Source organism: Lactobacillus sp. wkB10 (assembly GCF_000760615.1).
Classification (GTDB): Bacteria; Bacillota; Bacilli; order Lactobacillales; family Lactobacillaceae; genus Lactobacillus; species Lactobacillus huangpiensis.
The window spans coordinates 57,672-107,468 of the sequence record NZ_JRJB01000009.1; the positions used below are offsets into that span (position 1 = coordinate 57,672).

49 protein-coding genes and 3 tRNA genes are annotated in these 49,797 nt (G+C 35.6%); 41 read left to right on the top strand and 11 right to left on the bottom strand.

Annotation, left to right across the window (positions count from 1 at the left end):
- The first annotated feature begins 89 nt into the window (after positions 1-89).
- Both LACWKB10_RS07340 and LACWKB10_RS07345 read left to right on the top strand, forming a co-directional pair.
- Positions 90-2,882 carry a TIM-barrel domain-containing protein gene (locus LACWKB10_RS07340; protein ID WP_161779315.1) on the top strand — a complete coding sequence of 931 codons (2,793 nt, stop codon included), beginning with the start codon at positions 90-92 and terminating at the stop codon, positions 2,880-2,882.
- Between the two features lie 144 nt (positions 2,883-3,026).
- The gene (locus LACWKB10_RS07345) at positions 3,027-4,022 is read left to right on the top strand and encodes a tagatose 1,6-diphosphate aldolase (protein ID WP_034980645.1); all 996 of its coding nucleotides are present in this window, start codon (positions 3,027-3,029) and stop codon (positions 4,020-4,022) included.
- 53 nt (positions 4,023-4,075) lie between these two features.
- Here LACWKB10_RS07345 and LACWKB10_RS07350 read toward each other — a convergent pair whose 3' ends face one another.
- Entirely contained in the window at positions 4,076-4,837 is a 762-nt protein-coding gene (locus tag LACWKB10_RS07350; RefSeq protein WP_034980646.1) for a MurR/RpiR family transcriptional regulator, read from the bottom strand.
- Positions 4,838-4,959: 122 nt separating this feature from the next.
- Here LACWKB10_RS07350 and pfkB point away from each other — a divergent pair, with 122 nt between their 5' ends.
- From pfkB to LACWKB10_RS07365, 3 genes are all read left to right on the top strand, one after another.
- On the top strand, positions 4,960-5,889 hold the full coding sequence (pfkB, locus tag LACWKB10_RS07355) for a 1-phosphofructokinase (protein WP_034980648.1): 930 nt from the start codon (positions 4,960-4,962) through the stop codon (positions 5,887-5,889).
- Between the two features lies 1 nt (position 5,890).
- The gene (locus tag LACWKB10_RS07360) at positions 5,891-7,810 is read left to right on the top strand and encodes a fructose-specific PTS transporter subunit EIIC (protein ID WP_034980651.1); all 1,920 of its coding nucleotides are present in this window, start codon (positions 5,891-5,893) and stop codon (positions 7,808-7,810) included.
- A gap of 681 nt (positions 7,811-8,491) precedes the next feature.
- Entirely contained in the window at positions 8,492-9,181 is a 690-nt protein-coding gene (locus tag LACWKB10_RS07365; protein ID WP_034980654.1) for a hypothetical protein, read from the top strand.
- Positions 9,182-9,268: 87 nt separating this feature from the next.
- Here LACWKB10_RS07365 and LACWKB10_RS07370 read toward each other — a convergent pair whose 3' ends face one another.
- Positions 9,269-9,991, bottom strand: coding sequence for a GntR family transcriptional regulator (locus tag LACWKB10_RS07370; RefSeq protein WP_034980656.1), 723 nt, complete (start codon positions 9,989-9,991; stop codon positions 9,269-9,271).
- Positions 9,992-10,174: 183 nt separating this feature from the next.
- Between LACWKB10_RS07370 and LACWKB10_RS07375 the strand changes: the two genes are divergently transcribed.
- From LACWKB10_RS07375 to LACWKB10_RS07440, 14 genes are all read left to right on the top strand, one after another.
- Positions 10,175-11,170: a sugar isomerase gene (locus tag LACWKB10_RS07375; protein ID WP_034980658.1), complete on the top strand. Its 996-nt coding sequence runs from the start codon at positions 10,175-10,177 to the stop codon at positions 11,168-11,170.
- Between the two features lie 207 nt (positions 11,171-11,377).
- A complete protein-coding gene (locus LACWKB10_RS07380) occupies positions 11,378-11,800 on the top strand; it encodes a PTS sugar transporter subunit IIA (protein WP_034980660.1) in 423 nt (140 codons plus the stop codon).
- Positions 11,797-12,267, top strand: a complete 471-nt coding sequence (locus LACWKB10_RS07385; protein WP_034980663.1) for a PTS sugar transporter subunit IIB — start codon at positions 11,797-11,799, stop codon at positions 12,265-12,267. The genes LACWKB10_RS07380 and LACWKB10_RS07385 overlap by 4 nt, the downstream gene beginning before the upstream one ends.
- Before the next feature lie 15 nt (positions 12,268-12,282).
- A complete protein-coding gene (locus LACWKB10_RS07390) occupies positions 12,283-13,077 on the top strand; it encodes a PTS sugar transporter subunit IIC (protein WP_034980666.1) in 795 nt (264 codons plus the stop codon).
- Between the two features lie 11 nt (positions 13,078-13,088).
- Positions 13,089-13,925 (top strand): PTS system mannose/fructose/sorbose family transporter subunit IID, encoded by an 837-nt coding sequence (locus tag LACWKB10_RS07395; protein ID WP_034980669.1) that lies wholly within the window; start codon positions 13,089-13,091, stop codon positions 13,923-13,925.
- 44 nt (positions 13,926-13,969) lie between these two features.
- A complete protein-coding gene (locus LACWKB10_RS07400) occupies positions 13,970-14,947 on the top strand; it encodes an SIS domain-containing protein (RefSeq protein WP_034980672.1) in 978 nt (325 codons plus the stop codon).
- Positions 14,948-15,182: 235 nt separating this feature from the next.
- The gene (locus tag LACWKB10_RS07405) at positions 15,183-15,887 is read left to right on the top strand and encodes a GntR family transcriptional regulator (RefSeq protein ID WP_034980675.1); all 705 of its coding nucleotides are present in this window, start codon (positions 15,183-15,185) and stop codon (positions 15,885-15,887) included.
- A 215-nt stretch (positions 15,888-16,102) separates the two neighbouring features.
- Positions 16,103-17,161 (top strand): SEC10/PgrA surface exclusion domain-containing protein, encoded by a 1,059-nt coding sequence (locus LACWKB10_RS07410; RefSeq protein WP_034980678.1) that lies wholly within the window; start codon positions 16,103-16,105, stop codon positions 17,159-17,161.
- An 81-nt stretch (positions 17,162-17,242) separates the two neighbouring features.
- Positions 17,243-17,758 carry a GNAT family N-acetyltransferase gene (locus LACWKB10_RS07415; RefSeq protein WP_034980681.1) on the top strand — a complete coding sequence of 172 codons (516 nt, stop codon included), beginning with the start codon at positions 17,243-17,245 and terminating at the stop codon, positions 17,756-17,758.
- Positions 17,759-17,847: 89 nt separating this feature from the next.
- Positions 17,848-17,919, top strand: a tRNA-Gln gene (locus tag LACWKB10_RS07420).
- Between the two features lie 172 nt (positions 17,920-18,091).
- Positions 18,092-18,820, top strand: coding sequence for a glycerophosphodiester phosphodiesterase family protein (locus tag LACWKB10_RS07425; RefSeq protein ID WP_052060337.1), 729 nt, complete (start codon positions 18,092-18,094; stop codon positions 18,818-18,820).
- A 169-nt stretch (positions 18,821-18,989) separates the two neighbouring features.
- Positions 18,990-20,171: an aminotransferase class I/II-fold pyridoxal phosphate-dependent enzyme gene (locus tag LACWKB10_RS07430; RefSeq protein ID WP_034980685.1), complete on the top strand. Its 1,182-nt coding sequence runs from the start codon at positions 18,990-18,992 to the stop codon at positions 20,169-20,171.
- 63 nt (positions 20,172-20,234) lie between these two features.
- A tRNA-Tyr gene (locus LACWKB10_RS07435) sits at positions 20,235-20,316 on the top strand.
- Between the two features lie 7 nt (positions 20,317-20,323).
- A tRNA-Gln gene (locus LACWKB10_RS07440) sits at positions 20,324-20,395 on the top strand.
- A gap of 42 nt (positions 20,396-20,437) precedes the next feature.
- Here the strand turns inward: LACWKB10_RS07440 and LACWKB10_RS07445 are convergent.
- A complete protein-coding gene (locus tag LACWKB10_RS07445; protein WP_034980686.1) occupies positions 20,438-22,186 on the bottom strand; it encodes a BspA family leucine-rich repeat surface protein in 1,749 nt (582 codons plus the stop codon).
- 477 nt (positions 22,187-22,663) lie between these two features.
- Between LACWKB10_RS07445 and LACWKB10_RS07450 the strand changes: the two genes are divergently transcribed.
- Together LACWKB10_RS07450 and LACWKB10_RS07455 are read left to right on the top strand one after the other, a co-directional pair.
- Positions 22,664-23,779: a hypothetical protein gene (locus tag LACWKB10_RS07450; RefSeq protein ID WP_034980688.1), complete on the top strand. Its 1,116-nt coding sequence runs from the start codon at positions 22,664-22,666 to the stop codon at positions 23,777-23,779.
- 81 nt (positions 23,780-23,860) lie between these two features.
- The gene (locus tag LACWKB10_RS07455; RefSeq protein ID WP_034980690.1) at positions 23,861-24,559 is read left to right on the top strand and encodes a GntR family transcriptional regulator; all 699 of its coding nucleotides are present in this window, start codon (positions 23,861-23,863) and stop codon (positions 24,557-24,559) included.
- Positions 24,560-24,600: 41 nt separating this feature from the next.
- On the opposite strand, the gene tagD is transcribed toward LACWKB10_RS07455, so the two are convergent.
- Positions 24,601-24,987 (bottom strand): glycerol-3-phosphate cytidylyltransferase, encoded by a 387-nt coding sequence (tagD, locus tag LACWKB10_RS07460; RefSeq protein WP_034980692.1) that lies wholly within the window; start codon positions 24,985-24,987, stop codon positions 24,601-24,603.
- 124 nt (positions 24,988-25,111) lie between these two features.
- Between tagD and LACWKB10_RS07465 the strand changes: the two genes are divergently transcribed.
- From LACWKB10_RS07465 to trxA, 10 genes are all read left to right on the top strand, one after another.
- Positions 25,112-25,843: a WecB/TagA/CpsF family glycosyltransferase gene (locus tag LACWKB10_RS07465; RefSeq protein WP_034980693.1), complete on the top strand. Its 732-nt coding sequence runs from the start codon at positions 25,112-25,114 to the stop codon at positions 25,841-25,843.
- Positions 25,844-25,845: 2 nt separating this feature from the next.
- Complete coding sequence (locus tag LACWKB10_RS07470; RefSeq protein WP_034980695.1) at positions 25,846-26,937, top strand: glycosyltransferase; 1,092 nt, start codon at positions 25,846-25,848, stop codon at positions 26,935-26,937.
- 76 nt (positions 26,938-27,013) lie between these two features.
- Positions 27,014-28,492, top strand: coding sequence for a nicotinate phosphoribosyltransferase (locus LACWKB10_RS07475; RefSeq protein ID WP_034980697.1), 1,479 nt, complete (start codon positions 27,014-27,016; stop codon positions 28,490-28,492).
- Entirely contained in the window at positions 28,489-29,319 is an 831-nt protein-coding gene (gene nadE / locus LACWKB10_RS07480) for an ammonia-dependent NAD(+) synthetase (protein WP_034980699.1), read from the top strand. The genes LACWKB10_RS07475 and nadE overlap by 4 nt, the downstream gene beginning before the upstream one ends.
- A 294-nt stretch (positions 29,320-29,613) precedes the next feature.
- On the top strand, positions 29,614-32,253 hold the full coding sequence (alaS, locus tag LACWKB10_RS07485) for an alanine--tRNA ligase (RefSeq protein WP_034980702.1): 2,640 nt from the start codon (positions 29,614-29,616) through the stop codon (positions 32,251-32,253).
- A 52-nt stretch (positions 32,254-32,305) separates the two neighbouring features.
- On the top strand, positions 32,306-32,563 hold the full coding sequence (locus tag LACWKB10_RS07490) for an IreB family regulatory phosphoprotein (RefSeq protein WP_034980704.1): 258 nt from the start codon (positions 32,306-32,308) through the stop codon (positions 32,561-32,563).
- Entirely contained in the window at positions 32,563-32,991 is a 429-nt protein-coding gene (ruvX, locus tag LACWKB10_RS07495; RefSeq protein ID WP_034980707.1) for a Holliday junction resolvase RuvX, read from the top strand. Before LACWKB10_RS07490 ends, ruvX begins: the two co-directional genes overlap by 1 nt.
- 1 nt (position 32,992) lies before the next feature.
- A complete protein-coding gene (locus LACWKB10_RS07500; protein WP_034980709.1) occupies positions 32,993-33,298 on the top strand; it encodes a DUF1292 domain-containing protein in 306 nt (101 codons plus the stop codon).
- A gap of 53 nt (positions 33,299-33,351) precedes the next feature.
- Positions 33,352-35,706: an endonuclease MutS2 gene (locus tag LACWKB10_RS07505; RefSeq protein ID WP_034980711.1), complete on the top strand. Its 2,355-nt coding sequence runs from the start codon at positions 33,352-33,354 to the stop codon at positions 35,704-35,706.
- A gap of 85 nt (positions 35,707-35,791) precedes the next feature.
- Entirely contained in the window at positions 35,792-36,103 is a 312-nt protein-coding gene (gene trxA / locus LACWKB10_RS07510) for a thioredoxin (RefSeq protein WP_034980713.1), read from the top strand.
- A gap of 27 nt (positions 36,104-36,130) precedes the next feature.
- On the opposite strand, the gene mscL is transcribed toward trxA, so the two are convergent.
- Both mscL and LACWKB10_RS07520 read right to left on the bottom strand, forming a co-directional pair.
- Positions 36,131-36,502, bottom strand: a complete 372-nt coding sequence (mscL, locus tag LACWKB10_RS07515) for a large-conductance mechanosensitive channel protein MscL (RefSeq protein ID WP_034980715.1) — start codon at positions 36,500-36,502, stop codon at positions 36,131-36,133.
- A 72-nt stretch (positions 36,503-36,574) separates the two neighbouring features.
- Positions 36,575-36,982: a YslB family protein gene (locus tag LACWKB10_RS07520; RefSeq protein WP_152560576.1), complete on the bottom strand. Its 408-nt coding sequence runs from the start codon at positions 36,980-36,982 to the stop codon at positions 36,575-36,577.
- Between the two features lie 81 nt (positions 36,983-37,063).
- Here LACWKB10_RS07520 and murI point away from each other — a divergent pair, with 81 nt between their 5' ends.
- A complete protein-coding gene (murI, locus tag LACWKB10_RS07525; RefSeq protein WP_034980719.1) occupies positions 37,064-37,852 on the top strand; it encodes a glutamate racemase in 789 nt (262 codons plus the stop codon).
- 13 nt (positions 37,853-37,865) lie between these two features.
- Positions 37,866-38,480, top strand: a complete 615-nt coding sequence (locus LACWKB10_RS07530; protein WP_034980721.1) for an XTP/dITP diphosphatase — start codon at positions 37,866-37,868, stop codon at positions 38,478-38,480.
- A gap of 95 nt (positions 38,481-38,575) precedes the next feature.
- Here the strand turns inward: LACWKB10_RS07530 and LACWKB10_RS07535 are convergent, their stop codons facing one another.
- Positions 38,576-39,391, bottom strand: coding sequence for a mechanosensitive ion channel family protein (locus LACWKB10_RS07535; protein WP_034980724.1), 816 nt, complete (start codon positions 39,389-39,391; stop codon positions 38,576-38,578).
- A 111-nt stretch (positions 39,392-39,502) separates the two neighbouring features.
- Between LACWKB10_RS07535 and LACWKB10_RS07540 the strand changes: the two genes are divergently transcribed.
- Positions 39,503-39,928, top strand: coding sequence for a DUF948 domain-containing protein (locus LACWKB10_RS07540; protein ID WP_034980727.1), 426 nt, complete (start codon positions 39,503-39,505; stop codon positions 39,926-39,928).
- A gap of 17 nt (positions 39,929-39,945) precedes the next feature.
- Positions 39,946-40,362 (top strand): DUF1269 domain-containing protein, encoded by a 417-nt coding sequence (locus LACWKB10_RS07545; protein WP_052060335.1) that lies wholly within the window; start codon positions 39,946-39,948, stop codon positions 40,360-40,362.
- 81 nt (positions 40,363-40,443) lie between these two features.
- Here the strand turns inward: LACWKB10_RS07545 and LACWKB10_RS07550 are convergent, their stop codons facing one another.
- A complete protein-coding gene (locus tag LACWKB10_RS07550) occupies positions 40,444-41,544 on the bottom strand; it encodes an aminopeptidase P family protein (RefSeq protein WP_034980729.1) in 1,101 nt (366 codons plus the stop codon).
- Positions 41,545-41,693: 149 nt separating this feature from the next.
- Between LACWKB10_RS07550 and LACWKB10_RS07555 the strand changes: the two genes are divergently transcribed.
- Entirely contained in the window at positions 41,694-42,695 is a 1,002-nt protein-coding gene (locus tag LACWKB10_RS07555; RefSeq protein WP_034980732.1) for a substrate-binding domain-containing protein, read from the top strand.
- Between the two features lie 31 nt (positions 42,696-42,726).
- Here the strand turns inward: LACWKB10_RS07555 and LACWKB10_RS07560 are convergent, their stop codons facing one another.
- Entirely contained in the window at positions 42,727-44,115 is a 1,389-nt protein-coding gene (locus tag LACWKB10_RS07560) for a glycerophosphodiester phosphodiesterase (protein ID WP_034980734.1), read from the bottom strand.
- Between the two features lie 85 nt (positions 44,116-44,200).
- On the opposite strand from LACWKB10_RS07560, the gene LACWKB10_RS07565 reads away from it, so the two are divergent.
- From LACWKB10_RS07565 to LACWKB10_RS07585, 5 genes are read left to right on the top strand one after another with little or no spacing between them, the layout of a single operon-like run.
- A complete protein-coding gene (locus LACWKB10_RS07565) occupies positions 44,201-44,533 on the top strand; it encodes a hypothetical protein (protein WP_034980737.1) in 333 nt (110 codons plus the stop codon).
- Between the two features lie 11 nt (positions 44,534-44,544).
- The gene (locus tag LACWKB10_RS07570) at positions 44,545-45,942 is read left to right on the top strand and encodes a bifunctional UDP-sugar hydrolase/5'-nucleotidase (RefSeq protein ID WP_034980738.1); all 1,398 of its coding nucleotides are present in this window, start codon (positions 44,545-44,547) and stop codon (positions 45,940-45,942) included.
- Positions 45,920-46,498, top strand: a complete 579-nt coding sequence (locus tag LACWKB10_RS07575) for a YutD family protein (protein ID WP_034980741.1) — start codon at positions 45,920-45,922, stop codon at positions 46,496-46,498. Before LACWKB10_RS07570 ends, LACWKB10_RS07575 begins: the two co-directional genes overlap by 23 nt.
- The gene (locus LACWKB10_RS07580) at positions 46,499-47,275 is read left to right on the top strand and encodes a TIGR01457 family HAD-type hydrolase (protein WP_034980743.1); all 777 of its coding nucleotides are present in this window, start codon (positions 46,499-46,501) and stop codon (positions 47,273-47,275) included. It abuts the gene before it with no gap.
- Entirely contained in the window at positions 47,272-47,880 is a 609-nt protein-coding gene (locus LACWKB10_RS07585; protein WP_034980746.1) for a TIGR01906 family membrane protein, read from the top strand. Before LACWKB10_RS07580 ends, LACWKB10_RS07585 begins: the two co-directional genes overlap by 4 nt.
- Before the next feature lie 10 nt (positions 47,881-47,890).
- Here LACWKB10_RS07585 and LACWKB10_RS07590 read toward each other — a convergent pair whose 3' ends face one another.
- The gene (locus LACWKB10_RS07590; protein ID WP_034980749.1) at positions 47,891-48,541 is read right to left on the bottom strand and encodes a VTT domain-containing protein; all 651 of its coding nucleotides are present in this window, start codon (positions 48,539-48,541) and stop codon (positions 47,891-47,893) included.
- A gap of 9 nt (positions 48,542-48,550) precedes the next feature.
- The gene (locus LACWKB10_RS07595; RefSeq protein WP_200878508.1) at positions 48,551-49,510 is read right to left on the bottom strand and encodes an NAD(P)/FAD-dependent oxidoreductase; all 960 of its coding nucleotides are present in this window, start codon (positions 49,508-49,510) and stop codon (positions 48,551-48,553) included.
- Positions 49,511-49,797 lie beyond the last annotated feature (287 nt).

A 49,797-nucleotide genomic window follows, 5' to 3' on the forward strand; every position in this document is an offset into this window, starting at 1 on the left:
AAGATTAATTTTCTTCTAATATGAAGGAGGAGAGAAAAATTAATAAAGCAAGTGATACACAAAAAAATGTAGAATCTGAGAATTTGAAATTGCAAAACATCACTGAAGTAATTAGACAATCTGATTATTTTGAGATTCACTATGCACATGGACTGACTGGTCGCCTCTACATACTTGATTCAAAAACATTCAGGTTATATATTGATCCAAACCAGAAATTTCAAGAGCCGGAACAATCGGAAAAAGGATTGCATGCTCAAATTTTCTTGAAAGATATATATAGCGCCAAAGGAATGAATGGTACCAATCTCCATGTAACCAAAAACGGCTGGCAAATTGATACAGGTGCAGTTGAAATCAATTTAGTTAAAAATGCCGCTACTATGAGTGTTACAAAAAAAGGTAGATTAGTATTAAAAGAGGCACGTCCGATTGAACTGACAAATTCGGCAACTGTTCAAACTTTAATTGATCATAATAGTAATTACTTTGGTGGAGGTACCCAAAACGGCCGTTTCACACTAGCAGGAGAAAAAATCGAAATTGTTAATACCAATAACTGGGTTGATCAAGGTGTAGCTTCACCTAATCCTTTTTACTGGTCAACTGCCGGTTACGGTGCAATTCGCAATACTTTTAAGCCCGGACATTATGACTTTAATAGCAATTCGAACGATGAGATTACGATTGCTCATGAAGAAAATCGTTTTGATGCTATTTATTTCTTTGCCGATTCAGCATATGAATTGATTAATGCATATCATAAGCTGACTGGCAGGCCTGCCCTAACACCAGTTTTCGGTTTTTATGAAGCTCATCTAAATGCATATAACCGTGACTATTGGGTTGAGGTCAAATCTGATGAAAAAGGAGCTATCAAATATCCTGATGGCAAGTATTATCGTGAATATCAGCCAAAAGATTTACCGGCAGAATTAAAACCAAAGTCAATCAGAGAAACGTTAAATGGCGAACACGGTGGTATTTCTTATCAATTTAGTGCAAGAGCCATGCTAGAACAATATTTGCAAAATGATATGCCTTTAGGCTGGTTTTTGCCTAATGATGGTTATGGAGCTGGATATGGTCAAACTGATACATTAGCAGGCAACCTTAAGAATTTAGCTGAGTTTGTTAAATATGCTAATAGCAAAGGTGTTCAAGTAGGACTTTGGACCCAGCAAAATCTTGCCCCAGTAGATCCTGAAAATCCTAAACCAGATGATCGTGATTTTGAAAAAGAACTCGTTGCTGGTGTCACTGCACTTAAGACTGATGAGGCATGGGTTGGTCACGGCTATTCATTCGGCTTAAATGCCACTCAAAGTACTGCCAAGATGATTGCCAAAATCAAAGGTGATCAACTGCGACCATTTATTATTACTGTTGATGGCTGGGCAGGAACTCAAAATACCAGTACGGTTTGGACTGGAGACGAAGTAGGTGGTGAGTGGGAATATATCCGCTTCCAAATACCAACTTATATCGGCGAAGGACTTTCAGGGCAGCCTAATGTTGCGTCAGACATGGACGGAATTTTTGGAGGTCAAAAGCCAATTATTAACACTAGAGATTATCAGTGGAAAGCTTTCACCCCAATTCAATTAAATATGGATGGCTGGGGCAAGAATCCTAAAAACCCATTTGTATTTGGTGGTATTACAAATAAACTTAACCGTGCATACCTCAAACAAAAGTCAATGATGATGCCATATATTTATAGCATCGCAGCGCAAGCAACCTTTACCAGTAAACCTATGGTGCGTGCAATGTTCTTGGAATATCCTGATGTTCCTCAATTTTATACTAATTTGGTCAGATACCAGTATTTGTGGGGAGAGAACTTCTTGGTTGCTCCGATTTACCAAGACACTGCCAGTGATGAAGTGGGTAACGATATCAGAAACGAAATATATTTACCAGATAAAAATCAAGTCTGGATTGATTACTTTACTGGTCAAGAATATCGTGGCGGTCAAGTAATTAATAACCTTGATGCACCATTATGGAAATTGCCTGTATTTGTTAAAGCAGGAGCAATCGTTCCTGTAGCACCAGCGACGAATACACCTAAGGAATACCTTGATCTGAAAAAGCAGCGACAATTTATAGTTTATCCAAGTGGAAACAGTAGCTTTTCAGTTTATGAAGATGATGGCTTTTCTGCTAAGTATGAGCAGGGCGATTATGCTCAAACCAAAGTAAGCAGTCTTTTGCTGAACTCAGACCTGACTATCAAAATTGACAAAACCAAAGGTACATATGCTGGTTTTGATCCGGAAAAAGCAACAGAAGTTGATATCAGAACTAAAAAGGCACCGGAGGCGATCAAAGCTTTAGTAGGCAATCAAGAAATTAATTTGACTGAAGTAAATAGTATAGCTGAATTTCAAAATCAAGAAAATTGCTATTTCTTTGATCAAAACTACTTAGTTAACCCTTATCTAAAAGAATTTAGTACAGATTTAAATCAGACATTTTTGAGAATAAAAATAAGTCAAACTAATACTAGTCAAAACGAATTAACTATTAAAATCGGTGGTATCGATATAAGTACAAAACCGGTTAACAGTTTGCCAGCAGAAGATGATTCTTTGACAACTCCGACTAATTTAGCACAAGATAATGAAAAAACTACTGCAGATTCCATCACGGTATCATGGCAACCTGTATCTGATTGCGATAGTTATCAGCTCAAAATTGACGATGTTTTATATACTAATATTAAAAAAGCAAGTTATACTTTAAGCAGCCTGAAGTCTGAATCTGAATATACTTTTGAGGTAAGAGCAGTTAAGGACTTAAAGGCATCTCCTTGGGGAACAAGATTTAACTGTAAAACTAAAAAAGCTAAAAAAACTGACAAAGTTGAGCAGAAGTAATTTGCATAAAGCAAGGTAAATGTTTTCTGAATTATTTATAATTGTGAAAAAGTTTACTAAAATTCTTGCTTTTCTTTAAAAGGCAACTTTATCAGTATATAATAATAGTTGTGCGATTAAAGAAAATGTTAAAGGAGATATATAATGAAAACAATTTCTGCAGCAGTTGCCAAACATATGGCAAACTTGTCAACAACTGATGGTATAATCAGTGCTTTGGCAATCGATCAACGTGGCTCTTTGAAAAAGATGTTAGCAGAGGCCGCTAATAAACCTGCTGATGAAACAACTATTGTTGATTTTAAAAAAGCAGTTTCCAGTGAGTTGACTCCTTATGCTTCATCGATTTTGACTGACCCAGAATATGGTTTGCCAGCAACAAAAGTGAGGGATAAAAATTGCGGATTATTACTTTCTTATGAAAAAACCGGGTATGATACCACAGAACCTGGCAGAATGCCTGACTTAATTGCTAATCAGTCTGGATTAAGAATTAAAAATGAAGGCGGAGATGCCATTAAGTTTTTGGTTTACTATGATCCTGATGAAGGTCAAGAAATTAATGATAAAAAGCACGCTTTCGTTGAAAGAGTTGGTGCAGAAGCTAAAGCTAATGAATTGCCATTCTTTTTGGAAGTTTTGACTTATGACGCAAATATCGCTGATGCTAAGAGTGAAGAATTTGCGAAAGTTAAAGCTGATAAGGTTTTGAAAACAATGAAAGAATTTTCAAAACCTGAATACGATGTGACTGTACTTAAAGTTGAAATTCCGTTTAACATTAAGTTTGTTGAAGGTTTTAATGGGGACAACAATGTGGTTTACACTCAAGAAGAGGCTAAGGATTTGCTTAAAAAGCAATCTGAAATAACTGATCTGCCATATATTTTCTTGTCGGCTGGTGTAACTAGTGAAGAGTTTATTGCTGAAATTAAAATGGCAGAAGAAGCAGGTGCAGACTTTAACGGTGTTCTCTGTGGTCGTGCTACCTGGAAACCGGCTATCAAACCATTTGCCGCTGAAGGTGAAGAAGCCGGTAGAAAATGGTTAGCTACTCACGGCAAAGAAAATATTGAAAACTTAAATGAGGCTCTAAAGGGAGCTAAATCTTGGCGCGATAAGCTAGAAGTTGCTGAATAATTTTACTTATTAACTAAAAAGCTTTCTATACTTTAATTATTATAGAAGGCTTTTTATTTGCTCTTATAAAAATCTGATCTGACCGAATATGCATCACAAAAGATGCGCGTCATTATTTGCAGGGGCAGTCGTGATCTGACCTCATATTCGGGAAAATAGTTGGTTTTAGATTTGTAGCCTATAAAGGATAAAGTTGAAAAAGGCAAAATGCTGCCTGATGAATTAGTAGTAAAAGTCAAAATTGGGACTTCATTTTTATTTAGGGCTTTGGCTGCGGTAACCAATTCCTCAGTTTCTCCATTAAGAGTAATAAAAATTACTAATGAGTCTTTTTTTATTTTACAAGCAATCGTCTTAATAATATTCGGGTCTGAATGAAATTCGCAATATTTTCCAGTTAATTGCAATTTAACCATCATTTCGTGAGCAATTGATTCAGATAGGCCGCGAGCAAAAATAAAAACGATTTTAGCTTGTTTAGTGAGCGAAATACTGTCCTCAATCGTACTGTAGTTCAAATTATGCAATGTGTTGTTCATTTCAATTTCGTTTTTAGTAATCACGCTTTTGATTTTATCGTCAGCATCATTTAGCACACTAAAAGTAGAATTTGAATTGCTTTTTAGTTTCAAAGATTCGCGGTAAGAGGTGTAACCACTGTAACCCATTTTTTGCATGGTGCGCACAATTGTTGCAGTTGAGACATTTGCAAATTGACTTAGTTTTACTATCGACATATTAGCAATCTTTTGGGGATTATTTTCTACGATATTCCAGAGATGTAATTCTGCTGAGGAAAGTTCTTTATTTGGCATATATGTGCTCCTTTTGTAAATAGTTTCCTAATAATTATAGTAAACGCTATCAATTTAGAAAAACGTTACACTTTTTAACTTCTATAATAATAATGCAAAAGGCAAAAAAAGGGGAGAAATCTTTGATTTACACAATAACGTTGAATCCAGCGATTGATTTGGTAATTGTAACCAAAAAGCTGGAACCAAAGGTAGTTAATAGAACTGAAAAATTTGAATTGCAACCTAATGGTAAAGGAGTCAATGTTTCGTTCATTTTAAAGAAATTAGGCATTGATAGTGTAGCTACTGGTATTGGTGGCGGCTTTACATTAGATTATGTCATTTCAGGTTTAAAGGAAAAGGGGATTCAAACCAATTTTTTGAAGGTAAAAGATCTAACCAGGGTTAACGTTTTTACAGACGTTTTAGATGAAAAAACGGAATACAAACAAGTTAACCCGGGTCCAGAAGTTAGCTTGGAAAAACAAAACCAATTTTTGGATTATCTTGAAAGCACGCTAACTAAGGATGATATGGTAGTTGTTTCCGGCAGTTTTTCTCGGGGAATTAAACCTCACTATTTAGTACAACTGGCTGAGCTAGTTCAAAAACAGGGGGCAAAATTCGTAGTTGACAGTAGTTACCTTGAAGTAATCGATACTTTAAAATATCGACCGTTTTTACTTAAACCCAATGACGCAGAACTGGCAGCTTTCTTTAATTATGAGGGTAAAATGACAGACGAGAAAACAGTCGCTTTTGCTCAAAAGCTAGTTAAACTGGGTTGCCAAAATGTGTTGGTTTCTTTAGGTGCTGCTGGAGCAGCTTTTATTAATGAACGGCATATCCTGTTTGCCAATGCTCCTAAAATACAAGTGGTTAATTCAGCTTGTGCAGGGGATACAATGCTTGGTACCTTCATTGCCTTTTTGGAAAAGAAAAAAACTATTAGTGAGGCTCTCAAAATAGCTGTAGCTGCAGGAAGCGATACTGCTAGTCGCACTGGTCTCACAGATTTTTCTTTAAATAATTTATTACCACAAATTTCAGTAACAGAAAGGATGAATTAAAGTGGCTAAATATGATTTAGTTGGTGCGACTGGTTGTGCAACTGGCGTTGCCCACACGTTTATGGCAGAAGAAGCGCTGGAAAAAGCTGCAGAAAAGCTTGGCTATACCATAAAAATTGAAACACACGGTCAAACGGGCATTGAAAATAATTTAACAAGTGCAGAAATTGCAGATGCGCAAGCCGTAATCGTTGCCTCAGATATTGATGTTGGACTTGATCGTTTTGCGGGCAAACGCTTAGTTGTAGTTCCTGTTGCAAGAGGTGTCAAAGAACCAGATGATTTAATTAAGAAAGCATTAGCGGCTCCTATTTATAAAGAAGGGCAAACAGCTAAAGGTGCAAATACTGAGAATGTTGGGAATCAAAAACTGGGTAATAAGATTTATACATCTTTAATGAATGGTGTATCTCATATGCTGCCGTTTGTTGTTGCCGGCGGGGTGTTGATAGCTATCTCATTTTTCTGGGGAATTGATTCGGCTAATCCTAAAAGCAGTGAATACAATCAATTTGCAGCAATGCTAAACACCGTTGGTAGTACTACTATGAACTTGATGGCTCCAGTTTTAGGAGCTTATATTGCTGAGGCTTTGGCTCAACGGACAGGTTTCGTAGTCGGTCTTTCTGCCGGCTTTATCACTTTTAATGGCGGCGGTGGCTTTTTAGGAGCCATCGTTGGCGGTTATCTGGCAGCAATTGTTGTTTTAGGACTGCAGAAACTGTTTCAGCCTCTACCAGATGATAAATTTAGAGGCTTAAAATCAATCTTTCTTTTACCTGTTGTTGGCGTACTAATTACAGGATCAATTATGTACCTGTTAAATACTCCAATTAAAGTACTTAATGTAGGTCTAATGTCCTGGCTTAGAGGTTTTGAAAATACTAATCCTGCCCTGCTGGGGATTATTGTTGGCATAATGTGTGCAGCAGACTTTGGTGGTCCTATTAATAAGGCTGCCTATGTTACAGGTACGGTATTACTGGCTCAAGGAAACTACTACTTTATGGCCGGAGTTTCTGCTGCTTGTATAGCTCCGCCACTTGCAACAGGTTTTGCAGTATTAATGAATCCCAAAGCATATTCTAAAAGTGAAAAAGCAGCTGGTTATGTCAACTTTTTACTGGGTTCTACTCATATCACTGAAGGAGCGATTCCATTTGCCGCCAAACATCCCTTATGGAATATCCCGGCTTTTATGATTGGTTCTTCAGTGGCATCAGTTTTAACCTACCTCACAAAAATCAGTGTGCCTGCTCCTCACGGTGGCTTTATTGTTTTGCCGTTAGTTAATAAACCATTCTTATGGGTATTGTGGATCCTGATTGGATCGGCTATTTCTGGTGCCTTATTAGCTCTAATAGCTGGCAGGTTTGCTAAAAAAGATGCTTTAGCAACTGCAACTGACTCTGCAATTGCGCCTAGTGTTGATAGTCCAACTGACCAACAAGCAGAAAGCAAAGTAGAAACTTTTGATCCAAGTGATATTCTTGACTTACAAAATATTAAAGTTGGTGTTGATGTTGGAAATCGTGAGGAAGCGCTAAAGTATTTAGCAGATTTTGCTGTTCAAAACAATTTGGCTAATGACAGCGAAGCTGTTTACAATAGTTACATTAAACGTGAAAAAGAAGGTTCTACGGGGATGACGGACGGTTTTGCTATTCCCCATGCTCAGTCAGCAGCAATTGCCAAGTCTTCAATGATCGTTTTAAAACTCAAACAACCGATTGATTGGCAATCATTAGATGGTAAGAAAATTGACACGGTAATTTCTTTTTTGATACCACAAGTCGATAGCAATGCTCACTTGCAATACTTATCAAATACTGCCAAGCTTTTGACTCACGCAGACTTTATTGCCCAGTTAAAAGCAGCTAATACGCCTGCAGAAATTCAAAATTTGTTTGAAAATAATTAATATGTAAAAAAGCACAAGGGTAAATAAAGTGAGGTTCGCAAGTTTTCTAACTTACGAACCTCATTTCGTTTGCACTTATAAATTTTATAATCGACCTATTCATATTAATTTACAAGTAGCTGCTATTCAAAAAGCACAAAAAAAGAAAGCATATTAATGCTTTCCGGTTTAAACATTAGTCTTCAATCTTTTTTGCTTCATTTAATGCCTTCATAATTGAAGGGTTTTTTGAATGGCAATCTTCAAGCATTTGCAAATCTTTTTCGTCTAGTGTTACTTCGAACTTACTCATTCTGTAATTTCCTTTCTACCAAATTTTAAATTAACTATATCACTTTTTTAGCATAAATATGCAAAGCTAGCTAATGTTTTTCATTTGTGTTGCAAAAATGATTTCTTTTTCTTTAAATTGCAACATACAAACGCATGTTCTTGCTAGTAGCAATTAACCGTATAACCTTGTCCTAATAAGTTTTTGTCAAATTAAATAACAGTTAACATTGTGTTACAACTGTGACATTTTTACTAAATTAGGTAATTAATTCTTAAAAGTTGAGTGATATTCTTGTTATGATTCTGCAATTTTTAGGTAGTAGTATATATAACATCAAATTGAATAATAATTTATTATGCTCAATTTGAAAAACATATTATGGATTTTTATTTAAGGAGAGAATTTTTTTGAAGGTAAAATCTATCTTAGTTAAATCAGCAGCAGTAGCAGCGTTATCTGCTTCCGGAGTTGCAGTTATGAGCAGCGTTAAAGCAAGTGATGTTCAAGCAGCTACAGTAGAAAATGATGCAGCAGTTGTAACTGTTAACTACGTTGATGGCAATTCAATTCGCGTATGGAACAGTTACAAACATCCTGAAGCTACTGGGCAAATTTTACCAAGTAATTCTTCTTGGAAAGTCATTAAAACTGCTTATGACAAAAAGGGTCACAAGTGGTATGACTTAGGCAAGAACCAATGGGTTAAGGCCAAATACGTTAATAAAGGCTATCATCCAGCAAATGAATCCCAAAATACTGCAACTGGCAGTCAAACAGAAAACAGTACAGTTTCCAATGCTGGCAATGTAGAAACTACGAATTATACTAATAATACTGTAAATACAAATAATAATTACACAACTGCTTCATCTGATTCAGAGGCTGGAGCAAAGGCGTGGATTGCCAGTCGTGAATCTGGTGGCTCATACAGTGCACAAAATGGTCAATATATTGGTAAATATCAGCTTTCTGCTGCATACCTTAACGGAGACTATTCAGCTGCTAACCAGGAGCGTGTTGCTAACAACTATGTTACTAATCGCTACGGCTCATGGGCAGCTGCTAAACAATTCTGGCAAGCTAATGGTTGGTACTAATTAGCAAGTCAGTTTAAAAACAGAATATTTAAAAAAGTAAGCAGACACTGGTTGAAAAAACTACCGCCTGCTTTTTTATTTTAAAAATTAATGATTAACCGCATATGTAAATTTATCACTTCGAATAATTTCTTGCGTAATATGTAAGGGATCGTTGTGATCATCATAGACTAGATCCTTAATTCGCATTAATGGTGTTTTTTCGTCAACATTAAGCAAAAAAGATTCCTCTCTGTTTGCAAACACAATTTTAAAAGTTTTCTTACCCCTACCAGGATTAATATGAAACTTATTTTGTAAAATTTCGTATAGTGGCATATTAAGATCTTCAGCTTTAATACCTTCAAATTTTGGACTAAGCCAAATCCATTCAAGGCAGAATGGAATGCCATCAATATACCTCAAACGTTTAATTTCTATTATTTGCTGTTCACTAGTAGTTTGTAGGAATGTATTTTGTTCATCATTACCCGCAACGCTTTTGATGCTAATCAGACGGTTAGAAATTTTTTTACCAGTCTTGGCAGCACTGTCTGTTAAACTTGAAAATTTGTGATTTTGAGTTTGAATTTCATTACGTTTGTCGGAAACAAAGGTTCCTTTGCCAGGAAGTTTAATTAAGTAATTGTCCTCGCTTAAAATTTTAAGAGCCTTGCGAACAGTAGTACGACTAACACAATATTCTTTTTGCAGCTCCATTTCAGAAGGGATTTTTTTACCCACCTGATATTTATTTTCCGTAATTTTGTTTTTTATAATATTTGCCAAACTAAGATATAGAGGCAAATGATTTTCAGACTTTTTCAACATATTTTTCTTTCTTGAATAATTATTAATTGTATTATATCAAAAGCTAATAATTTAAGCACCAGTATCTTTTTATTTTTTAAAAAAGATACTGGTATTTTTAAAATATCCTTTACTTTGCAATTGAATCGCTTTATAATCTAAAAGTAAAGATACATGTATCTAAATATAATACAGGAGAAAAAGATGAAGATACAAGACGAAGTTAAACAGGTCGTTCAAAATACTGTTAACAAAATGCAAGCTGGAGGTGGTGTTAAGCAGGTTATTTGGGTTGGTGCTGGTGGCTCTTTTGGTGGATTCTATGGTGCTAACTATTTTATGCGCCAAGAATCAAAAAAGTTATTTTCCAGTATGTATACTAGTGGAGAATTTGTTTATGCTCCACCACAGAGTTTAGACAAAAATTCATTAGTAGTTTTATGTTCAATGAGAGGAACCAGTGAGACGATTGATTCTGCAAAAGTTGCTAAAGAACATAATGCAACCACCATTGCTCTTTATGTTGATGAATCTGGGCTGGTAGACGTTTGTGATTTTAAAATAAAATATGAAAGTTTAGCTCTGGATGAAAGCAGGCTTGAACGTGTAAACGGTAGTATTGGATTATGTATAGCAATGAATTTGCTACAAGAAGTTGAAGGCTATGATAATTTTGAAATAGCGATGAAAACTTTTGATTTACTTGATCCTATTTATCGTAAAGCAGTTGAATATACTAGACCTTTGGCAAAAGAGTGGGCCGAGCAGAATAAAGATCAAAAAACTATTTACGTTATTGCCAGTGGCCCGGCATATGGTGCAGCTTACGTCTTTTCAATTTGTAATATTGAAGAAATGCTGCAATTGAATTCACCAACTATTCATAGTTATGAATATTTTAATGGTCCATTTGAGGTTACAGATAAAAGTAAGTCAATTTTTCAACTTTTGGCCACGGGTAAAACTAGACCTGAAGATGAACGGGCGCTGAAATTCGAACAAAGATTTGGTGGCAAAAAATTGTATGTACTTGACGGTAAAGAAATAGGATTAGATGATATCAAGCCCAAAGTTTCTCCGTATTTTAATCATCCAATTTTTTCATCTATTTTAAATAATGTTTATATGAGAGAGCTTTCTTATACTACCCACGAAAGCTATGAAACTCGTAGGTATATGTGGAAGGAAGACTATAAATAAATGGTTACTAAAAAGTTGATACACTCAACTTTTTAATTTAAGCCTTAATAAAAGCGCTTTAAAATTATAATTAATAAAATAAATTTAATTATTTTTAAAGAAACCCTTTACACAATTATCTTTATATATTATTATACTCAGTATACATGTTAATACATCTTATAAATGTACTAATGATGTTTAATTTTGGATTAGGGGTGAAGTTTAGTGAAAATAATTTTAGTTAGCCATGGCAAACTTGCTGAAGGAATGAAAGATACTGTCGAAATGATCACTGGTAAACAGAAAAATCTTGAGGCATATGAGGCCTATAAAAATGGTACGAGTGATGACAGTTTTATCGGTGAGATCAAGAACTCTATTGATAAGGATAGTGAAGAGAGTGCTGTAGTCATTACTGATGTTTTAGGAGGTTCAGTTAATAATGAAATGACTCAGTTGTTGCAGGATCACGAAAAATTAACCGTACTGACAGGTATGAACTTGCCTTTGGTTATAACTTTGGTTACTACTGCAAATTCAGACCTAACCCAAGAAGATATAGAAGAAGCTATTAACCAAGGACAGAAGGGAGTTTTGTCAATAAATAAGTTAATGACTGAAGATGACGATGAAGGAGATTTATTATGATAAAAGTAATTAGGGTTGATCACCGATTATTGCATGGACAAGTCATTTTTTCATGGACTAAATTTGCAAATATCGAAAGAGTAATTGTGATTGACACAGCTACAGCAAATGATGATTTTAAGAAAATGTCATTGAAACTAGCTAAACCGGAAGATGTGAGACTAAACGTTTTCAGTGTAGATAAAGCAATTAGTAAAATAGATCAAATTAAGGCTCTAAAAGACAACATTATGTTGCTTTTTGCAAATGTAACTGAACTAAGCAAGTTTATTGATGCATATGGTCCAGTAGAAGAAATTAACTATGGCTTAGTTCCTTCGAAACCTGATGCTAAACGTTTTAGTAACGCTATATATTTAACTCCTGACGAGGTTATGCTTACTAAAAAAATGTGTGATCAGGGAATTAAGATTTCTATGCAACAAGTTCCTTCAGCTAATAAGGAGTTTCTAAATAATTTAATTTAGAAAGAGAGGTAAAAAATGTTTTGGAAAGCTTTCGTTGTCGGCTTGGTCGGTGTATTTGCCATGTTCGACTCAAGACTGCTGGGACGTGAAAATTTTGAGCAGCCATTAATAGTAAGCACACTCGTTGGCTTAGTACTGGGCGATGTATCTAAAGGCTTGTTAGTTGGCGCTACGCTTGAATTAGTTTCAATGGGTATAGTTCAAGTAGGTGCCGCCGTTCCACCAGATATGGTCTTAGGCTCAGTTGTAGCTTCAGCTTTTGCAATTTTGTCACATACCAGTGCACAAGCAGCGTTAACCGTGGCTTTGCCAGTAGCAGTACTAGGCCAGCTAGTAGCTATAGTGATTAGAATGTTGTTTTCATCCTTTAACCAATTGGTTGAGAATGCAATAGATGCAGGAAAATTTAGAAAAGCACGAAGTTACCACATAGTTTATGGACCAATTATTTATGGCTTGTTATATTTTGTTCCAGTTTTTCTTGCAATCTTTTTAGGTACAAATGTTGTAACCAGTTTCGTCAAAATGATTCCAGATTGGTTAACAAACGGTTTGACTTTAGCAAGTAAGATTTTACCTGCTTACGGATTTGCTCTTCTGATGTCAACTATGATTGATAAGAAAAATGCAGTTTACTTATTCTTAGGTTTCTTCATTGCAGCATATGGCAAGATGACTGTTATAAGTGTAGCTATCTTTGCAGTTATCTTCGCTATTATACTCAACAAGTTTATGTCTAATAATGGAAACAATAACGCTGCTCCTAAGACCAGTAGTAGCGATGATTTAGATGATTTGGAAGAATTATAGGAGGATAAATTATGACTGAACAAAAACATACAGATAAACGATTACGTCATAAATTTTGGCAATTCTTCTGGAGATCATGGGCTATTCAGACATCTTGGAATTATGAAAGCCAAATGAACATGGGTTTCATGTATGGTATGGCACCAACGATAGATGAGATTTATGGTGAGAAACCTGATACGCCTGAAAAGCTTCAAAAGAAAAAAGAAGCATATCATCGTCATATGGCATTCTTTAACTGTACACCACAATTGACTTCTTTTGTTTTAGGACTATCTTCGGCAATGGAAGAAGAATATGCGGCTAATCCAGATACATTTGATCCAGATTCAATTAATGGGGTGAAAACTTCATTAATGGGTCCTTTATCAGGTATTGGAGATTCATTCTTTCAAGGAACAGTTAAAATTATTGCTTTTGGTTTAGGAATCAACATGGCTCAGCAAGGCAATATATTTGGACCGATTCTGGCAATGATTATTTCTATAATTCCTTCAGTTATTGTCACTTACTGGGGTGGAAAATGGGGTTACCTTCAAGGTAAAAAGAATATCCAGCGTCTTATTAACAACGGTACTATTAATAGAATCATGTCTTTGATGAATGTAATAGGATTAATGGTCATTGGCGCAATGGTAGCAACTATGATTGGTATCACAACTCCAATCAAATTTGGTAAAACTTTCGTTTTACAGAAAACATTGGATTCAATCTTCCCCCAGATGTTGTCGCTAGCCTTTACGTTAGGCATGTTTTACCTAATCAAAAAGAAGGTTAATACTGCTTGGATTATGGTTATTTGTATTTTTGGTGGCATTCTACTCAGCGTATTAGGTATTTTTAATTAGTTATTAGTAAATTTTTATAATAGAACTAGGAGATTATATAAATTATGGATTTTGAAAAAGTTAAATCTATTGTAAGCGATATCAAAGAAAAGCAGCCTGATATTGATCGTGTAATGTTTGTTGGCTGTGGTGCTTCAATGGCTGACTTGTATCCAGGTTATTACTTTGTTTCGCATGAAAGTACTAAACTGCTTTCTTCAATTCATACTGCAAATGAATTTAACTATGATACTCCAAAAGGTGTGGGAGAGCATACTATTGTAATAACTGCTTCTCTTGGAGGCTCAACTCCAGAATCAGTTGCTGCAACTAAAAAGGCAAGAGAGTTAGGAACTCATCTTATTACTTTATCAATGGCAGATGATTCGCCTATTATTAAGGAAACAGAGTATAAAGTTATTCACGGTTTCCATGAAAATTATGCTGCTAAAACAGAAAAAATGTCATATTGCTTGGCCTTTGCTATTGAAATTGTTAAGCAGTTTGAAGGTTATCAGTTTTATGATGAAGCTCTCGCAGCATTTAATGGCATGCCTGATTTGATTGAAAATGCAGTGAAATCTGTTGGCCCGTCGGCAAAGGAATTTGGTGATAAATACAAGGACGAAAAGAAAATTTTTGTTCTTAGCAGTGGTGCATCACTTGGAGTTGCTTATTCAACTGCATCATTCTTGTTCATGGAAATGCAATGGATTGCTTCTCCGACAGTTCATTCTGGAGAATATTTTCATGGTCCATTTGAACTTACCGAAAAGGATGCACCGTACTTATTATTCATGAATGATGGTAGTACTCGTCATCTTGACGCTCGAGCTTTAACCTTCTTGCAAAGATTCGATGCACAAGTTACAAACATTGATGCCAAGGACTATGGTTTAAACGAAATTGCGAGTGACAATGTGATTGATTACTTTAACCCAATGATTCACACAGGTGTGATGCGTGTTTATGCGGAAGAATTAGCTAAGGCGAGAAAACACCCACTAACTAAACGTCGTTATATGTGGAAACTTACATATTAAAATCAAAAAACAGAAGTATTTTAAGGGATTCTATGAAAATAGAATCCTTTTATATTAACTAACAGTTTTAGTAGTGTCCTCTTTTTGGCGGAATTATTGTTTCAGAATACTTTATTCCAATTTTGTTTTATACTATTCTTTGTTAATATAAATCGAATTTAGCTAAAATATATAATCATTAACTGGACAATAGATTTTACATATGCAAAGTTAAATATTAGGGAAGTGATAACATTTGGTAGCAACAGGTTCTTTATATTCTCAGGTAATGGAAAAAATCAGGCAAAAAATTATTACGGGGGAATATCCAACAAATAGTAAATTGCCAAATGAATTTGAATTAAGTAAACAGTTTAACGTTAGTCGGGTAACTTTACGTAAAGCTATTGCTGGATTGGCTGAAGATGGCTTGATTGAGAAAATTCATGGTGTGGGGACATTTGTCCGTAAACCGCAAAAAGTAAAAAGAATAGTTAGTTCTCCATCAGCTGAAAGTTTTTCACAAACAGCTGCTAATGAAGGCTTTAAAGCCAGTGCACAAGTAATTAAGGTAAAAAAAGTAGAAACCCCAGACAAGATAAAATCTATATTAAAGACAAAGACAGCTCTTTATATTGAACGCGTACACTTAGTTGATGACGAACCTGTGATGCTAGAATGCAACTATTTTCCTCTACCTCGGTTTACTGGACTGGAAAAGGTTGACTTAAGCAACTCTTTATATAAGGTTTTACACGGACAATATCGTATAAAAGAACTAAAGTCGCGAGATATGGTTATAAGCATTGCTCTGGCGAGTCTCAGTGAAGCTAGAGTTTTGAGAAAATCTATTGGCTTTCCTTTGTTATTGTTACAAGTAAGCGTTGAAGACGAAAATAATAACATTGTACATACTGGGAAACAGTACGTCATTTCTGACAGGTATGAATTTCACGTGTAAGACATAAAAGAAGATTAATTTGCAAAAATTATATTAAATACTGGTATGACTTGTATTCTACCTTTGCTGAGAATCGATATTATTTAAAATAAGCTAAAAATATTACAAAATGTTTCTTAATTGAAAAAATAATTTAATTGGCAATCTCTCATAATAAGTTTAGAATTAAATTTGTACCACAAAGAGCCAATTTAGAATAACTCTCGAGGAAGAATATGAAGAAAAGCAAATTTGCTATTGCCATAGTTAATATTATTTTTTTAATCACTATTCCAGGAATAACTATAGGTGAAGCTGAACAAGTAACGGCGGCCACTATCAAGGGATATGTTAAAGTAAAAAGGAAGAAAAAAGTTCGCCTGTATAAAATTTCTGGAAAACATTCTAATTTCTATGCAGAGTCCAAGTACAAGTATCCGTATAGTGCCAAGAAAAAAATTGGTAAGAAAAAAAGAACGGCCTATAAAATTGGTAACAATTCTCATTGGATTTTAGCTAAAGATGTTAAAGTCATTAAAAAGAGCACCAAAAGGGTATATACTGAGGCAAGAATGAAATTGCCGAAGGGCTATACTAAAACTGAGCTGCTGCTTGCTTATCAAGGTAAACCCAGCAAGAAATTTATTGATGCTTCAATGCAGGGGATGAAAGCTAATGATTTTAGTCGTCTCAAAGTATCTGAAAGTAAAGATGATGATATAACTCAGGTTGACTTGAATCAGCTTACACCAAAGCAAATTGGAGATTTAACTGCATTTTCTCTTCGTCTTATTAATGAAGCGAGGAACGATTTGGATTTATCTCCTTGGGTTGAAAGCAATGGAACTGGTAAATTAGCATCTGATATTGGCTTGGAATATAGCAAAAATAATAAAACAATTAAAGACAGTCACTATGTTCCTGGAATTGTTCGTGCTTGTCATGCCAATGGACTTAACCTTGACGATAATTTTGTTGAAGACATGGCCGGTTTTTATAATATTAGTCCTACAATGACCATGACTGAATTAAAGAAAAGCGTTTATTTTGGCTTGAAACAAATGATTTTTGGTTACATTGGCAGTGGTGAAGAAGAAAGATCTGACCGAAATTATTACCAAGAATGGGAACATGCTGGGGATTTGTTTAACACTCAAGGTACACTTCATGATGGTGATTACAACTATTATGGATTTAGTATTTCTCATAATGATAATATTTGTTCTATGCATTTTATTAGTGTTCCTACATATGTAGTGAAAAGTAAAAAGTATAATAATGGCTTTGAGCCATAAAAAGAGCAGTCTATTTGAAAGGCTGCTTTTATTGTATAATTACTTTTAAAATAAAATGTTGAAAGTAATGAGGAAAATAAAATGTTGATTTATACTCGCTTGGCTGAAAAAGAAGACTTAGACCAAATTATGAAAATTATTGATCAAGCAAAAAAATTGCTAAAAGAAGACGGCAATCCTCAGTGGCAAAATGGCTCTCCTAACCGTGAAATGCTTGCAGAAGATATATCTCTTAAGCGCGCATATTGTCTTGTTGCCAATAAAGAGATAGCTGGAGTTGCTGTTTTGTTAACAACGGCTGATCCCAATTATAGTGAAATAGATGGTGCTTGGAAAAATAATGATGAACAATATGCAACTATTCACAGAATTGCAATCAGCACAAAATTTCGCGGTCAGCACCTAAGTCAGTTTATGATGTCAAACTTGATATCGAGAGGATTGATGCTTGGCATTCACAATTTTCGCATTGATACACATGAGGTCAATAAACGCATGCAGGGTCTGATTAGAAGTTTAGGATTTGAATATCGGGGAATTGTTCAGGTTAATCAAACTAAAAACGGTGCTAGAAACGCGTATGAACTAAATTTATAGCAAGAAAAAAGCTGTTTTCTCTTGACTTGCAGAGCACAATTTCCTATACTATTAAATGTTGAGCATACAAGTAAAAGCTCAGATGGTATTGGGTTATAGCCAAGCGGTAAGGCACTAGTTTTTGGTACTAGTATGCGCTGGTTCGAATCCAGCTAACCCAATTGTTCTTACGAACACCCAACCCGAAAGATGATAGTTCTGGAATAAGAACTGTCTCTTTTTTTGTTTAGAAAATGCACAAAAAATTTTTTATTTTTTAGCTTTTACTATTTAAAAATCAGGGAAAAGGGTTTATGATATCCTCTATGTTTGGTTTGTAATGTTTTCTTTTTTATGAGGTTTAACCAACACAAAAGTATGAATAATGACAAAAATAAAACCGTAGTATTTGGTCATAGAGGATATCCCATGAAGTTTGCAGAAAACTCAATGGAGGGTTTCCGCAATGCTGTTCAAAATGGAGCAGAGGGGATTGAATTTGACGTTCACTTAACTAAAGATGACATACCGGTAGTAATGCATGATGAAAAAGTTGACCGGACAACGGATGGCTCTGGGTATATTAAGGATTTTACGCTTAAGAAATTGAGGCAATTACACTTGTCAAATGGTGAGCTGGTTCCAACTCTGCAAGAATTATTTGAACTACTTGAAAATAAAAATATTCAAATAAATTTGGAACTTAAAACTGGAGTGATTCATTACCCTGGTATTGAAAAAACTGTATTAAGCTTAGCACAGCTTTATCACTTCGTTTATCCGATCATTTATTCTTCATTTGATTATGTCACACTAAAAAATTGCCAGGAAATTGATCCTAACCAGATCTATTGCTACCTGACTGACGAAGAAGTAGTTAATTCGGCTAAATTAGTCAAGGATAACCATTTTGCTGGTATTCATCCAGGCAAATTGTTGCCAGCTCAGGAAGCAGTTACTGAACGAATTTGGACTGTTGATGACCCGCAAATTGCTAAACAATATTTTCAAAAACATGTTGCAGGAATTTTTACTAATAACTACCCTATGATGATTAAATTACGTGATCAAATTCAAGGATAAGCTAACCTATACGAAAAATTAAAATAGTTAATTTTCAAACACCTTTAACTTATACAGTTTAAAGGTGTTTTTATATGTAAAATTAGTTAATAATTAGAAAAATATTGTAGAAAAATAATTTTATTAAAGGTATAATCTATATAATTGAAAAGAAAGTTTGGTGAAAAATATGGTAGATTTAATTAAATACGTACGAAAAGGTTTAGCTGATGCTCCCTCTAATCCGATTTTGAAGTTTTCAGATTACGCCGGCAAGATTCCAGATGTTGTAAAATTCACCCTCGGTGAGCCAGATTTTAACACTCCTGATCATATCAAAGAGGCAGCCAAAAGAGGAGTTGATGAAAATCACTCCCACTATGCTCCTTCAAATGGAACTATTGGTTTACGCAAGGCAGCTAGTCAGTTTTTGAGTAAAAAATATGGGCAAAACTATGATCCAGAAACTGAGGTTTTGGTTACCAATGGCGTAACCGAATCAATTTTTGATTCTGTGTTGGCTACTTTGAATCCTGGCGATGTTATGGTCGTGCCAACTCCATTATTTCCACTTTATATGACTGACGAGGGTGTTATCAACGAAGGTGTTGAAATCGTTAAAGTAAATACAGCAAATGATGGTTTTAAGCTGACACCTGAAAAATTGCAAAAGGTAATTGACAAGTATGGAGACCGGGTACGGATGTTGGTTATGAATTATCCTACAAATCCAACTGGGGTAATGTATAGTCAAGACGAATTGGATGCTTTGGCGGATGTTATTCGTGATAAGCCAATTTTTGCACTATGTGATGAAATCTACAGTGAGTTGAACTATGATCAACCACATGCTTCAATGGAAAAATCATTGCATGACCAAGTAATTTTAATGAACGGCGTTTCCAAGTCATGGGCCATGACCGGTTACCGAATTGGTATTGTTTGTGCGCCTAAAAATATTTTGCAACAAATTGCAAAAGTTCACCAAGCAATAGTTACTACTGAGCCAACGCCTATGCAAGATGCAGCTGAAGAAGCCTTTAAAAACGGTATGGATGACGCACTGCCAATGAAAGAAGAATTTCAAAAGCGGCGTGATGCTTTGTATTCCGGCCTAACCAAAATAGGTTTTGAGTGTGCTAAACCCCAAGGCGCATTCTACATTTTTGCTAAAATACCAGATGGTTTTGAACAGGATGATAATAAATTTATTTATGAGCTGGTTGACAAGGCAAAAGTTGCTGTTACAGCAGGTTCCAGTTTTAGTGAAGGCGGAGAAGGTTACATTAGATTTTCTTACGCTGTTTCAATGGATCAAATTGAAGAAGGACTGAAGCGACTAGAAAAGTTCGTTAAAGAAAATAAGAAGTAATATTTAAGAAAATTTTGCTTGCAATCACGTACGTTTTTCGGTATTATAATTAACGTACGTGACGGAGGAGTAGCGAAGTGGCTAAACGCGGCGGTCTGTAAAACCGCTCTCTCTGAGTTCGGCGGTTCGAATCCACCCTCCTCCATTATCATTGGGTTATAGCCAAGCGGTAAGGCACTAGTTTTTGGTACTAGTATGCGCTGGTTCGAATCCAGCTAACCCAATAAAAAAGGCGACTCGTTAGAGTCGTCTTTTTTTGTATCAGCTTAAGCTATGTTATTAACTTTAATATACTTATTTTTAGCGATTACATAGTAAAGCTTCTTTTTAATTTTGATCGGATTGCCATAAACCCGAACTGATTTACCTTTCTTTACCAGCAATTTGCGGATTCTTTTGCCTTTTTTGTTATAAACGTATGAATTATGTACAATCTTTTTCTTATTACCTTCGATGTCAATAATGTTGGCAAACATATTCTGACCAAGTTTATAAAATTTTTTATTATTAATCGTCTCTATGCCATAAGTTTCAACGGTCAAACCTGGTTTAAGTACAAAGCCTTTAATAGGACTGCCATTTTGATCATAAACTTGGATTGAGCATAGAACTTTACGAGGTAATTTAACAGTATCAGAATCACTATCTTCTGCTTGAGTACTTACTGTATTAGATTTTATAGCTGAATCTTTTGCAGATTCTTGAATATTTGAAGTTTCCGTTGTAACTGAGCCTGTACTGATATTTGTTTGGTTATCATAAATCGGAATATTATTTTTATTTGCCGGGATATGTATGTTGTTAACTGAATCATCCAAGTCAATGGAACCCACAGACCAGGTAATTGGTTGACTAACATATGTTTCTGCCGGACAGTCTTTATCTTCTTTGTCATACAAATCAGCCAAATCTGTGACAGAAAGAATTTTTCCTGCAGGTTTAGCAGCACTACCGTTGCCTATTGCAATAACTTTAGGCATTTTAAAATTGGCAAATGCTGTCGGTTTTAGTCTATGTTTGCCTAAACTAAGTACAAAGCCATCAGAATTATTTCCCAAACCATCAAGCATGTTAGTCATTTCAAATATATTTCCTGTATCCCAGCGGCTTAAATTTAATTGCTTCAACTTTGAGTCTTTGAACATATAGCTCATGTTAGTAACGTTGTAGGTTTGCCAACTAGTAATATCTGCTAATTCCGTAGCTGCAATACCATTAAACATATAACTCATGTTTTTAACGTTACCAGTTTTCCAGTTGGCTAAGTTTAAGGTGATTAAATTTTCATCGCCTTCAAACATATGACTGAAATCAAAGACACTATCTGTTCTGAAATTATTTAAATTGATGCTGGTTAGTTGAGTATCGTTTTTAAACATGCTGTTCATGTCTCGATTAGAAATAGTATCCCAAGAAGTCAAGTCAAGTTCCTTTAAGCTAGTGTCGTTTTCGAACAAGCTGCTTAAATCACTGGCATCACTGGCATCTACATTGTTGAGATTAATAAAACCAACTAAACTTGGTAAGTTAGCAAATTTACTGTTTGAATTACGTGCTAGTCGGACTTTCAGCTTACCACCATAGTCAGCAGTTCCGATCTGGAAAGCAATATACTGAATCTCATTTGGATTGATAACTTTTCCCTGATCGCTTTGTTGGGTCTTTAGCAACTGGCAAATTGGTGTAGAGGATAAAGTTCCCCCCGTTATTGTGAGTGTTTTAGTCTCTTCATCAAAAGACCACTCACATTCATTATCTTTACCTTTAATAATGCTATTATTATTTTGTGAAATAATATTACTGTTATTTTTTAATATTGGATTTTTTATAGTAGCAGAATTTTTTATTAAAGCTGAGGTTGAATCAGCTTGAGCATAAACAGTTTTACTGCAAGTTCCCAATGCAGTTACTATCAATGTGGTTGCAACTAGACTATAATAAAAAAAATTAATTTTGTTATTTTTTAAATAACAACAACCGTTATTTTTTCGCCTTCTAATATTTTTATTTAGCATAACAAAAACCTCTTGTGTGATTTATACATTTACCTTTACCTTAGGGTTATACAGTATTTATTTTCAAGGGTCAATCTTTTTAGCTGACTAAAAATTTGCCTTTTGTTATCTAAAAATTACTAAAAATTCATTTCTATGTGCGATAAACTAATAGTTAGTAAGTATAAAAAATATTAAAAACGTTATTTATAAAAAATCGTATATATTTAGAGTAAATAAATATTATTAAAATGATTTCACCTTAATAATACTATATATAAATACATATATATAGCTAAGATAAAGTCATTGGAAACTTTTGACTGAGATAGCTTGAAACTTTTTTAATAATTTGTGTTATTTAAAATGTGCTTTTGCTTCTTTATGATTTGTTATAAATTTCTTTAGAGTGTAGTAAATTCAGTTGCTAAAGTTTGCCTATTTTCGGGTCATTAATAGTACAATAAAGAAGCTAACTTTGATTAAGAAGGGAAATATATGTCAAGACTTGTTCGAGTTGGGGCCGGAGGTAAAGAAATTAGCTGGCATAATGCCTTAAATGATTTGCGTGCTGATGATGTATTGCTTTTGGAACCAGGATTTTATGAAATACCTGCGGGAATTTTTTTATCTGATATCACTATTAAAGGAACTGGCAATCTTCCTGAAGACACAGCAATACTTGGTTATCTGAATGTAGATGCCGGCAGTCAATTTGTTAATTTAGAAAATTTGTGTGTTAATACTGTAAATGATGCCAACAGCTTGTTTATACCTGCTGAAGCTAATACTTTTTTGTCGTTACGCAACTGTATTGTCAAAGGCTTTGGTGGTGATACGGCTACAATAGCTGCTAACGGTAAAGTGACACTGGAGTTATTTTCGACAGTAATTATGAATGGCTCTGTTTCTTTATTTGCTGATTCCAATTTTCGCTTGGAAATGAATGATTCGACTATCAAGAATGTTGTTCAAGATATTGGAGCTTTGGCACTGGAAGGCCATGGCACTGCTATTATCAATAATTCTCGTATCCATGGCAGTATTGATACTTTTAAAAAATCAAATGTTGAATTAGATATAAATAACACCGTTGTTTCCTCACTTCTTATTCAGGGACAGGCTTGGGTAAACATGCTTAACAGCAAGCTTTTGTCACAAGAGGATACTGGAATGTTTATAACCGATGAGACTTGGATTAATATCATTGGCAGTGAGTTTAAAGGTGGCTTTTACTGCGAGAAAAACCCACATATCATAATCCAGAACAGCAGAATAAACCGCTTAATTGCTACAGGTGAAGCGAAGATCACACTTAACAATTCTGTTATTGCCAATCATGCTGATTTTCAGAATGAGGTTGAGTGCAATTCAAGACGTGTAACGTTCAATGGTGGCAATGAGTATGAGTATTTCTTAGCTCTAAGCGATCAGGCTCAGTTTGAAGGACATGATCTTATCTTTAATTCTAATGGTGCAAATCTGGCTGTGGAAAATCAGGCACACTTGCATGCCAGCGTGATTGCTACAAGTGATGATTCAATAACGGTAGAATGTGGGCAAAATGCTGAATTTCGCTTATGGGGTATGAAGTGGACCACTAAAAAGAATTAAGTTGATTATTTTTAATTTGTAAGGTATCATGCAGAGTAGACCAATTTGAATTATAATAAGATGTGTAATGGGGGTGCATTCATGGAAGAACCAATGTACATCAAGATTCATAATCAAATTAAACGTGAAATAGAAAATCATAATTACAAAGTTGGGAGTAAAATTCCAGCCGAAAGGCAGTTAGCCCAAAAATTTGGTGTTTCTCGCATGACGTTGCGACAGGCAATTAAAACTTTGGAAGATGAAGGTATTTTAGAGCAGCGTGTTGGTAGCGGTACATATGTTGCTAACCAAAAAGTGCAGGAAAAAATGTCGGGAATCATGTCCTTTACCGATATTACGCATGCAAATGGTCAAACACCCTCTAGTAAGTTGATTTCTTATCGTTTTGGCAAACCCTCTTTATCAGAGATGGAACGACTGGATTTGGATGATACACAAGAAGTTTTGCGAATGGAACGTATTCGTTATGCAGATGATGTTCCAATTTGCTATGAAGTCGTATCTATTCCGCATAGTTTGATTTTAAATATGTCAAAAGCCGATATTTCTTCACATTTATATCAAACTTTAGAAAAAAGTGGTTATACAATAGGACGTGTAACCGAATATATTTCTGCAGCTGTAGCAAACGAAAATGCAGCTAGATTGCTTGATGCAAAAAAAGGTGAAGCGTTAATTACTCGTTTGCAAGTAACAGAGCTTTCTAATGGCGTACCTTTTGAGTACACTAGAGCTAGCTATGTTGCAGATCGTTTTGAATTTACTTTTGCGAAATAAAAACTCTGAATTAACTTTGTTAGTTAGTTCAGAGTTCTTTTTTATTTTAAATCATCTTTAATTTTAGTAGTGGAAATTCCTGGAGTGCGAGGCAAATAGACTACATTGCAGTATGGTTTTAAAAAATCAAATTTACCACTCCAGTCATTACCCATTACAAAGGTATCAATATCATATTTTTGGATATCACTTGTCTTTTGCTCCCAATCTTTTTCGGGAATAACCTGGTCCACGTAACGAATAGCTTCAAGAATATATTTTCTTTCAGCATAGCTATTATACGATTCCTTGTGTTTTTGGAGTTGATTGAACTCATCGGTAGATAATCCCACAATAAGATAGTCCCCTAATTCACGGGCGCGTTTCAGCAAGCGGACGTGACCATAATGCAGTAAATCAAATGTACCATAAGTAATTATTTTTTTCATAGTTCCAGTACTCCTATCAATTTGACGAGTTAATAGTATCATATTTATAGAAAAGGTAAAGCGTATCCTCAATTCGATATTATTTTGATAAAATAAAGTAAATTGAGGATTAGGAGATATAGTTATGACTAAAGTAAATGTTTTAGGAGTTAGTTTCGATAATAAAAGTTTTAACCAGTTTCAAAATGAATTCGTTGGTAGAATCAATGCACATCAGTCAACCTTTATAGTTACTGCCAATCCTGAAATTGTTATGTCAGCTAATGAAAATCCTGAATTTATGAAGATTTTAACTTATGATGCTGACTATATCACCGCTGATGGCATTGGAATTGTAAAAGCAAGTCACATATTAGGAGAGCCGCTTAAAGAAAGGGTAACAGGTTATGATCTGTTTTCTTGGTTAATGAAGTTGGCAAATGATCGCAGCTTAAGAGTATATCTTATCGGGGCTCGACCAGAGGTAATTCATGCTATTCAAGGAAAAATTGCCAGGGACTATTCTGATATTCAGTTGGTAGGAGCTGAGGACGGCTATTTTAAGGAGGATTTGGAACTTGTTGCCTACCAGATAGAACGTACAGAACCTGACCTGGTTTTTGCTGCCCTGGGTTCTCCTCGTCAAGAACAGCTCTTGTCTGTTTTGCGGAGAAATCTGCTACCTGCGCTTATGATGGGAGTGGGAGGCAGCTTTGATGTCTTTTCAGGCAAAGTCAAACGAGCTCCTCAAATTTGGCAGACTGTTCATTTAGAGTGGTTTTATCGTCTTCTTAAAAATCCTTCTCGGTTAAAGCGAATGATGGTTTTACCACATTTTGTTCACGAAGTTTACCAGTCGAAAAAAGGAAAAGAATAATTATGAAAGTTTTGTACGTTAATGCTGGACTCGAAAATGGCGGCGGTCTGACCCACATCATTAATTTGCTAAAAGAAGCTAAAAATGAACAACGAAGTTTTACTTTATTATGTTTAGCCGACGGTCCGGTTGCTCAAGCTGCTCGCACGGCAAAGCTGGATGTACAAGTTTTAGGGATAAAAAGTCGTTATGATTTAGGTGGCTTGAATAAGCTGGCTGATTTCATTAATCATGGAAACTTTAATATAGTTCATACTCACGGGCCTAGGGCGAATTTATTCATGTCTTTAATTAGGCGAAAAATTACGGCTAAATGGTGCATAACTATTCATTCCAACCCCTATCTTGATTTTGCTGATCGTGGGTTAAAGGGCAAAATATTTACCAAAGCCAATTTGCATGCAATTAGCAAAGCAGATTGCATTTTTGCTGTCACCAAAAAGTTTGCTGACTTAGTAGTCAAAAAGATAAAAATTAAGGAAGAAAAAGTTCATGTGATATATAATGGCACTTTTTTTCATGAAGACAGCCAGATTCCTGCAAAATATGAGCATCCAAATTTCAATATAGTAAATGTTGCCAGGGCCGAAAAAGTTAAGGGTCAGGCGCTGCTACTTCAAGCATTAAAAAAACTAAATAATGCCAATGTTCATTTATTTATTGTTGGGGACGGTACTGAATTAAACTCTTTAAAAAATTTGGCACAAAAATTAAAATTGAGTCCACAAGTAACTTTTCAAGGGTTTATGACGCATAAACAATTAAAGAATTTATATCGGCGTATGGACCTAGCAGTTTTAACTTCATATTCAGAAAGTTTTCCCTTAGTCCTACTGGAAGCAAGTGACAATCTTTTGCCACTGCTGTCGACTGCTGTAGGTGATATTACGGTAATGATACCAAGTCAAAAGTATGGTTTTGTAGCCAATATAGGTGATATAGATTCGATTTGCACTCAGTTAAGGCGAGCTATAGAAACGCCTAAAGATCAGCTTAAGGAAATGGCTCAGCGAGAAAAAAGTTATGTTGAACGAAATTTTTCATTAAAGAAGCAGTTGAAAAGTATTTTGCAGGTGTATAGCAAGATCGAATAGATTGGCAAGATTGTTAAAAAATCCACAAATGTTTATAATAAGACAAAAAATATTAGTGGATTAATAAGAGGACAGAATGTTTTATCAAGAATTGGATAAAGATGATTCGTTAACCCTTCATACAGATTTGTATGAAATTAACATGATGTATACCTATTTTAAAAAAGGAATTTCAGAACGCAATGCGGTCTTTGAGGTTTACTATCGCAAAGAACCATTTGGCAATGGCTATTCTGTTTATGCAGGATTAGAACACGTAATTTTATACTTGCAAAACTTAAAATTTAAAGAAAGTGATTTGAAGTATTTAAAAGAAGAAATTGGCTATGATGATGATTTTATTGATTATCTGCGCCAATTGAAAATGGAACTTACGGTAAGGTCGATGCCCGAAGGAGAAATAGCTTTTGCCAATGAACCTTTGCTGCAAGTTGAAGGACCATTAGCTCAATGTCAATTAGTTGAGACTGCCATTTTAAATATTATTAATTATCAAACCTTATTAGCGACTAAAGCAGCTCGTGTCAAACTAGCCGTGCAAGGTGACGGTGTTATGGAATTTGGTACTAGACGTGCACAGGAAGCAGATGCTGCAATTTGGGGTACTCGTGCAGCTTATATCGGTGGTTTTGACTCAACAAGCAATGTTCGTGCAGGTAAGTTGTTTGGGATTCCTGTTTCTGGTACTCATGCTCATTCATTGGTAGAGGCATTTGGCAGTGAATATGAAGCATTCAAAGCGTATGCAGAAACGCATAAGGACTGCGTTTTTCTTGTAGATACATATGATACCGTCAGAAGTGGCGTACCAAATGCTATCCGTGTTGCCAATGAAATGGGAGATAAGATAAACTTTCAAGGCGTGCGAATTGATTCTGGTGACATGGCTTATATTTCTAAGCAGGTTCGTCGCGAGCTGGATAATGCCGGTTATACCAGTGCCAAAATTTTTGCTTCAAATGATTTGGAAGAGACCACGATTACAAGTTTGAAAATGCAAGGTGCCAAAATTGATGTGTGGGGTATTGGCACTAAATATATTACTGCTTATGACCAGCCTGCTTTAGGAGCAGTTTATAAGTTAGTCTCAATTGAAGATGATCAGCACCATATGCGTGATACTTTAAAAATTTCTTCGAATGTGGAAAAAGTCTCAACTCCAGGTAAAAAGCAGGTTTGGCGTATTTCAGCCAATACTGAAAAGAAAAATGAAGGTGACTGGATTGCACGGGCTGGTGTGGATCCGCGAAAATTTGATTCACTTTACATGTTTCATCCCCAGTATACTTATATCAATAAAGTGGTAACGGATTATACTGCTGAGCCGCTTTTAAAAGATATTTTTGTAAATGGCCAATTGAAATATCAGAAGCCTAAATTAACAGATATCAAAAACTTTTGTGCAGCTAACTTAGATGGTCTTTGGGATGAATATAAACGAAGTTTGAACCCTCAAGAATACCCTGTTGATCTTTCTAAAGATTTGTATGACAGTAAAATGAATATTATTCAGAATATTCTTGCAAGTATTAATAAAGGAGATACTGAACATTGAGGCCATTGCAAGAACAAATTATAAAATATGAACATGTTTTACCCCAAATTGATCCTCAAAAAGAAATTCGACGCTCAGTTAATTTTTTGAAGGATTATCTTAAAGAAAATACATTTTTAAAATCATATGTGCTGGGTATTTCAGGGGGTCAGGATTCTACGTTGGCAGGAAAACTGTGCCAAATGGCAATTTCCGAAATGCGTGATGAAACGGGCGATAGTTCATATCAATTTATTGCAGTTCGTTTACCTTATGGCGTTCAAACAGATGCTCAAGATGCAGCTGATGCTGTGGCATTTCAAAAACCCGATCAGGATTTAATAGTCAATATTAAACCTGCTGTTGATGCTTTGGTAGCCAGTTTGAATGAAGCTGGACAGCAGATCACAGATTTTAACAAGGGTAATATTAAGGCTCGTGAACGTATGGTTGTACAGTACGCTATTGCTGGTGCTCACAATGGTGCGGTAGTTGGTACAGATCATGCGGCTGAAAATTTTAGCGGTTTTTATACTAAATATGGCGATGGTGCAGCAGACCTGACACCGCTTTTCCGTTTAGATAAACGGCAAGGCAAGCAGATGCTTAAATTTTTAAATTGTCCAGAGCACTTGTACCAAAAAGCGCCAACGGCAGATTTGGAAGAAAATAAGCCAGGCTTACCGGATGAAACTGCACTGGGAGTTAGCTACAAGGATGTAGATGACTACCTAGAAGGTCGTACTGTATCTGAACTGGCTGCAGAGAAGATTGAGTCGCTCTGGCGTAAAAGTGAACATAAGAGACATTTGCCTGTAACAGTTTTTGATGATTTTTATCGCAGGTAGATTTGAAAGCAGAATACTTTAAGGCATTCAAATTTAGCTGCACGTTGACAAAAACTGTGCAAGTAGTACAATTACTGATAACTTAAGATATGTTTTTTAAGATTAGCAGTTCAAAGAGAGAATCGCATGGTGAAAATGATTTACTGCTATTTAAAAAATGCTCCTTATGGTTTAACAAATAAAATTAATTAAGAGGTAACAAGCACTGTTGCAATTAAGGTGGTACCGCGTTTAAAGGCGTCCTTAAGATAAGCAATAGTGTTTTTATTTTTGCAAAAAAGGGAGATATATTTGATGAAGAAACTGACAAGTTCACAATTTAGACAAATGTTTTTGGATTTCTTCAAGCAGCACGGACACATGGTATTGCCCAGTCAATCATTAATCCCACAAGATGACCCAACATTGCTGTGGATAAATTCCGGTGTGGCAACGATGAAGAAATATTTTGACGGTTCTGTAGTCCCTAAAAATCATAGGATTACCAGTTCGCAAAAATCAATTAGAACAAATGATATTGAAAATGTTGGTAAAACGGCCAGACACCAGACTTTTTTTGAAATGCTGGGCAACTTTTCTGTTGGTGATTATTTTAAAAAAGAGGCAATTACTTGGGCCTGGGAATTTTTAACGAGTCCGGACTGGCTTGATTTAGATCAGGAAAAGCTTTATTGCACGGTTTATCCTAAAGATACCGAAGCATACAAAATTTGGTTAGAAGTTGGGATGCCTGAAGATCATATCGTTAAACTGGAAGAAAATTTCTGGGATATTGGCGAAGGTCCTTGTGGTCCTGATTCCGAGATCTTTTATGATCGTGGTCAAGAAAATAACGATGTAGCGGAAGATGATCCAGAAAACTTCCCTGGTGGTGAAAATGCCCGTTATTTGGAAATTTGGAATATCGTCTTTTCACAATATAATCACTTAGCAAATGGCAAGTATGTTGATCAACCGCATAAGAATATTGATACCGGTATGGGCTTAGAGCGCGTTTTGTCTATTTTGCAAGATGCGCCAACTAACTTTGAAACTGATCTCTTTTTGCCGATTATTCATGAAACAGAAAAAATGACTGCTGCTAAAAAATATGGCACAAATAAAGCAGATACCACTGCTTTTAAGATTATTGCAGATCATGTGCGGACTGTCAGTTTTGCTATTGCAGATGGTGCATTGCCATCAAACACAGGGCGCGGCTATGTTTTACGGCGCCTAATTCGGCGTGCCGATTTAAATGGTCAGCGCTTAGGCATTAAGGGAGCTTTTCTTTACAAACTAGTTTCGGTAGTTGGCAAAATTATGGAGAGTCATTATCCGGAAGTTACACAGCAAAAAGATTTCATTGCCAAAGTAATTAAGAACGAGGAAGAAAGGTTCCAATTAACTCTTGAATCGGGATTAACTTTACTTGATGACCTGATTGCAAGTGCACAAAAGTCAGAAGATAAAACAATTACTGGTAAAGATGCATTCAAATTATTTGATACTTATGGTTTTCCTTATGAACTGACTTTTGAAACTGCACAGGATGCAGGTTTAAAGGTTGACCAAAAAGGTTTTGATGCCGAAATGGCAGCTCAAAAAGAACGTGCCCGTAAAGCTCGTGGCAATTTGCAATCGATGAGCGCTCAAGATGAAACTCTGATGAACTTAAAGGATAAGTCAGAATTTGAATATGGCGTTTATGAAGAAAAACACGCAAAATTAGTTGATATTATAGTTGATGATCAGTTAGTTGATAAAGCAGATGGCGATAATGCTGTTTTGATTTTTGATAAGACTCCTTTTTATGGTGAACGTGGTGGCCAGGTAGCCGATCATGGTAATATCTATAATCAGGAAGGAGAACTTGTTGCTCAAGTAACCGATGTGCAACATGCGCCCAATGATCAAAATATGCACTTTGTCGATGTGATTTTACCTCTGACAAAAGGTGAGGAATATACTCTAAAGATCGACAGAGTTCGCCGCGAAGGTCTGCGCCATTCTCATACTGCCACGCACTTATTACATGCAGCTTTGAGAAGCGTACTTGGTGAACATACTCATCAAGCAGGCAGTTTGGTTGACCCTGATTATTTACGTTTTGACTTTACTGCGCTTGAGCCAATGACCGAAAAGGAACTTAAATCAGTTGAGAACCTGGTAAACCAAAAAATCTGGGCGGCAATTGATGTCAAAACTACTATTACTGACCCTGATACTGGTAGAAAGATGGGTGCTCTAGCTTTATTTGATGGTAAATACGGTGATAAAGTCCGGGTTGTCCAAATAGCAGATTTTTCTATTGAATTCTGTGGTGGTACTCATTGTGCCAATACTAACCAAATAGGTATTTTTAAGATTATTTCTGAATCTGCTATTGGTGCAGGTATGAGAAGAATTGAAGCAGTAGTTTCCAAGAAAGCTTATGAGTACTTGGCCAGCAGATCAGAATTGTTAGATGAAATCCAGGCAGAAGTAAAATCAACTAAACCAGAAGATATTATCGATAAGGTTGATTCACTTGAAAAAGACCTGCATGACAGTCAAAAGCAGGTTGAAGACTTGAACTTGCAAATCAATCAAAATAAGGCCAACTCTATTTTTGATAATGTAGAGCAAGCAGGTGATCTATCAGTTATTGCACAAAAAGTTGATGTTAACGGGATGAATGATTTGCGTGAATTTGCTGATACTTGGAAGAGTGGCAAAAAGTCAGATGTGCTGGTTTTGGCTACCGCTAATGACGGCAAGGCAAATATGATCATTAGTTTAGGTGATAAAGCCTTAGCAAAAGGCCTTAAAGCAGGTGATTTAATTAAGCAAGCTGCTCCAATCTTTGGCGGAGGCGGAGGCGGTCGACCAGATATGGCTCAAGCCGGAGGTAAAAAACCTGAAGGCCTTGAAAAGGCTATTCAGACAGTGATCACAGCGATTTCAAAAAATTAATTGATTGAGTTTATACTGTTTTTCAAGTAAAATTGTGCTAGGAGGAATGATTATGAGTTCGCTAGATAAGACAATGCACTTTGACTTTAATGAAAATAAAGGCAAAAACGTTCATGACACTCTGCAAGATGTTTATAATGCTCTGGAAGAGAAGGGCTATAATCCAGTTAATCAGATTGTCGGGTATTTATTGTCTGGCGATCCAGCTTATATTCCACGGCATAATGATGCTCGTAAATTAATTTTAAAACACGAACGTGATGAAATTATTGAAGAGCTTGTCAAAAATTATCTTGGAAAAGATAAATAATGCGATTAGTTGGTTTAGATGTTGGATCAAAGACAGTAGGCGTTGCAGTTAGTGATGAATTAGGCATTACTGCGCAAATGCTTGAAACTATCCCTATTGATGAAACGCGTTATAATTTTGGTATGCGTGCAATTAAAAAGATTGTGCGACAATATGAACCAGCGGGTTTTGTTTTAGGTTTGCCCAAAAATATGGATGGATCTTCTGGCGTTGCGGTTGCGCGAAGTAAGGCATACGGTGAAAGGCTTGAAAAGAAGTTTGGTTTGCCAGTGCATTATTCTGATGAGAGACTAACTACAGTTGAATCTGAACGTGTTTTAGTTGAAGAAGCAGATATGCACAACCGCCATCAACGTAAAAAAGTGATTGACCAAATGGCCGCTGTCTTGATTTTACAAAATTATTTGGATCTAAACCGAAAGGATTAATATGACACAAGAAGTTAACGGTGATGACCGTCAAATTACCTTGATTGATGATCAAGGCAACGAAGAATTATATGAAATTTTATTTACATTTCATTCTGATGATTATGATAAATCATATGTTCTGCTTTATCCGGCAGCTGCCAGTGATGATGAGGAAATTGAAGTTTTGGCTTTTAGTTATGACTCCGATTCCGAAGGTGATGTCACTAGCAGTGATTTACACGAGATTGAAGCAGATGATGAATGGAATATGGTTCAAGGAGTTTTGAACACATTTTTGGACGATGACCGATTAAGTGGTGAATAAAAGAGACTGGCTGGGCCAGCCTTTTTTATTCAAGATTAATAATTTAGAAACTAATGAATGATAAGATATTAGAAACTTTAGAATTTGCAAAAATTACTGAACAACTGCAACAAATGGCGATTACTACACCAGCTAAAATGGCAGCTTTTAATCTTGTACCAAGTAATGACTTTGCTCAAGTAGAACTTGCACTGAAGCAGACTTTGGCGGGTGCTGATATTTTGCGGATCAAGGGACAACTGCCTTTAACGGATTTTGTTGATGTTGGACCGAGTATTAAGCGCTTGCGGATCAAAGCTAATTTGAATGCAAAGGAATTAGGCAACTTATTGCTGGTTTTAGAACTTGCTAATGAAATCAATGACTTTTTTAGTGAAGATGATAAAGAAAAACTGAATTTAGCAGCAATAGACTCCATTTTGGCAAAACTAGATGTGCCTCAATCACTGTTCAAGCAGCTTAGTCGTTCGCTGGATTTTGACGGGGAAGTTCTTGATACTGCATCTGCTGAATTATCCCATTTACGTCACGAAATCAAAAATAATGATACAGAAATTAAAGATAAAATGGACAGCTACACAAAAGGAAATAGTAGCAAGTACTTATCCGAACAGATCGTGACTATTCGTGATGACCGTTATGTTATTCCGGTTAAACAAGAGTATCGTAATAAATTTGGTGGTGTCGTTCACGATCAGAGTGCTAGTGGTCAAACTTTATTTATTGAACCAAGTGCAGTTTTAAATCTTAACAATCGTCAGCAAAATCTTTTGGCGCAAGAAAAAAGGGAGATTAGCCGGATTTTACGTAATCTGTCAGATTTAGTACGTCCCGAAGCTGACAGCATTGATACGATTGCAAGTTCCTTGGTTGAACTTGATTTTATCCAAGCAAAAGCAAAGCTGGCTCATGTCATGAAAGCTACCGAACCAAAGTTGACTCATAACCAGTCATTACTATTTTTGCAGGCACGACATCCTTTAATTGACCCTAAAAAAGTCGTTGCCAACGACATACGACTTGGTGAAGATTACGATACTATATTAATTACTGGCCCCAACACTGGTGGGAAAACCATTACATTAAAAACAGTAGGGATATTGCAGCTAATGGTGCAATCAGGTCTGTTTATTCCAGTTGCAGAGGGAAGCAAAGCAGGTGTGTTCAAAGACATTTGTGCTGATATTGGAGATGAACAATCTATTGAGCAATCGCTTAGTACTTTCTCCTCACATATTAACGGTATTGTTAAAATAATGAAAAGCGTCAATGCTGAAACTCTTGTTTTGATTGATGAAATTGGAGCTGGGACTGACCCAGAAGAAGGAGCAAGTCTTGCAATCAGTATTTTGGATTTCTTACGTCAAAAGAAGGCCAAAATAATCGTCACAACACACTACCCAGAACTAAAACTTTATGGTTATAATCGGGAAAGAACGACTAACGCTTCAATGGAGTTTGATCTAAAAACACTGTCTCCAACCTATCGTTTACAGATCGGTATTCCAGGTCACAGTAACGCCTTTGCTATTGCCCGCAGGCTGGGGATGCGTGAGGATGTGGTTAAAAAAGCTCAGGGATTAATGAGTGATGAAAATGTTGATATTAACCAAATGATTACTGAGTTGACAAAACAAACCAAAGCTGCTTCGGATGCTCGCAGTCATTTAACAACTAGTCTTGACCGGGCTAAAAAACTTGAAATAAAATTGCAACAGGCTTTGGATTGGTATAATCAGCGTGTGCAAAGGCAACTGGAATTTGCACAAGAAAGAGCTAATGAAGTAGTCACAAAAAGTCGTAAAAAGGCTGATAAAATCATCGAGCAGCTTGAACAGCAAAAGGGCAAAGTTAAACAAAATGAAATTATTGCTGCTAAAGGTGAATTTAATCAGCTTGAACGACAAAATGAAAATTTGGCTCATAATCGCGTTTTGCAACGCGAAAAGAGACGTCACCATGTCAATGTAGGTGATAAGGTAAAAGTACTGTCTTACGGACAAACTGGCACTATTACCAAAAAATTATCCGAACATGAATATGAAGTCCAAATGGGTATCATTAAAGTAAAAGTTAGTGATCGAGACATAGAAAAAATCGGATCACAAAAAGAATTAAAATCTACTAAGCAAGTTCGCGCTATTAGTGCAAGCAGGCGGAGCAATGTGAGAAGTGAGCTTGACTTGCGCGGTCAGCGTTATGATGAAGCGATGACTAATCTCGATCGCTATATAGATTCTGTTCTGCTGGCAGGACTTGATGTTGTCACGATTATTCATGGAATTGGCACTGGCGCAATTAGAAAAGGAGTTTGGAAGTACCTAAAATCAAGCAAGCATGTGAAAAGTTTTAACTACGCTCCGGCAAATGAGGGTGGCAACGGAGCTACTATCGTGCATTTGCAATAAACTGATTTACTTGTAAAAAGTAAGTCTGCTTGCTATAATGAAAATATCAATAGATAACTATTTTTTCCTTAAAGGAGGTTTTTTCATGGTTGATGAGCTTACAGATCAAAACTTTGAAGAAGAAACAAAAGATGGCGTCGTTTTAACAGACTTTTGGGCAACCTGGTGTGGACCTTGTAAAATGCAATCACCAGTAGTTGATGAACTGGCGGAAGAGAGGCAAGACGTTAAATTTACTAAGATGGATGTTGATCAAAATAAAGAAGTACCTAGTTCCTTAGGAGTAATGGCAATTCCAACTTTATTAATTAAAAAGAATGGTGAAATTGTTGATCGTATTACCGGTTATACTCCAAAAGCAAAACTTAGTCAGATTTTGGATCAATATACAAAATAAAAAATTCCTGCATTTGCAGGAATTTTTTTAATTGCTCTTTTCTTTTAATAAATCACGTATTTCCTTGAGATAGTCTTCAGCAGATGGACCAGCAGGTTGCTGCTTCTCATTATGTTTCATTACTTTATTGACAGCTTTAACTAGTAAGAAGACTATGAAAGCGATGATTAGAAAGTTAATTACAGTATTGATAAATTCACCGTATTTAAATGTGGCACCACCAGCTTTAAATACAAGATTAGACAAATCAATTTTACCGATGAACAAACCTATAAGCGGGTTAATTAAATTGTTTACCAGAGAATTAACAATGTTGGTAAAAGCCCCACCAATAATTACACCTACAGCCAGATCAATGACATTACCACGTTGAATAAATTCTTTAAATTCTTTTAGCATTTTATTTCCTCCATTCTTACTTTAATCATATTGCAAAAATGGTAAAAAACTAAATTATTTGTTTCTGGAAGTTTAATCAAACTTAGCAATTAATTTAACTTCTTTTTTCCGTTCATCAACTTTGATTTCGCACTCCGTTGTGCGACCTGTTTCCTTTTCAACTGCTTCTGCAATAATGCCAGCTTCAAGAGAAAATTCTCGACTGCCACTATTAATTCGATCAGTTACATTTTGTCCCTTGAGCTTAAATATTTCTTCGCTGTGATGGCTTCTTGTTTTTTCTAAGTTGCCAAATTCAGTGGTTGCAAAGAAACTAACCACATCTTCAAATGATAACAGATCGTATTTACGAGCAATTCGCTTGCCACCCCAATAAAGAATCGCTTCATTGTCTTCGCCTAAAATCGTCGGCAGTAGGAAATCACGATAAAGTTGATTCACAAAATAAACATGTTCGTGTTGCTGGTTATTGTTTTGCATACAGAAATTCATCCCTTTTATTTTCTTATATTTTACCGTAAAATTGATTGAAGTATAAATTATTTAGGGGAGACTTTTATAATGGATAATCGACCAATTGGTTTGCTAGATTCTGGAGTTGGTGGATTGACAGTAGTCAAAAAGATCGTTGCTAAGATGCCACATGAAGCAACCGTTTTTATTGGTGATAATGCTCATATTCCTTATGGTGATAAGTCTAAAGCGGAAATTATTGCGCTTACTAAGCAGAGTGTTAACTTTTTGCTGAGCAAAAACGTCAAGTTGATCATTTTTGCTTGTAACACAGCCACGGCAGTGGCTATGAGAGCTATTCAAAAAGAAATTGAACCGCAAATTATAGGTGTGGTTCAGTCAGGAGCCGTTGCAGCAGTAAATGCAACAAAAAATAAAAATGTTGCAGTAGTGGCTACCAAGATGACTGTCGGCTTACATGCATATCGAGCGGAAATTCAGGCACGTGATCCCCAAATAACGGTGAACGAACTAGCTACCCCACAAATTGTACCTCTAATTGAAGCCAATGCGGGACATCAAGCTTATGTTTCTGCTCTTAAAAAGATTTTATTGCCAATAAATGATTTAAATATTGATACTCTAGTCTTAGGATGTACTCATTATCCAATTATCCGCAATGAATTTGCCCAATGCCTGAAACCTGATATACAAATAATAGATCCGGCAGATCAAGTTGCGAACTATACATATAATGTTATGAAAAATAATCAGATGTTTACTTCTAGTTCAGCTAAAGGAAAGCATGAATACTATACTACAGGTGATGTCAAAATGTTTGATGAACTTGGTAAAACAGTATTGCAGGATGAAAATTTTAACGGACACCATCTTTAATAAAGGAGAAGAAATGGAAATATTATTTGCTACTACAAATAAAGGAAAAGTCAAAGAGCTAAAATCAGCATTTAAAACTTCTGCAATTAATGTTAGCCTCAAAACAAATGCTGATTTAGATAGACCACCTGTAGTTGATGAATATGGAATAACTTTTGAGCAAAACGCTAAGTTGAAGGCCCACGAGTTAGCAGATTACAGCCATATGTTGACAATAGCTGATGATTCTGGATTAATCGTTGATGCACTTGATGGTGCTCCTGGAGTTCATTCTGCACGTTTTGCAGGTCCCGAGCATAATGACCAAAAGAATAATGCCAAATTGCTTGCAGAACTTGGCGGAGTGCCTTTAAAAAAACGGACTGCCAGGTTTAATACTACAATCGTAGTTTCTAAGCCAGGTCATTTTGACCAGGATTTAGTTGTTTCAGGTCAGTGTGAAGGCTTAATTTTACCCGCACCTCAGGGCGATGATGGATTTGGCTATGATCCCCTTTTTTATGTGCCTGAAAAGCAGAAAACTTTTGCAGAGATGACAATAGCTGAAAAAAATGGTCTCTCTCATAGGGGAAAAGCAATATCTCAATTGCTTAAAGAGTTACCTAACTGGCTGGCTCAGTTTGAATAAATAAAAAAACTGATGAAAATCTCTAGTAATATCTCAACAAAAATAATAATAAGTTTGTTGAATTTACCATATTTGATTTTTATCAGTTTCTATTTTTATTCTGCCAATAAAATTTTATTTTCGGGTAAAATTTTTAAATATTGTGTCAGGTACTCATCTTGAACTTCTTTTTCATGGCCAGGTTTGACTTGAAAATGAACAACATAATTGACAGTTTGTGCTGTTTGTTCTGTGATACCAACTATTTTAGGTTCTTGCACTAGAAAATCAAAATTAGTACTCAATTTATTATTAACTTGGTTAATAATATCGTGAACTTTTGAAAAGTCATTATTGGCTTTAAGCTGCATTGTTATATCCAAACCAATGCCACCGTGAGCCAGATTTTGAACTATTGAAATGTTGCGATTGGGAATGTAGATAATAGAACCATCGGATCCTTTAAGTCTGGTAGTTCGTAGACCCAACTGAATTACAACTCCTGTTTGATTGTTAATGGAAACAATGTCACCCACATCAAACTGATCTTCGCTTAAGATGAAAAAGCCATTAACCAAATCACTGACAAATCCTTGCGCTCCCATACCTAAAGCTAGTGAAAAAATACCGGCACTTGCAAGCAGAGTTCCAATTGGAATGCCTAAAATGGATAAAACCGCAAATAAGTAAAAGAAGATTACTGTATATTCAAAGATACTGTTAATTAATGCTGTAACAGTTTGTGTTCTCTTATTTTGTTTTCTTTTACTGCGCTTCAAATAATGACTGATAATTTTTTTGCCAAAATGATCAATTAAATAAAAAACTATGGATGAAATTGCTAATTGCCAGACAATTGCCAAAACTTGTTCACCCAGTCTGTCCCAGTTGAATTTGAGGACGTTTTTGTTGATTTGAAATATTTTATTCATGGTAATTACCTTTCGTATATGCATATTAACTATAACAAAATATGACATATAGATTGAGATTAAAGCATTTTCATGCTAGACTTTTTTTAGGTATAGAATTGGAGGTAAAAGATGAAATTTTCTTATGGTGCATTAGCAGGGTTGATTGCTGCCATTGCATTATTAATTTTAGTACTTTTCACAATTCCAGTGCTTATTCGAGCCGCAAAAGCTACTAGAGAAGCAGAAAAAACGATCCGAAGTGCTAATGAGTCGATTCAACAAGTTTCTGAAGATGTCGATGATTTACTACATCAAACTGGAGATTTGCTGGATAAAACCAATGTCTTGTTAGCAGATGTTAATGTTAAAATGAAAACTATTGATCCTGTTGTTCAGGCAGCAGCTGATCTAGGCGAAAGCGTTTCAGATGTTAATACCTCTACCAGAAAAATGGCAAAACGTTTCAATAATTTTCATTGGAAACGTAACGGATTGATGTCATCTGCTTTAGCATCGGTGTTTGCACGGCATAAGCGACGTAAAGGTGAAGATTAGTAAAAGGAGTTACTTTTATGAAAAAGTTTGTAAGTTTTGTTTTAGGTACTATTGTTGGGACTGCGGCAGGTTTTCTTGCTGGTTCTCTATTAGTAAGTGATGACCAAATCGATGAATTGAAGAAAAAAGTTAAGAACAATGAAACTGTTCAAGATTTAAAGAAAAAATATGATAACGGTACTGAAATAGTAAAGAATCAACTGGCTTCATTCCCTAAGAATGTAGAAGATGATTCAGAACTAAAGGATTTTGATGATATCGTTATTGATAATTCAAAAGATGATGACGCACAGCAAAAAGATCATGCTCAAGATGTAGCGAATGATCTGCATCATGCAGAAACAAATGATGATTTTAATCATCCAGAACCTCCAAAGCCTGAAGGTCCATCTGATCCCTCTGATGCACCTGCCGACCCATATTCCAGACCATAAAATTAATTGAAAAATGGCACTAGCAGAAAAGATATTACTGCTAGTGCCATTTTTATGTAGTCAAACAATTTGAATTCTTGTTTAAAGAGGCAAAACTTTGAGCTCCTTACTGGTGTGAGTAAATGGCTCATAACCATCTTTAGTAACGACTCCACAATCCTCAATTCTGACACCCGCAACATTTGGAATGTAAATTCCGGGTTCAATTGAAAAACACATTCCCTCTTCAATTATGAGATCATTACCTTGTACAATTGACGGGTATTCGTGAACTTCTTTTCCGATTCCATGACCTAAACGGTGGATAAAATATTCTCCATAGCCGGCTTTAGTAATGATATCCCGGGCAACACTGTCGAGTTCAGAAGCAGTCATACCTGGTCTGACCGCATCTATAGCAGCTTGTTGAGCTTCACGATCAATTTCATAAATTTCTCTTTCCTTAGCCGTTGGCTCGCCATAAGCAACGGTGCGACTGGAATCTGAAGCATAACCATTGTGCATAGTACCCAGATCAAAAAGAACTAATTCATTAGGCTTAACTTTATTCATAGTAGGACCTAGATGAGGATTTGCAGCATTGGCACCAGCCTGCACAATAGTTTCAAAACTTTCATGCATTACTCCTTTTTGCACTTTGAGCTGATACTCAATTTGTCCTGCTATGTATCTCTCAGTTACGCCTTCTTTAATAGCATCGAAGCCAATTTGAAATGCAAAATCTGCTTCACGTCCTGCGGCCTGCAATTGTTTAATTTCCTCAGGAGTTTTATAAAGGCGAATTTTATTAACGAAATTTGAAAGATCACCATCAAAATTTGCATTTGGAAATTGTTCGTGAATGAGCTGGTAGTGAGAAACAGAAAGGTTGTTTTTCTCTAAAGCCCATTTTTGATATTCTTTTGTTCTGCTTCTTACCTTGTCAGCAATAATTTCCCACGGATTTTCTGAATCAAGATAGCCGTAAACATCACCATTCCAGGCAGAGTTTTTTGCTTCTTCAACGTTTAAAGCTGGCACGAATACAAATGGATCTTGGTCCTTGAATGCTAAAAGGGCAAAAATTCGTTCGTGAGGCTCCATATCATATCCGGTAAAGTAGGAAATTGTAGTTGGGTTAGAAATATAGGCAACATCGTTGTCAGAACTTTGCAGCCATTCTTGTAATTTTGTTAAATTCATAGCTTCTTCCTTCCATTTTGAATTCATAGTTAAAGAAAGTATATCATGTTCTCGACTTGAAAAAATGAAAGAATAGTTGTAAACGTTTGCACTTTCCTAAAAAAAATGATAAATTTTATACTAGTAAAATTAAGATGGGGGAACCAAGAATGCGTAAACAAGATATTACAATTTATGATGTAGCTCGTGAGGCTAAAGTCTCAATGGCCACAGTTTCACGAGTAGTTAATGGCAATACAAATGTGCGTAAAGATACGCGCGATCGAGTAATGAAAGTAATCAACCGGTTGCACTATCAACCCAATGCAGTAGCACAGGGACTTGCGTCCAAGAGAACTACTACGGTTGGATTAATTGTACCGGATTTAACTAACCTTTATTTTGCAGAATTGTCAAAAGGTATTGATGATATTGCTCTTTTGTACAAATACAATATTATCATTACTAGCATTGAAAACCGTTTGATGAGAGAAGATCAAGCGATTCAAGGATTGCTTAATAAACAAGTTGATGGGGTAATTTACATGTCAGACACACTGCCTGAAGAAGCGGTTGAGGCTTTTAAGCGTACTGATACTCCAGTGGTTCTGGCAGGGACTAAAGATAGTCACAGTGAATTTCCGTCAGTTGCCATTGATTATAAAAAGGCAGATACAGAAGCTTTAAACCTTCTTTACAATGATGGCAGAAAGAATTTGGCTTTGGTATTAGGCAATCCTGATACAGTAGTTAATGTACAAAACAGAATTCCAGCTTATAAGAAATTTATGTCAGATCATAATTTAGGTGAAGGCCATATTTATTCTAATATTAAAGATCATTCTGATGGATATAATTTATTGTCACAATTAGATCAAGATGGTGTCGATGGCGTAATTGTAACTAATGATGTTACTGCTGTCGGAATTTTGAATTCTGCAATTGATGCTGGTAAAAAGGTGCCTGAAGAATTAGAAATAATTACAGCAAGTGCTACGCAAATTGCTTCAGTTGTCCGTCCCGCTTTGACGGCCATTCGTCAACCACTTTATGATATTGGTGCAGTAGCAATGAGAATGCTCACCAAGCTAATGAATAATGAAGAAGTGCCAGAAACACAGATTGAACTTCCTTATGAAATATTAAAAAAGCAAAGTACAACAAATGAATAAAGATTGTTTATCATATAAAAAGTGTTGCAAGTTAGTCATGCAACACTTTTTTAGTTTTTAATTTTTGAATTTGCCTTATTTGTTCCCAAGTATTGAGTGGCTCGGCAGATTTCAATGGCAGGTAAGGAGTTAACGCAATATTAGAATAACGACTCATCCGTGGTAAATGACGATAATTTTGCCAACTAGCTTCGTCAAAAAAACCATAAAATAGAATGTCACGTGCTTTGACCCACCCCAAGGATGTATATAGCCATAAACTTTTGGGACTACCATTGAAATTCTCTATTTTAAACAAAGTATTGGCGGGTAAAACTTTGCTTGTCTGGGATTGATTATCCGGAAAACGGTAAAGGTGAGCTCCCCTCTGCGATTTAGTTAAAATTTGCTTACTTTGATAGGGAGCAATATCTTCAGGCTTCAAATCCATATTAACAAATTCAGCCGATATAAATGTATGGTTGGCAATTTGATAATAAAGTTGATTATGGGCTCTAACCCCGTACATCACTTCAAACTTTTGTCCTGGATAGACGTATTTTGTCTGTTTGTCTTGCACATAAGGATTCATCATCGTTTTAGTCTTTTTTTTGCCAAAATAACTGCCACTACGGTGAATGTCATATTTCTTAGTACCTTCTTTTGCCAGTTTGTATTTAAAACCAGTACTAGGAAAGTTGGTTACGACACCATCAACGTTTTTATTAATTAACCATTGCCATAAGTCAGGGGACTCATCCATTTCAGTCCATACAAAAACCTGTTTATTTAGCTGGTGCAGCCAATGTATAAGCCATGCATGATTTAAAATTAAATCAGAGGAAACATTAACGGCATTTACTTGCGGCAAATTACTAAAATTCATTCTTTTCAGGCTGCCCACAATTAAAATTAAGTATGCATCGGGCATTATCTTACGGAAGTGAAATAGACTAGCAACTGAAAAAGAATGGATCATGACCCGTTTTTCCATGTGATATTTTTTGATAGTCGCTGCAATTTGATCTTCTAATTCATAAGAGGGGTCTAACGAATGATCTATTTTGGTTTCAAGAATAAATTTTGTATTTGGTCTTTTTTGATAGTATTCAAATAATTGTGGTAAACTCATGACATGTTCACCGTTGTCATAGGTTAACTCGCTAAGTGCCTGCCAATTATTTTGTGATACAATTGCATGTGTATGGGTCACTCTAAATAAGTCATCATCGTGTGAAACGACTAATTCTCCATCTGCAGAAAGATGGAGATCAAGTTCAACGTAATCGGCACCAGAATTAAAAGCAGAGTTGTCACTTTGAATAGTTTCTTCAGGATATTTGCTCGGGTCGCCCCGATGGCCGACCACAGTAAAGCCACAGGTTGTAATAAAAATGATGCTAAAAATGAGAGCCCTGATTAATTGGCTTTGATATTTCATGTGTACACCTCTATTGTTAACTACAATAGCATGGTTGCACATTTTTTGCTACATGTCACAGATTTAACTTATGCGGGGGATATTGATGAATGAACAATATGAAGAGTTGGATTTAATTGAAGAAATCGTGCGCAACGATGGCAGTAAGTATTTTGAAATTTCCAATATTGATCAAAATGGAATAGCTGAACTTGCCGCAGATCGTGGAAAAATTAAAAGCGTGCGTATTTTGCAATTGAATATTCCGCGTACTAAAGCCCTTATTACTTATGAAAAATACATTAATGAAAACTACAAACTTGAAACTTTGACTAATGAAGAAGACTGGAAAAATCCTGATTGGGTGGAATGGAAAAAGCCAAAGGGGAAAGTCCTAGATGCATATAATATGGTTTTGAAATCTAATCAAATTGGATAGAGAGCAGGATAATGGAAAAAATTCGCATTTTACACACTAATGATTTACATTCACATTTCGAACATTTCCCCAAAATTGGCCGTTATTTAAGAGAAGCTCAAAAAGATAAATCTGTCGATCAGATTCTTACTTTTGATGCTGGTGACTTCATGGATCGTTCTCATCCTTTGACTGATGCGACATATGGACAAGCTAATATTAAGTTAATGAACTCTTTTCATTATGATGCAATTACTATTGGCAACAATGAAGGAATTTCCAATTCACATTGCGTAGTGGAAAAATTATTTGACCATGCTAATTTTCCCGTTATTTTAGCGAATTTGCGAGAAGAAGACGGTTCAATGCCTCATTGGGCTGTTCAAAATAAAATTTTGCTTACCAGAAAGGGTACTCGAATTGGTCTAATCGGTCTGACTGCAGCTTATCCTCTTTCTTATGAACCTAATCACTGGCACGTTAAAATGTTGAAAGAAACAATGGACGATGTTTTGCCCAAAATGAAGGGCCAGTATGATGTGTTAATTTTAATAACTCATATTGGCTTAAATATGGATACTTTTTTAGCTAGAAATTATCCTCAAATTGACTTGATTGTGGGTGGACACAGTCATGACCTGTTGCCACGTGGTAAAAAGGTGGAAAATGTCTGGATTACTCAAACAGGTAAATGGGGTAATTATGTGGGGGACACTTATATGGAAATCGATGATAATCATCACGTGCAAAAAATCACTCCACATGTTGTGCCCACCGGTTTGATGAAGTCCAATTTAGATGATGAGGAAACTATTTTAGGTTACAGGCAAAAGGGAAAAGAAATCTTAAGTCGCGAACTTGTGGCTGATTTGCCTGAGAAATATGATAATGATCGTGAAGCTGCTCTTCAGGTTTCCATGAATGCCATTGCAAATTTTGCAGGAACAGATTTAGCTATGCTCAGTTCAGGTCTTTTTTTAACACCTTTTAAAAAGGGCATTTTGACTAAATATGATTTGCAAAAAGCTTTGCCACATTCAATGCATGTTGTGCGTTCTACTTTGAAAGGCAGTGATTTGTGGCGCCTAGTTATGGAAATCGAAAAAAATCGACATTTTTTGGATCAGTTTCCTTTGCAAGGCATGAGTTTTCGAGGAAAAATTTTTGGTCAAATGTACTACAAAGGAATCAAATTTGATCCTATAAGCAGAGTTGTTTTTGTAAATGGCAAGGAAGTTGATCCCTACCAGGAATATCAAATTGCTGTTTTGGATCATTATGTCTTAGTACCATTTTTCCCCACCCTAGCAATTGTTGGTGATAATGACTTTTTGTTCCCCAAATTTTTGCGTGAAGTGGTTGGGGATTATTTAGCAAAAAAGTATCCGTTAACGGGAAGTGAAAGTAATGGTAGAACAAACCAGCAGTAAAAAAGAAAAAGATAATAAATTTGAGCAAGTTCAGCCATTGCGGCATCCTCTGGCTGTTGTTAGCTTGGATGATGATCAACTAAAAATAAACAAACAGCTTTATCAAGTTATGGTTAATAAGAATGAGGCTCTTGATCTTGAACTTTTACGCCAAAAATATGATCCGTATTTAGATCAATATGATTTTATTGTTGGCGATGTGTCAAGTGAACATTTGCGTTTAAAAGGCTTTTACCAGGATAATGCACAAACAGCAATAGATCGAAAAAAGCAGACTATTGCCGACTATTTACTGGAATACTGCAATCCGGGTGGACCATATTTTGTTTTACAACTTTTAAGTCCGGTTCATCATTATCATTATAATAAAAGAAAAAGGCGAAAAAATTCGTTCAAGAATAGGACGCAGAGCTCGAATCGGAGAAAACTGAATAAACCTTTTAAAAGCTATCATATACGTCCGACCAGAATAAAAAAGCCTGAAACAGTTACTGTAAAAAAAGAACGAACAAACCAACATTCTTTTGTAATAAAAAAAAGAAAGGGCAGCAAATAAGTGAAAGATTACCGTTTATTTTTAATTGATCTTGATGGCACAATTTATCGCGGTAAAGAAACTATTGCTTCTGGGGTTCGTTTTGTTAAGCGCCTTGAAAAAGCGCATAAGGATTATATTTTTCTAACTAATAACACTACTCGCACTCCCCAAATGGTTGTAGATAAGCTTAAAGTTCATGGCGTTCAAACCGATGTTGCGCATATTTATACGCCGTGTATGGCAACAGTAAGTTATATTCTGAAAAATGAAAAAGAACGAACAGACAAAATTGGTGTTTATATAATTGGTCAAATTGGCTTATGGCGTGAATTCATGCAAAATCCAGCTTTTGAACTTAACGATACTAATCCTGAATACGTTGTGGTTGGAATGGATACAGATTTGACTTATCACAAAATTCAAGTAGCCGTGAGTGCAATAAGAAAAGGAGCTACCTTCATTGGTACTAATGCAGATTTAAATTTGCCTAGTGAAAAAGGTTTAATGCCTGGCAACGGTTCTCAGTGTGCAATGATTGCAGCTTCCAGTGGACAAGAGCCGTTTTTTATTGGAAAGCCTTCTTCTGTGATTATTGATATGTTGTTAGCCAAGTTGCATTTTGAAAAAAAAGATGCGCTTTTAGTGGGTGACAATTACGATACTGATATCAAGGCAGGGTTTAACAGTCATGTTGACCAATTGCTGGTAACTACTGGTATTACACAAGTTGCGGATATTGAAGGTAAAAAACAACCTACAATTTTGGTTGACAGCTTAGATCAGGTTAAATTATGAACAAAAGAAATAATATTCTAACTATTATTTATAATTTTATTTTTGCTGTTTCTACTAGCGTTGTAACGGCTCTAGTTGCTAGTTGGCCCTTATTATTTGTCTTTGTTTTGGTGCAAAAAACAAATAAAACGGTGAATTTATCAGTTGGTCAAGTAATGAGCAATTATAATCAATTAATGTGGTATTTAATTTGGCCCTTTAAACGTAAATTACGAATGAGTAATTTGCATACTTCATCTATGGCCGCAGGTCACTTTGCAGATGTCAAAAAATTGTTTGTTTTGGCTATTATTGCTTTTTTATGTTGTTTAATAATACTTTTTTGGTGTAAAAAGCGAAATAAAAAATTTTTGCGTTTAAATAAAGTATGGGCCTTAGTGTTCTTATTGTTACCAGTTGCAATTTTGCCGTTTGCTCTGACTAATTTTGATAATTTTTTTATCACTTTTCATCATTTGTTTTTTGCAGGCAGTAATACCTGGCTATTTGATCCAGTGACAGATCCAATTATTAATGTCCTTACTGAAGGCTTTTTTGCGTCTTGTTTCGCAATTGCAGGTATTGTTTACGAATTGTATTTCGCAGATAAATTATTGCAAAAATAAAAAGGAGTTCTTAATGGAACTCCTTTTTGTTTTTAATTCGTTTTTTTAATGCAACTATTAAAATTGGCAAAACAGAAATTAGGATAATTGCGATTAGTAACATTGAGAAATGCTCTTTTACAAATGGTATGTTGCCAAAGAATGCACCCAATATCGTAAATAGACCACTCCAGATTATTCCACCAATTACGTTATAAAGAGCAAATTTGCCATAGTGCATATTGCTGCCACCGGAGACAAAAGGAACAAACGTCCTAATAAAGGGAATAAATCTGCCTATAACAATGGTAATTGGTCCGTGTCTGTTAAAAAAGTTTTCAGCGGCCAGACGATTTTTTTGGTTAATTAGCCTGTTAAACCAAGTATGTTTTGTACCTTGCTTTACAGACCAGGCACCTATTTCATAATTGCAAGCATCGCCTAAGATAGCCGCAAGCAATACTGAAAAATAAATCCACCAAATGTTCAAATTATATTCTGGGTTAACTGCTAAAGAACTCGCAGCAAAAATTAGTGAATCACCAGGTAAAAAAGGGAAAATAACTAATCCAGTTTCAATAAAAATAATGGCAAAGATAATCAAGTATGTCCAATTGCCAAACTGATTAACTATTTCAATCAGATGATGGTCGATATGCAGAATAAAATTGATTATTGTCATAAACATCTCCTAAATACTGGTTGAATGAATTGTTAAGGTTTTTTCTGGAAAAAGTGAGCGCATGATTGTAGTGATTGCAATTTGTGCTTCTCCGAATCCAAGCCCAATAAGAGGTACGCGCCCAGGATAAGTTGATACATCGCCAATTGCATAGATGCCAGGTATATTTGTTTCCATAGAGCGTGATACTTCAATTTGGTTATTGTTTAAATTGACACCCCACTTTTTTACAAATTGGTTATTAGCACGGAAGCCATACCCAACAATTATTTGATCAAATTGTTCGTAAATAATGTTGCTGGTTCCCATTTCTTTTAAACCGATATTAAGTAGATTATCTCTGATTTGAATTGATTTAGGAAGATAGGGAGTCTGTACTTCAACATTTTTTAAACTTTTGAGTTTTTGAACACTGGATTCCAAACCACGAAATTCATTTCTTCTATGAATTAAATTGATTTTTGTTCCTGGCTGATCTGCTAGTTCAGCTGCCCAATCAAGTGCAGAATCTCCTCCACCAAAAACTCCTATTTTTAGATTTTTAAATTTTTGAGGATCTCTAACATAGTAATGAACTTTTTTTTCAATCTCATTATCCATTTTTAGCGGAAACTTTTTAGGAGTAAACGATCCGGTTCCTGTTGCAATAATTACGCTTTTTACAGAAAAACTATTATCAATAATAAATTTCTTGTCTGCTTTTTTAAGATCTACAACAGGATGATTTAAGATAAAAGTTGCGTTTTGGCTGCTTTTATTTCGCAACTTTTCGATTAATTCATGAGCAGAAATAGAACTGAAAGCTGGTATATCCAAAATTTTCTTAAATGGATAAAGTAGTTTTGGTTGGCCTCCTACTTCTGCAAGTGAGTCAAAAACTACAGTTTTCAGACCATGAAGATGGGCAAAATTAGCACAGAATAATCCAACTGGACCTGCCCCAATAATTGCTAAATCAAAATTTTTTATTTTAAAAACTCCCCTCTAAACCTTGATATAACAACTTTATCATAAAAAAAGAACTAAGTCTTTTCAATAAATTGTAAAAAAGACTTGCAAAAGGCCAAAATAATTGCTAGTATTAGTAACTGTCGTCGGGCAATGAGCCGCAAGGCAAGAGGCCCCTAAGGCCGACAAAAAAATCGAGCAAAAGCAGTTGACAAAAACGAGCTGTTTTAGTAAGATAATAAACGCTGTCAGGGAAGACGGCGAAAAGGTACCAGAAAAAAGTGCTTGACAAAAGGGACTGAATCTGG

What these genes read in the sequence shown, in the direction of transcription:
- LACWKB10_RS07345 (WP_034980645.1), top strand. Translation starts at nt 3,027, where the DNA reads ATGAAAACAATTTCTGCAGCAGTTGCCAAACATATGGCAAACTTGTCA.
- LACWKB10_RS07350 (WP_034980646.1), bottom strand. Translation starts at nt 4,837, where the DNA reads ATGCCAAATAAAGAACTTTCCTCAGCAGAATTACATCTCTGGAATATC.
- LACWKB10_RS07370 (WP_034980656.1), bottom strand. Translation starts at nt 9,991, where the DNA reads ATGTTGAAAAAGTCTGAAAATCATTTGCCTCTATATCTTAGTTTGGCA.
- LACWKB10_RS07375 (WP_034980658.1), top strand. Translation starts at nt 10,175, where the DNA reads ATGAAGATACAAGACGAAGTTAAACAGGTCGTTCAAAATACTGTTAAC.
- LACWKB10_RS07385 (WP_034980663.1), top strand. Translation starts at nt 11,797, where the DNA reads ATGATAAAAGTAATTAGGGTTGATCACCGATTATTGCATGGACAAGTC.
- LACWKB10_RS07390 (WP_034980666.1), top strand. Translation starts at nt 12,283, where the DNA reads ATGTTTTGGAAAGCTTTCGTTGTCGGCTTGGTCGGTGTATTTGCCATG.
- LACWKB10_RS07395 (WP_034980669.1), top strand. Translation starts at nt 13,089, where the DNA reads ATGACTGAACAAAAACATACAGATAAACGATTACGTCATAAATTTTGG.
- LACWKB10_RS07400 (WP_034980672.1), top strand. Translation starts at nt 13,970, where the DNA reads ATGGATTTTGAAAAAGTTAAATCTATTGTAAGCGATATCAAAGAAAAG.
- LACWKB10_RS07410 (WP_034980678.1), top strand. Translation starts at nt 16,103, where the DNA reads ATGAAGAAAAGCAAATTTGCTATTGCCATAGTTAATATTATTTTTTTA.
- LACWKB10_RS07415 (WP_034980681.1), top strand. Translation starts at nt 17,243, where the DNA reads ATGTTGATTTATACTCGCTTGGCTGAAAAAGAAGACTTAGACCAAATT.
- LACWKB10_RS07425 (WP_052060337.1), top strand. Translation starts at nt 18,092, where the DNA reads ATGAGGTTTAACCAACACAAAAGTATGAATAATGACAAAAATAAAACC.
- LACWKB10_RS07430 (WP_034980685.1), top strand. Translation starts at nt 18,990, where the DNA reads ATGGTAGATTTAATTAAATACGTACGAAAAGGTTTAGCTGATGCTCCC.
- LACWKB10_RS07445 (WP_034980686.1), bottom strand. Translation starts at nt 22,186, where the DNA reads ATGCTAAATAAAAATATTAGAAGGCGAAAAAATAACGGTTGTTGTTAT.
- LACWKB10_RS07450 (WP_034980688.1), top strand. Translation starts at nt 22,664, where the DNA reads ATGTCAAGACTTGTTCGAGTTGGGGCCGGAGGTAAAGAAATTAGCTGG.
- LACWKB10_RS07455 (WP_034980690.1), top strand. Translation starts at nt 23,861, where the DNA reads ATGGAAGAACCAATGTACATCAAGATTCATAATCAAATTAAACGTGAA.
- tagD (WP_034980692.1), bottom strand. Translation starts at nt 24,987, where the DNA reads ATGAAAAAAATAATTACTTATGGTACATTTGATTTACTGCATTATGGT.
- LACWKB10_RS07465 (WP_034980693.1), top strand. Translation starts at nt 25,112, where the DNA reads ATGACTAAAGTAAATGTTTTAGGAGTTAGTTTCGATAATAAAAGTTTT.
- LACWKB10_RS07470 (WP_034980695.1), top strand. Translation starts at nt 25,846, where the DNA reads ATGAAAGTTTTGTACGTTAATGCTGGACTCGAAAATGGCGGCGGTCTG.
- LACWKB10_RS07475 (WP_034980697.1), top strand. Translation starts at nt 27,014, where the DNA reads ATGTTTTATCAAGAATTGGATAAAGATGATTCGTTAACCCTTCATACA.
- alaS (WP_034980702.1), top strand. Translation starts at nt 29,614, where the DNA reads ATGAAGAAACTGACAAGTTCACAATTTAGACAAATGTTTTTGGATTTC.
- LACWKB10_RS07490 (WP_034980704.1), top strand. Translation starts at nt 32,306, where the DNA reads ATGAGTTCGCTAGATAAGACAATGCACTTTGACTTTAATGAAAATAAA.
- ruvX (WP_034980707.1), top strand. Translation starts at nt 32,563, where the DNA reads ATGCGATTAGTTGGTTTAGATGTTGGATCAAAGACAGTAGGCGTTGCA.
- LACWKB10_RS07500 (WP_034980709.1), top strand. Translation starts at nt 32,993, where the DNA reads ATGACACAAGAAGTTAACGGTGATGACCGTCAAATTACCTTGATTGAT.
- LACWKB10_RS07505 (WP_034980711.1), top strand. Translation starts at nt 33,352, where the DNA reads ATGAATGATAAGATATTAGAAACTTTAGAATTTGCAAAAATTACTGAA.
- trxA (WP_034980713.1), top strand. Translation starts at nt 35,792, where the DNA reads ATGGTTGATGAGCTTACAGATCAAAACTTTGAAGAAGAAACAAAAGAT.
- mscL (WP_034980715.1), bottom strand. Translation starts at nt 36,502, where the DNA reads ATGCTAAAAGAATTTAAAGAATTTATTCAACGTGGTAATGTCATTGAT.
- LACWKB10_RS07520 (WP_152560576.1), bottom strand. Translation starts at nt 36,982, where the DNA reads ATGCAAAACAATAACCAGCAACACGAACATGTTTATTTTGTGAATCAA.
- murI (WP_034980719.1), top strand. Translation starts at nt 37,064, where the DNA reads ATGGATAATCGACCAATTGGTTTGCTAGATTCTGGAGTTGGTGGATTG.
- LACWKB10_RS07530 (WP_034980721.1), top strand. Translation starts at nt 37,866, where the DNA reads ATGGAAATATTATTTGCTACTACAAATAAAGGAAAAGTCAAAGAGCTA.
- LACWKB10_RS07535 (WP_034980724.1), bottom strand. Translation starts at nt 39,391, where the DNA reads ATGAATAAAATATTTCAAATCAACAAAAACGTCCTCAAATTCAACTGG.
- LACWKB10_RS07540 (WP_034980727.1), top strand. Translation starts at nt 39,503, where the DNA reads ATGAAATTTTCTTATGGTGCATTAGCAGGGTTGATTGCTGCCATTGCA.
- LACWKB10_RS07545 (WP_052060335.1), top strand. Translation starts at nt 39,946, where the DNA reads ATGAAAAAGTTTGTAAGTTTTGTTTTAGGTACTATTGTTGGGACTGCG.
- LACWKB10_RS07550 (WP_034980729.1), bottom strand. Translation starts at nt 41,544, where the DNA reads ATGAATTTAACAAAATTACAAGAATGGCTGCAAAGTTCTGACAACGAT.
- LACWKB10_RS07555 (WP_034980732.1), top strand. Translation starts at nt 41,694, where the DNA reads ATGCGTAAACAAGATATTACAATTTATGATGTAGCTCGTGAGGCTAAA.
- LACWKB10_RS07560 (WP_034980734.1), bottom strand. Translation starts at nt 44,115, where the DNA reads ATGAAATATCAAAGCCAATTAATCAGGGCTCTCATTTTTAGCATCATT.
- LACWKB10_RS07565 (WP_034980737.1), top strand. Translation starts at nt 44,201, where the DNA reads ATGAATGAACAATATGAAGAGTTGGATTTAATTGAAGAAATCGTGCGC.
- LACWKB10_RS07570 (WP_034980738.1), top strand. Translation starts at nt 44,545, where the DNA reads ATGGAAAAAATTCGCATTTTACACACTAATGATTTACATTCACATTTC.
- LACWKB10_RS07575 (WP_034980741.1), top strand. Translation starts at nt 45,920, where the DNA reads ATGGTAGAACAAACCAGCAGTAAAAAAGAAAAAGATAATAAATTTGAG.
- LACWKB10_RS07585 (WP_034980746.1), top strand. Translation starts at nt 47,272, where the DNA reads ATGAACAAAAGAAATAATATTCTAACTATTATTTATAATTTTATTTTT.
- LACWKB10_RS07590 (WP_034980749.1), bottom strand. Translation starts at nt 48,541, where the DNA reads ATGACAATAATCAATTTTATTCTGCATATCGACCATCATCTGATTGAA.